The sequence below is a fragment of the Roseibium sp. genome (assembly GCF_048261595.1).
Taxonomy (GTDB): domain Bacteria; phylum Pseudomonadota; class Alphaproteobacteria; order Rhizobiales; family Stappiaceae; genus Roseibium.
The window spans coordinates 450554-506649 of the sequence record NZ_JBLXFW010000003.1; the positions used below are offsets into that span (position 1 = coordinate 450554).

54 protein-coding genes and 1 tRNA gene (2 of these 55 running past the window's edge) are annotated in these 56096 nt (G+C 59.6%); 24 read left to right on the forward strand and 31 right to left on the reverse strand.

The window, feature by feature from the left end; translation table 11 throughout:
* The 9 genes from leuB to tsaD form a co-directional block, all read right to left on the reverse strand.
* Positions 1-1002: the 5' portion of a 3-isopropylmalate dehydrogenase gene (gene leuB, locus ACN0SY_RS13300; protein WP_417687786.1), read on the reverse strand. Its footprint begins 111 nt before the window's first position; the window shows 1002 of its 1113 coding nt (coding positions 1-1002); the start codon lies at positions 1000-1002; the stop codon falls past the left edge of the window.
* Positions 1003-1122: 120 nt separating this feature from the next.
* Positions 1123-1896, reverse strand: a complete 774-nt coding sequence (locus ACN0SY_RS13305; RefSeq protein ID WP_417687788.1) for a sulfite exporter TauE/SafE family protein — start codon at positions 1894-1896, stop codon at positions 1123-1125.
* Between the two features lie 178 nt (positions 1897-2074).
* Positions 2075-3247, reverse strand: a complete 1173-nt coding sequence (locus tag ACN0SY_RS13310; protein ID WP_417687790.1) for a M20 aminoacylase family protein — start codon at positions 3245-3247, stop codon at positions 2075-2077.
* A gap of 128 nt (positions 3248-3375) precedes the next feature.
* A complete protein-coding gene (locus ACN0SY_RS13315; RefSeq protein ID WP_417687791.1) occupies positions 3376-4059 on the reverse strand; it encodes a class I SAM-dependent methyltransferase in 684 nt (227 codons plus the stop codon).
* Positions 4060-4065: 6 nt separating this feature from the next.
* Positions 4066-4491 (reverse strand): EVE domain-containing protein, encoded by a 426-nt coding sequence (locus tag ACN0SY_RS13320; protein WP_417687793.1) that lies wholly within the window; start codon positions 4489-4491, stop codon positions 4066-4068.
* Positions 4492-4782: a YciI-like protein gene (locus tag ACN0SY_RS13325; RefSeq protein WP_417687795.1), complete on the reverse strand. Its 291-nt coding sequence runs from the start codon at positions 4780-4782 to the stop codon at positions 4492-4494.
* 39 nt (positions 4783-4821) lie between these two features.
* On the reverse strand, positions 4822-5829 hold the full coding sequence (locus ACN0SY_RS13330; protein ID WP_417687797.1) for an NAD(P)H-dependent glycerol-3-phosphate dehydrogenase: 1008 nt from the start codon (positions 5827-5829) through the stop codon (positions 4822-4824).
* Positions 5826-6323: an NUDIX hydrolase gene (locus tag ACN0SY_RS13335; RefSeq protein ID WP_417687799.1), complete on the reverse strand. Its 498-nt coding sequence runs from the start codon at positions 6321-6323 to the stop codon at positions 5826-5828. Before ACN0SY_RS13335 ends, ACN0SY_RS13330 begins: the two co-directional genes overlap by 4 nt.
* Before the next feature lie 98 nt (positions 6324-6421).
* Entirely contained in the window at positions 6422-7492 is a 1071-nt protein-coding gene (tsaD, locus tag ACN0SY_RS13340) for a tRNA (adenosine(37)-N6)-threonylcarbamoyltransferase complex transferase subunit TsaD (protein WP_417687945.1), read from the reverse strand.
* A gap of 141 nt (positions 7493-7633) precedes the next feature.
* Here tsaD and hemC point away from each other — a divergent pair, with 141 nt between their 5' ends.
* Both hemC and ACN0SY_RS13350 read left to right on the forward strand, forming a co-directional pair.
* Positions 7634-8557, forward strand: coding sequence for a hydroxymethylbilane synthase (gene hemC, locus ACN0SY_RS13345; protein WP_417687801.1), 924 nt, complete (start codon positions 7634-7636; stop codon positions 8555-8557).
* A gap of 57 nt (positions 8558-8614) precedes the next feature.
* Positions 8615-9271, forward strand: a complete 657-nt coding sequence (locus ACN0SY_RS13350; RefSeq protein WP_417687803.1) for a uroporphyrinogen-III synthase — start codon at positions 8615-8617, stop codon at positions 9269-9271.
* Between the two features lie 219 nt (positions 9272-9490).
* On the opposite strand, the gene ACN0SY_RS13355 is transcribed toward ACN0SY_RS13350, so the two are convergent.
* A complete protein-coding gene (locus ACN0SY_RS13355) occupies positions 9491-9859 on the reverse strand; it encodes a hypothetical protein (RefSeq protein WP_417687805.1) in 369 nt (122 codons plus the stop codon).
* A gap of 82 nt (positions 9860-9941) precedes the next feature.
* On the opposite strand from ACN0SY_RS13355, the gene ACN0SY_RS13360 reads away from it, so the two are divergent.
* The 4 genes from ACN0SY_RS13360 to ACN0SY_RS13375 all read left to right on the forward strand — a co-directional run bounded on the left by ACN0SY_RS13360 (position 9942) and on the right by ACN0SY_RS13375 (position 14394).
* Positions 9942-11186 (forward strand): COG4223 family protein, encoded by a 1245-nt coding sequence (locus tag ACN0SY_RS13360; RefSeq protein WP_417687807.1) that lies wholly within the window; start codon positions 9942-9944, stop codon positions 11184-11186.
* An 81-nt stretch (positions 11187-11267) separates the two neighbouring features.
* A complete protein-coding gene (locus ACN0SY_RS13365) occupies positions 11268-13145 on the forward strand; it encodes a heme biosynthesis HemY N-terminal domain-containing protein (protein WP_417687809.1) in 1878 nt (625 codons plus the stop codon).
* 175 nt (positions 13146-13320) lie between these two features.
* Positions 13321-13396: transfer RNA gene (locus ACN0SY_RS13370), tRNA-Thr, on the forward strand.
* A 197-nt stretch (positions 13397-13593) separates the two neighbouring features.
* Positions 13594-14394 carry a hypothetical protein gene (locus tag ACN0SY_RS13375; RefSeq protein WP_417687811.1) on the forward strand — a complete coding sequence of 267 codons (801 nt, stop codon included), beginning with the start codon at positions 13594-13596 and terminating at the stop codon, positions 14392-14394.
* A 22-nt stretch (positions 14395-14416) separates the two neighbouring features.
* Here the strand turns inward: ACN0SY_RS13375 and ACN0SY_RS13380 are convergent, their stop codons facing one another.
* Genes ACN0SY_RS13380 through ACN0SY_RS13410 form a run of 7 tightly spaced genes read right to left on the reverse strand, consistent with a single transcriptional unit; the run spans position 14417 to position 22380 of the window.
* Positions 14417-15208, reverse strand: a complete 792-nt coding sequence (locus ACN0SY_RS13380) for a crotonase/enoyl-CoA hydratase family protein (RefSeq protein ID WP_417687813.1) — start codon at positions 15206-15208, stop codon at positions 14417-14419.
* Positions 15205-16065 carry a hydroxymethylglutaryl-CoA lyase gene (locus tag ACN0SY_RS13385; protein ID WP_417687815.1) on the reverse strand — a complete coding sequence of 287 codons (861 nt, stop codon included), beginning with the start codon at positions 16063-16065 and terminating at the stop codon, positions 15205-15207. The genes ACN0SY_RS13380 and ACN0SY_RS13385 overlap by 4 nt, the downstream gene beginning before the upstream one ends.
* 1 nt (position 16066) lies before the next feature.
* Positions 16067-17704, reverse strand: coding sequence for an acyl-CoA synthetase (locus ACN0SY_RS13390; protein WP_417687817.1), 1638 nt, complete (start codon positions 17702-17704; stop codon positions 16067-16069).
* Positions 17694-19685: a biotin carboxylase N-terminal domain-containing protein gene (locus ACN0SY_RS13395; protein WP_417687819.1), complete on the reverse strand. Its 1992-nt coding sequence runs from the start codon at positions 19683-19685 to the stop codon at positions 17694-17696. The genes ACN0SY_RS13390 and ACN0SY_RS13395 overlap by 11 nt, the downstream gene beginning before the upstream one ends.
* A complete protein-coding gene (locus tag ACN0SY_RS13400; RefSeq protein WP_417687821.1) occupies positions 19685-20113 on the reverse strand; it encodes an ASCH domain-containing protein in 429 nt (142 codons plus the stop codon). Before ACN0SY_RS13400 ends, ACN0SY_RS13395 begins: the two co-directional genes overlap by 1 nt.
* Before the next feature lie 4 nt (positions 20114-20117).
* Positions 20118-21725, reverse strand: coding sequence for a carboxyl transferase domain-containing protein (locus tag ACN0SY_RS13405; protein WP_417687823.1), 1608 nt, complete (start codon positions 21723-21725; stop codon positions 20118-20120).
* A gap of 1 nt (position 21726) precedes the next feature.
* Positions 21727-22380, reverse strand: coding sequence for a TetR/AcrR family transcriptional regulator (locus ACN0SY_RS13410; protein WP_417687825.1), 654 nt, complete (start codon positions 22378-22380; stop codon positions 21727-21729).
* A 196-nt stretch (positions 22381-22576) separates the two neighbouring features.
* On the opposite strand from ACN0SY_RS13410, the gene ppk2 reads away from it, so the two are divergent.
* The gene (gene ppk2, locus ACN0SY_RS13415) at positions 22577-23485 is read left to right on the forward strand and encodes a polyphosphate kinase 2 (protein WP_417687827.1); all 909 of its coding nucleotides are present in this window, start codon (positions 22577-22579) and stop codon (positions 23483-23485) included.
* A 103-nt stretch (positions 23486-23588) separates the two neighbouring features.
* The gene (locus ACN0SY_RS13420; RefSeq protein WP_417687829.1) at positions 23589-24599 is read left to right on the forward strand and encodes a Gfo/Idh/MocA family protein; all 1011 of its coding nucleotides are present in this window, start codon (positions 23589-23591) and stop codon (positions 24597-24599) included.
* Between the two features lie 70 nt (positions 24600-24669).
* Here ACN0SY_RS13420 and infC read toward each other — a convergent pair whose 3' ends face one another.
* Entirely contained in the window at positions 24670-25209 is a 540-nt protein-coding gene (gene infC, locus ACN0SY_RS13425) for a translation initiation factor IF-3 (protein ID WP_417687947.1), read from the reverse strand.
* A gap of 298 nt (positions 25210-25507) precedes the next feature.
* Here infC and ACN0SY_RS13430 point away from each other — a divergent pair, with 298 nt between their 5' ends.
* A complete protein-coding gene (locus tag ACN0SY_RS13430) occupies positions 25508-25963 on the forward strand; it encodes a translation initiation factor IF-3 (protein ID WP_417687831.1) in 456 nt (151 codons plus the stop codon).
* On the opposite strand, the gene ACN0SY_RS13435 is transcribed toward ACN0SY_RS13430, so the two are convergent.
* On the reverse strand, positions 25960-26346 hold the full coding sequence (locus tag ACN0SY_RS13435; RefSeq protein ID WP_417687949.1) for a YkvA family protein: 387 nt from the start codon (positions 26344-26346) through the stop codon (positions 25960-25962). The two genes, ACN0SY_RS13430 and ACN0SY_RS13435, sit on opposite strands and share 4 nt — an antisense overlap.
* Before the next feature lie 59 nt (positions 26347-26405).
* Complete coding sequence (locus ACN0SY_RS13440; protein WP_417687833.1) at positions 26406-28091, reverse strand: acyl-CoA dehydrogenase family protein; 1686 nt, start codon at positions 28089-28091, stop codon at positions 26406-26408.
* 171 nt (positions 28092-28262) lie between these two features.
* On the opposite strand from ACN0SY_RS13440, the gene ACN0SY_RS13445 reads away from it, so the two are divergent.
* A complete protein-coding gene (locus ACN0SY_RS13445; RefSeq protein ID WP_417687835.1) occupies positions 28263-29120 on the forward strand; it encodes a YihY/virulence factor BrkB family protein in 858 nt (285 codons plus the stop codon).
* Here the strand turns inward: ACN0SY_RS13445 and ACN0SY_RS13450 are convergent.
* A complete protein-coding gene (locus ACN0SY_RS13450; RefSeq protein ID WP_417687837.1) occupies positions 29117-30001 on the reverse strand; it encodes a DMT family transporter in 885 nt (294 codons plus the stop codon). The genes ACN0SY_RS13445 and ACN0SY_RS13450 overlap by 4 nt on opposite strands.
* Positions 30002-30240: 239 nt before the next feature.
* Between ACN0SY_RS13450 and ACN0SY_RS13455 the strand changes: the two genes are divergently transcribed.
* Together ACN0SY_RS13455 and ACN0SY_RS13460 are read left to right on the forward strand one after the other, a co-directional pair.
* Entirely contained in the window at positions 30241-32184 is a 1944-nt protein-coding gene (locus ACN0SY_RS13455) for a methyl-accepting chemotaxis protein (RefSeq protein WP_417687839.1), read from the forward strand.
* Between the two features lie 125 nt (positions 32185-32309).
* Positions 32310-33497: an NAD(P)/FAD-dependent oxidoreductase gene (locus tag ACN0SY_RS13460; protein WP_417687841.1), complete on the forward strand. Its 1188-nt coding sequence runs from the start codon at positions 32310-32312 to the stop codon at positions 33495-33497.
* Between the two features lie 87 nt (positions 33498-33584).
* On the opposite strand, the gene ACN0SY_RS13465 is transcribed toward ACN0SY_RS13460, so the two are convergent.
* Complete coding sequence (locus ACN0SY_RS13465; RefSeq protein ID WP_417687843.1) at positions 33585-34382, reverse strand: alpha/beta fold hydrolase; 798 nt, start codon at positions 34380-34382, stop codon at positions 33585-33587.
* Positions 34383-34609: 227 nt separating this feature from the next.
* Between ACN0SY_RS13465 and ACN0SY_RS13470 the strand changes: the two genes are divergently transcribed.
* Entirely contained in the window at positions 34610-35209 is a 600-nt protein-coding gene (locus ACN0SY_RS13470; RefSeq protein ID WP_417687845.1) for a L,D-transpeptidase, read from the forward strand.
* 55 nt (positions 35210-35264) lie between these two features.
* On the opposite strand, the gene ACN0SY_RS13475 is transcribed toward ACN0SY_RS13470, so the two are convergent.
* The 5 genes from ACN0SY_RS13475 to secA all read right to left on the reverse strand — a co-directional run bounded on the left by ACN0SY_RS13475 (position 35265) and on the right by secA (position 42364).
* The gene (locus ACN0SY_RS13475) at positions 35265-36452 is read right to left on the reverse strand and encodes an adenylate/guanylate cyclase domain-containing protein (RefSeq protein WP_417687847.1); all 1188 of its coding nucleotides are present in this window, start codon (positions 36450-36452) and stop codon (positions 35265-35267) included.
* Between the two features lie 87 nt (positions 36453-36539).
* On the reverse strand, positions 36540-38060 hold the full coding sequence (locus ACN0SY_RS13480) for a glycosyltransferase family 39 protein (protein ID WP_417687849.1): 1521 nt from the start codon (positions 38058-38060) through the stop codon (positions 36540-36542).
* Positions 38057-38506 carry a GtrA family protein gene (locus ACN0SY_RS13485; RefSeq protein ID WP_417687851.1) on the reverse strand — a complete coding sequence of 150 codons (450 nt, stop codon included), beginning with the start codon at positions 38504-38506 and terminating at the stop codon, positions 38057-38059. The genes ACN0SY_RS13480 and ACN0SY_RS13485 overlap by 4 nt, the downstream gene beginning before the upstream one ends.
* Positions 38496-39518: a glycosyltransferase family 2 protein gene (locus tag ACN0SY_RS13490; protein WP_417687853.1), complete on the reverse strand. Its 1023-nt coding sequence runs from the start codon at positions 39516-39518 to the stop codon at positions 38496-38498. Before ACN0SY_RS13490 ends, ACN0SY_RS13485 begins: the two co-directional genes overlap by 11 nt.
* Positions 39519-39616: 98 nt before the next feature.
* Complete coding sequence (gene secA, locus ACN0SY_RS13495; protein WP_417687855.1) at positions 39617-42364, reverse strand: preprotein translocase subunit SecA; 2748 nt, start codon at positions 42362-42364, stop codon at positions 39617-39619.
* Positions 42365-42635: 271 nt separating this feature from the next.
* Here secA and ACN0SY_RS13500 point away from each other — a divergent pair, with 271 nt between their 5' ends.
* The 4 genes from ACN0SY_RS13500 to ACN0SY_RS13515 all read left to right on the forward strand — a co-directional run bounded on the left by ACN0SY_RS13500 (position 42636) and on the right by ACN0SY_RS13515 (position 45575).
* Entirely contained in the window at positions 42636-43487 is an 852-nt protein-coding gene (locus ACN0SY_RS13500) for a peptidylprolyl isomerase (RefSeq protein ID WP_417687857.1), read from the forward strand.
* Between the two features lie 111 nt (positions 43488-43598).
* On the forward strand, positions 43599-44840 hold the full coding sequence (argJ, locus tag ACN0SY_RS13505) for a bifunctional glutamate N-acetyltransferase/amino-acid acetyltransferase ArgJ (RefSeq protein WP_417687859.1): 1242 nt from the start codon (positions 43599-43601) through the stop codon (positions 44838-44840).
* A gap of 89 nt (positions 44841-44929) precedes the next feature.
* Entirely contained in the window at positions 44930-45337 is a 408-nt protein-coding gene (locus ACN0SY_RS13510) for a (deoxy)nucleoside triphosphate pyrophosphohydrolase (RefSeq protein WP_417687861.1), read from the forward strand.
* Between the two features lie 28 nt (positions 45338-45365).
* On the forward strand, positions 45366-45575 hold the full coding sequence (locus ACN0SY_RS13515; RefSeq protein WP_417687863.1) for a Flp family type IVb pilin: 210 nt from the start codon (positions 45366-45368) through the stop codon (positions 45573-45575).
* Between the two features lie 24 nt (positions 45576-45599).
* Here ACN0SY_RS13515 and ACN0SY_RS13520 read toward each other — a convergent pair whose 3' ends face one another.
* A complete protein-coding gene (locus ACN0SY_RS13520; RefSeq protein ID WP_417687865.1) occupies positions 45600-46502 on the reverse strand; it encodes a methyltransferase domain-containing protein in 903 nt (300 codons plus the stop codon).
* Between the two features lie 93 nt (positions 46503-46595).
* Here ACN0SY_RS13520 and ACN0SY_RS13525 point away from each other — a divergent pair, with 93 nt between their 5' ends.
* The 4 genes from ACN0SY_RS13525 to ACN0SY_RS13540 all read left to right on the forward strand — a co-directional run bounded on the left by ACN0SY_RS13525 (position 46596) and on the right by ACN0SY_RS13540 (position 49130).
* Positions 46596-47384, forward strand: coding sequence for a ComF family protein (locus ACN0SY_RS13525; protein WP_417687867.1), 789 nt, complete (start codon positions 46596-46598; stop codon positions 47382-47384).
* Positions 47385-47476: 92 nt separating this feature from the next.
* Entirely contained in the window at positions 47477-47734 is a 258-nt protein-coding gene (gene grxC, locus ACN0SY_RS13530) for a glutaredoxin 3 (protein ID WP_417687869.1), read from the forward strand.
* 32 nt (positions 47735-47766) lie between these two features.
* Positions 47767-48621, forward strand: coding sequence for a carbon-nitrogen hydrolase family protein (locus ACN0SY_RS13535; RefSeq protein WP_417687871.1), 855 nt, complete (start codon positions 47767-47769; stop codon positions 48619-48621).
* Positions 48618-49130, forward strand: coding sequence for a DUF1178 family protein (locus tag ACN0SY_RS13540; protein WP_417687873.1), 513 nt, complete (start codon positions 48618-48620; stop codon positions 49128-49130). The genes ACN0SY_RS13535 and ACN0SY_RS13540 overlap by 4 nt, the downstream gene beginning before the upstream one ends.
* Positions 49131-49207: 77 nt before the next feature.
* On the opposite strand, the gene ACN0SY_RS13545 is transcribed toward ACN0SY_RS13540, so the two are convergent.
* The gene (locus tag ACN0SY_RS13545; RefSeq protein WP_417687875.1) at positions 49208-49711 is read right to left on the reverse strand and encodes a phasin family protein; all 504 of its coding nucleotides are present in this window, start codon (positions 49709-49711) and stop codon (positions 49208-49210) included.
* 202 nt (positions 49712-49913) lie between these two features.
* Between ACN0SY_RS13545 and ACN0SY_RS13550 the strand changes: the two genes are divergently transcribed.
* On the forward strand, positions 49914-51746 hold the full coding sequence (locus ACN0SY_RS13550) for a PHA/PHB synthase family protein (RefSeq protein WP_417687877.1): 1833 nt from the start codon (positions 49914-49916) through the stop codon (positions 51744-51746).
* A gap of 22 nt (positions 51747-51768) precedes the next feature.
* Here ACN0SY_RS13550 and ACN0SY_RS13555 read toward each other — a convergent pair whose 3' ends face one another.
* Both ACN0SY_RS13555 and ubiG read right to left on the reverse strand, forming a co-directional pair.
* Positions 51769-52479, reverse strand: coding sequence for an alpha/beta fold hydrolase (locus ACN0SY_RS13555; RefSeq protein ID WP_417687879.1), 711 nt, complete (start codon positions 52477-52479; stop codon positions 51769-51771).
* A gap of 20 nt (positions 52480-52499) precedes the next feature.
* Complete coding sequence (ubiG, locus tag ACN0SY_RS13560) at positions 52500-53258, reverse strand: bifunctional 2-polyprenyl-6-hydroxyphenol methylase/3-demethylubiquinol 3-O-methyltransferase UbiG (RefSeq protein ID WP_417687881.1); 759 nt, start codon at positions 53256-53258, stop codon at positions 52500-52502.
* 179 nt (positions 53259-53437) lie between these two features.
* On the opposite strand from ubiG, the gene ACN0SY_RS13565 reads away from it, so the two are divergent.
* Entirely contained in the window at positions 53438-54688 is a 1251-nt protein-coding gene (locus ACN0SY_RS13565) for an aspartate kinase (RefSeq protein WP_417687883.1), read from the forward strand.
* 73 nt (positions 54689-54761) lie between these two features.
* Positions 54762-56096: the 5' portion of a phosphoenolpyruvate--protein phosphotransferase gene (gene ptsP, locus ACN0SY_RS13570; protein ID WP_417687885.1), read on the forward strand. Its footprint extends 933 nt past the window's final position; 1335 of the gene's 2268 nt are visible here — the first part of the coding sequence; its start codon is at positions 54762-54764; the stop codon falls past the right edge of the window.

The following is a 56096-nucleotide window of genomic DNA, read 5'->3' on the forward strand; positions in this document are numbered from 1 at the left end:
AGCGTTCGCGATCGCCTTGTCGAGCATGTCCGCTTCAGCGACCAACTCGAAGGAGTAGCGCAGAGCCATGCCGAAGGACGCGATCATTGCGATCGGATTGGCGGCGCCTGTGCCGGCAATGTCCGGTGCGGAGCCGTGAACCGGCTCGTACAGCGCCTTGCGCTTGCCAGTCTTGGGGTCGGGAGCGCCAAGGGATGCGGACGGCAGCATGCCGAGCGAACCGGTCAGCATGGCTGCAACGTCGGAGAGCATGTCGCCGAAGAGGTTGTCCGTGACGATGACGTCGAACTGCTTGGGCCAGCGAACGAGCTGCATGCCGCCAGCATCTGCCAGCATGTGCTCGAGCTGAACGTCCTCGTAGCCGTTCTTGTGGGTGGCTGTGACCACTTCGTTCCAAAGCACGCCGGACTTCATCACGTTGCGCTTTTCCATCGACGTGACCTTGCCGTTGCGGGTCCGGGCCAGTTCGAAGGCTGCCTTGGCGATGCGCTCGATTTCGTAGGTATCGTAGACCTGAGTGTCGACGGCGCGCTTCTGGCCGTTGCCGAGATCGGTGATTTCCTTCGGCTCACCGAAATAGACGCCGCCGGTCAACTCACGAAGGATGAGGATATCGAGACCTTCGATGACGTCCTTCTTGAGGGAGGACGCATCGGCGAGGGCCGGGTAGCAGATCGCTGGGCGAAGGTTGGCGAAGAGCTCCATATCCTTGCGCAGACGCAGCAGGCCGGCTTCGGGGCGCACGTCATAGGGAACGCTGTCCCACTTGGGGCCGCCGACCGCGCCAAAGATAACGGCGTCGGACGCCATCGCCTTTGCCATGTCTTCTTCGGAGATGGCCTGGCCGTGCGCGTCATAGGCGCAGCCGCCGACAAGGCCCTCATCGGTTTCGAAAGTGTCGCCGCCACGGGCGTTGAACCAGGAAATGACCTTCTTCACTTCGGTCATGATTTCCGGACCGATGCCGTCGCCCGGCAGGAGAAGGAGATTGTGTGTCGCCATGGGTGTTCGTCCCGTGAGTTTCTTAGCGGAATTTCTATCGCGTTGGGTTAGCGTCTCTCCGGCAATCTGACAAGGCGTCGGTGCTTGCAAAGAGCTCAACCGTTGCGGCGAAAACGTCAATCAAGCAAGGAGTGCCTGCGCTGCCTGCCAGATCAGGTTGAGCGCAAGAAGGGTCATGATCGCCTTGAACCCCTTCTTGAAAGTCGCTTCTTCCATGCGCCCAAGGAGCTTGCTGCCGACAAGAGTTCCCAAAAAGCCGCTGACGATCATCAGTAATATAAGACCGATCCAGGGAGCGAAGGCAAAGCCGAGAACGCGGAAGGCAACGACCTTGAACACATGCATCACGAGCGCGGTGATGGCCTGGTTGGCGACAAAGCCGTGCCGGGTCAATCCAAGAGTGGCAAGTACGCTGGCGCCGATCGGGCCGGCCGCGCCGAAGAACATCGATAGAAGCGTCGCAATGAAACCGGCAATGCCCATTGCAGGGCGACCCGCACGGCCGAGGCGGGGCGGCTTGCCCCAGATACTCCAGAGCACGAAGCAAGCGATTCCCAGGCGCAAATAGGGGGCTGGAAGGTTGACGGCGATCGAGCCTCCAACGGCAGCTCCGAACACGGCGCCGGCCGCAAACCACATCAGGATCTGCCAGTCCACGTGGCGTATTTGGACGATAGCGCGGCCCGCGTTGCTGCCAAGCTGCACGACGCCATGGACGGGAACCAGTGCTGTGGTCGGCATCACGTTCGCCATGACGGCGATCAGCGCTATCCCGCCGCCTAGCCCGAGGGCCGCAGTTAGCATGGATGTCGCGAAGCTGACGACGGTCAGCAGCAATACGATTGCCGGTGACAGTCCATCGGGAAGGAGCAGGGCAGTCAGAAACTCATTCATGGTGGGGTCAAGCGATCAGGCAACGAGTGCATACGGTGTCGATGATGTTTATTGAATACATATGTATACAAAATATCGATTTCTGGATAGTGGCCGACCTCACTGAATTTCCTTCCGGCAACAGAAAAGGCGCGGCAGTGGTATGCCGCGCCTTTCAATGCTTGGGGTCAAGAAAGCGTCAGGCCGCAGCGGGCAACGCTGTTTCGATTAGTCTGACCCAATACGAGCTGCCATAGGGGATTGCATCGTCGTTGAAGTCATAGAGCGGGTGATGCAGGCCGGCGCTGTCGCCGTTGCCGGTGAAGATGAAGGCGCCCGGGCGTTCTTCCAGCATATAAGCGAAATCCTCGCCGCCCATCATCGGGGGCAGGTCGCGCTTCACTTTTCCGGTGCCGGCGACTTCCTCGGCGATATCTGCTGCGAAATCTGTCTGCTCATCATGGTTCACGACAACCGGATAGCCCAGGATGTAGTCAATCTCCGCCTGGGCGCCCATGCCTTCGGCGATTGAAGTCACGATGGCCTTGAAGCGTTCCTCTGCAAGTTTGCGGACTTCAGCGTCAAGCGTGCGGACGGTACCGCGCAGTGTCGCTTCCTGCGGAATGACGTTGAACGCGTTACCGGCTTCGAACACCGTCACCGAGACGACAACCGACTTGAGCGGATCGGTGTTGCGGCTGGCAATTGACTGCAGCGCCGTGACGATCTGGGATCCGGCGACAATCGGGTCGATGGTCTGGTGCGGTTTTGCAGCATGCCCCCCGCGGCCGGTAATCTTGACTGCAAACTCGTCGGTTGCGGCCATGACCGGTCCCTTGCGGATCGCGAATTCCCCGACCGGCATGCCTGGATAGTTATGCATGCCATAGACTTCATCGATTCCCCAGCGGGTCATCAGGCCATCATCGATCATCGCCTTGGCGCCGGCGCCACCTTCCTCGGCCGGCTGGAAGATCACGACGACCGTTCCGTCGAAATTGCGGGTTTCTGCGAGGTACTTCGCCGCGCCAAGCAGCATGGACGTGTGGCCGTCATGGCCGCAGGCGTGCATCTTGCCGGGAACTTTCGAGGCGTATTCCTTGCCGGTGATTTCCTCGATCGGAAGTGCGTCCATGTCTGCGCGCAGTCCAATCGTCTTTCCCGAGCCGCCATTGCGGCCCTTGATCACGCCGACGACACCGGTTCTGCCGATACCGGTGGCGACTTCGTCTACTCCGAAGCTCTCCAGCAGTTCAGCAACACGGCCTGCGGTACGAACGGTCTCGTAGAGAATTTCCGGGTTCTCATGAAAATCCCGGCGCCAGGCGGTGATTTCCTCATGAAAATCGGCGAGGCGATTGACGATCGGCATTTGGAGCTCCTTGAAGAAGGCGCAGTCTGTCCGCGCCTCGAAGAGTTGCTGAAGGCCCAAGCCTACTCGAACCATTTGAAAGGGAAAGAGCAGCTGCGCCGAAATAAGCAGCACGCTGTGTTTTTGGGCTATGAGTAATTGGTATTGGTTTTGAACTCGTAGACGCTGGAAGATTTGACTTCCGCATCTTCTAGAGCTCCCACGACAGGAACACGGTAGGTCGCGAGATGTTCAAGGCGCTCTCTTGGAAGATAGGAGCGGCCGGGGTCCCCGATCATTACCGGAATACCGTCGGCGAGCAGCCGGTCGAGAAAGGCAATGATCCGGTCGGCCATGGGCTTGTCGTAGAAGACGTCGCCACAGAACACGAGGTCGGCTGTCGGCAATGGGGCGTCGGTGATGTCACCTTGCTCGAAAGCAATGGTAACACCATTGATTTCGGCGTTGAGCTTGCCTGCCTCGATCGCAAACGGATCGACGTCAACCGCCAGGCAAGATGCAGCGCCTGCCAACATTGCCGCGATACCGACGATGCCGCTGCCACTGGCAAAGTCGAGAACCTTCTTGCCGGCGACCAGTTCAGGATGGTCCAGGACGTGCCGGGAAATGGCTTGCCCGCCCGCCCAGGCAAACGCCCAGAAGGGCGGCGGCAGGCCCAATTCACCCAACTCGTCCTCGGTCTTCTGCCATAGATCCATGGCCTCGTCGGCCAGATGCAGGCGGATTTCCTCCGCATGTGGCACTGGCTTTATGCGGGTTTCCGCCTGAATGAATGCGCGGCGGCTCGCGGGAAGGATCCTGGTCTCAGCCATATGGGGTCAGGCCGGGGTCGACAATCCGCCCATCTCGCAGACGAGCTTCCATTCCTCTTCCTTGACCGGCTGGACGGACAGGCGCATGGATGTGACGAGGGACATGTCGGCAAGGCGCGGCTCCGCCTTGACCTGGGCGAGGGTAACCGGCTTCGGCATATCGCAGACAGCTTTGAAGTCGACGCATTCCCAGCGCGGATCGTCAGTCTTCGGATCCGGATGGATCCCGCTGCAGACCTCAACGACACCGACAACTTCCTTGCCGATATTGGAATGATAGAAGAACGCCTTGTCGCCGATTTCCATGGCACGCATGTTGTTGCGGGCCTGGTAGTTGCGAATGCCGTCCCATGGCTCGCCTTCCTCGCCCTTGGCCTTTTGCTGCTCCCAGGACCACTTGTCCGGTTCGGACTTGATCAGCCAATACTGCACTTACGCTGCCTCCGGGTTCTTCACGACCCAGTTCCAGGGCCGGATTTCAACGCTCTCGAACAAATCCGCCTTCGCGTAGGGATCTTCCTGCGAAATGGCAAGAGCCTCATCCCGGTTGGAGGCTTCGATCACGACGAGCGATCCGGTCATGTTGCCGTCGTCGTCGAGGAACGGTCCCGCCGCTTTCAAGCCATTTCCGAGGCTCTTCAGAAATTCGATGTGTGCCGGACGATTGTCGAGGCGAACCTGCAGGGCGCCGGGCTTGTCGGTACAGATGAGAGCGTAGAGCATCGCGTTCCAGTTCCTTTGGACTGAGCGTTCATGGCCGCGTCAGGACGGTGTGGTTTCCGACTTCAACGGCCGCGACATGAGTTTCATGAGGGCTTTGTCGATAGACAGGTCATTCTCGACCATATCTGCAACGGTTTGGCAGATCGGCAACTCGATCTTGAGGCGCTTTGCGACTTCGACCGCGATTTTTGCCGTATGCGCACCTTCTGCCAGTTTGCCACCGGCGGCGATAAGATCGCTCGCCGTGTGCCCCTGGCCCAGATGCATGCCGAAGGTGAAGTTGCGCGATTGGGTCGAAGAGCAAGACAGGACCAGGTCGCCAAGCCCGGAAAGACCGGTGAGGGTTTCCTGCTTGGCGCCAAGTGCGGTGCCGAGGCGGGTCAGTTCCGCAAAGCCACGCGCGGTGAGCGCTGCCTGCGCGCTTGCTCCCAGCTTGCGCCCATAGACCGCGCCGCAAGCAATGGCCAAGACGTTCTTCAAGGCACCGCCGATCTGAGCCCCGGGGACATCCGTCGAGGCATAGGGACGGAAAGCGGGCGCCGCCATGGCAGCGCAGAGCGCATCTGCAACATCTGCTGTCTCGGCGGCGATGGTCACGGCAGTGGGAAGGCCCTTTGCCACATCGTCGGCAAAGCTGGGGCCGGACAGAACGGCAACACAGGCGTCGGGCGCCTCTGCCTTCACGACCTCTGACAGCAGTTTGCCGGTGCTGCGTTCAATGCCCTTCGCGCAAAGCGCTATTGGAAAGGTCAATTGTCCAAGCCCCGACAGCGTGCGTACTACTTCGCGGGTCGTCTGTGCGGGGGTCACAAGCAGAAGCGCGTCCATGCCCAGCAGCAACGACAGGTCGGTTGTTGCTTCGATTTCCTCGTCGAAGGTGATGCCCGGCAAATAGCGCTGGTTCTGGCACCGTGATCTTATGTCAGAGACAACGCCCGGATCGCGTGCCCACAGGGTGACATTCCGCCCTGCGCGAGCCGCAGTCAGGGCAAGGGCCGTTCCCCATGCTCCGCCGCCGACAACGCCGATCTTGTTGTAGACGCTCATAAGGAGAGTTCTCCCAGTCGTTTGCGAAGGGGTTCGATATTCGCCCCGAACTCAGCAAAGAAATTTGACGGATCGTTGGCGCGAGGGTCGCGCAGGTCAAGCCAGAATAGCCGGAAGCGGATCGGAGAGCCGCCATCGGAGGGGGTCATCTCAAAATGTTCCCACTCGTCGGCGGGGCGCTCGGTGATCTGCGCGTGATAGAGTTTTCTGAGATGGCGACCTTTGATCGGGCGGTCAGGCGGTGCCGTCACCTTGCCTTGCGCACAGAGTTCTTCAAACGGAATATCCTGATCGGCGAAATGCTCGAATGCCGTGTCGAGCTTCAGCCCTGTTTCCTCGATGAATTCACGCCTTGCACCAATCAGGTAGCTCTCGCCTGGATCGATCGTTCCACCGGGAACCTGGAGCCCGAGTCCCGGGGTGTCGGGTTCATCGAACACGAGCAACTCCGTCCCGCAGGTCAGGTAGACATAGGCCTTGTGGTAGATTTGCATGATCGAATCCGGTGGCAGAATGCCCCCTTCCTAGCAACTTCGATCGATGGGCGAAACTGCCTGATCGCTCCTGTAGCGAAATGGCCCCATGTCGAAGGTCAGACCTTCGCCCCTTTCTTTCCGGACCCGAGGACGCCGCTTGAAGCCTGATCCAGCGGCCAGCGCGGCCGGGGCGATGTTTGCATGTCGTCCACCGGTCCGAGGGCAAGGCGTTCGATGCCGGCCCAGGCGATCATTGCGGCATTGTCCGTACAGAGCTTCATTGGCGGGGCAATGAAGCTCGCATTCGCGGCCTCGGCCGCTTCTGTCAATGCGGTGCGGATCTCCTGATTGGCCGCGACGCCCCCGGCAACAACTATGACCGGTTTCTCGTCCGGGAATCGGTGCGAGAACAGCTCGAGCGCCGATTTGGTACGCGCCGCCAGTACGTCGGCGACAGCCTTTTGAAAGCCCGCGCAGAGATCCGAAACCGTTTGCTCGTCGATCGGCTCCAGCTTCTTGGCCTGGGTTCGAAGTGCGGTCTTGAGGCCAGCAAAAGACATGTCGAGTCCTGGGCGGTCGAGCAAGGGGCGCGGCAACCTGAAACGCTTTACGTCGCCCTTGGCGGCCATGCGCTCCACCGCAGGGCCGCCCGGGTAGGGCAGTCCGAGCAGCTTGGCCGTCTTGTCGAAAGCCTCGCCGATGGCATCGTCAATTGTCGTGCCTAGACGCTCATACTCGCCAACCGATTTCACCAGCAGGAACTGGCTGTGCCCGCCGGAGACGAGCAGAAGCAGAAACGGAAAATCGAGGTCGTCGGTCAACCGCGCCGTCAGCGCATGACCTTCCAGGTGATTGACGGCGATCAGAGGCTTTCCTGCGGCCATCGCCACGGCCTTGGCGGTCATGAGGCCGACAATTACACCGCCGATAAGTCCCGGACCGGCCGTCGCTGCGACAGCATCGATGTCGTCCCATGTGCATCCGGCTTCCGCCATCGCCTCGGCGATGATGCGGTCGAGCACCTCGATATGCGCCCGGGCGGCGATTTCGGGCACGACACCGCCGAATTCCGTGTGCTCATCGATCTGGGAGCGGACGACATTGGACAGGATTTCCGGATGCGCCGGACCGCGAACGACCGCAGCTGCGGTCTCGTCGCAGCTGGTTTCGATGCCCAGAACGGTCAGCGACGGCTTGTCGCAATCGGAAATGTCTGAATTCATTGCTGTTGCTGCATTGGCCAATGTTAGACAACGGCCTATCATCTGACGCTCGAAAAGTCGCCACGTTTATAGCCCGTTCGGGGCCTAACACCGGGAAGCGGACCCTTGCAATCAAAACCTTTGCGTATCGGAACGCGCGGAAGCGCCCTTGCCCTCGCCCAGGCCCATGAGACCAGGGCGCGGCTGATGGCGGCCCACGGAATGGCCGAGGAGGCGTTCGAGATCGTCGTGATCAAGACTTCCGGCGACCAGATTCAGGACCGCCCGTTGTCCGAAGTCGGCGGAAAGGGGCTGTTCACGAAGGAGATCGAGGAAGCGCTGCTCGACGGACGGATTGATCTTGCAGTTCACTCCTCCAAGGACATGCCGACGGTTCTGCCGGATGGATTGGCTCTGACCGCCTTTCTGCCGCGCGAGGATGTCCGCGACGCATTCATTTCTCCAAAGGCCAAGACCCTGATGGACCTTCCGCAGAACGCCGTGGTTGGTTCCAGCTCGCTGCGGCGGCAGGCGATGATCAAGCGGTTGCGTCCAGATATCGAGGTCGTCATGTATCGCGGCAACGTCCAGACCCGGCTGAAGAAGCTGGCCGAGGGGCAGGTGGACGCGACCCTGCTCGCCTATGCCGGCCTGAAGCGGCTCGGCCTTTCTGACGTCGTAACCAGTGTGCTGGATGAGGAGCATTTCCTGCCGGCAGTTGGCCAGGGGGCGATCTGCATTGAGAGCCGTGAAGACGACGAGGCGACACTGAACCTTTTGGCGGCGATCCACCATCCTGAGACCCAGGTACGCCTTGACGCCGAGCGCGCGTTTCTTGCCGTTCTCGATGGCTCTTGCCGCACGCCGATCGGGGGGCTTGCAACGGTCGATGGCGACCATCTGTCGTTCAAGGGGACGATCCTCAAACCAGACGGCTCCATGGTCCACGACATCGAGCGCAGTGGGCCGGTTTCGGATGCGGTAAAAATCGGCCGCGAAGCTGGTGAGGCGCTGAAGGCTCTTGCCGGACCCGACTTCCTCGGCGGTTAAACATCTGTGCGGTTCCTCCTGACACGTCCCCAGCCCGAGTGTGCAAGCACAGCCAAAGTGCTTCGTGCAAAGGGTCACGATGTCGTTGAGGCGCCGATGCTGGTCTTGCAGCCAAAGCTGCCAGAGCGGTTCGATCTCGAAGGTGTGGCGGCCCTGGCGGTTACGAGCAAGCGAGTTGCCGGACTTCTCGCCGGACATTCGCAGCTGGGCGAACTCGCTCGATTGCCTGTTTATGCCGTCGGCGACAAGACTGCCGAGGCAATGACGAGTACCGGCTTCGGCGATGTGCGTTCGGCGGGTGGGGACGTCACGCAGCTGGGGAACTTGATCGCCGCAGGTTCGCCAAAGGGCCGCGTTCTATATCTGGCAGCAAGGGAACGCAGTGGCGATCTCGACGTTGATCTGGACGAATGTGGGATCAAGTGCACGACCGAGGTCGTCTACGCGATGCGGCAGAAAGACAGGCTCGACGATGAGGCGCTCCTTGCGCTGGAACAAGGCGCAATTGATGCGGTTCTGATCTATTCAAGGCGGACGGGCGATGCGCTGGTCTCTGCCTTGATGGCCGTTGGTCGAATGGATCTTTTCCAGAACTTGCGTGTAATCGCCATTTCACGGCAGAGCGCCGCGATGATACCCGAAGCCGCTTGTGTGGAAATTGCGCCGCACCCAAGTGAAGAGGCATTGTTGGAGCAGGCCTTAAGCGGGTGTTAACCGAAGCAGCGGAGTCGTTGTTTCGCAGCGCGGCAAAATCCGTTGCCGGTCGGCTACCGCTTCGGAAGTTGGCGTGTATAGTGTTTTGGCGGCTGTCTAGGCAGCTGGATCGTTTTGTAGGTCAGGAGTGAGCGACATGGCATCGGACCAGGAAAAACCCGGCGATAAACCTTCGACAGCTTCTTCTTCTGCATCCGGTTCCGGAGCATCCGCAACACCTCAGGCCCAGTCTGGTGCTACTGCGTCCAAGCGCCCGGTCACGATCGATTTGAAAGCTGCGAAATCCGAGGCAAAGCCTGCTTCGAGCGCTACGAAAGACGCGAAGCCAGAAACTGCTGCCAATTCCGGAGCAACTAAAAGCACTTCGGCAGCAGGTGCGGCTTCCGCAGGTGCAGGTGCACCTTCTTCAACCAAGTCCGCGCAAACTTCCTCAACTTCCGCGTCGACAGCTGCAAAGCCGTCAATGACGCCCTCGACGACGAGTTCAGCCGCAGCTTCGTCCGACAAGGACACGACAGCAAAGGCGGGTTCTGCGTCCACTTCCGGCTCTTCCTCGACGCAAGCGACCTCCTCTGCAACTGGCTCCAACGGTTCAGGCTCTTCTGCCGGAGGTTCGAAGACCTTTACTGCGCCTGCACCGGAAGCGAAATCGGGCGCTGGTTTCGGCGGCTTGCTGGCCGCTGCCGTCTTTGGCGGTGTAATTGTTCTCTCCGGAGCTTATGGCCTCCATGTTGGCGGAGTGCTGAAGCTGCAGCCGGATCAGCCGCAAGGTATTTCCACCGAATTGAGTTCGGCGCTTGAGCGAATTGCCAAGGTTGAACAGGATCTTGGCGGGCTCGCGGACTCAAGCGCCGCGTCCGATGCGGCAGCGCGATTGGATGCTCTCGACGCGCGGATTGCCGAACTCGGCGATGCGGCGGGCAACGCCGGAGCAACGGCACTCTCGGAAGATGTGAAGGAACTCAAGACGTCCTACCAGATGCTGGCCGCCAAGTTCGGCAGCCTCGCGAATGGTGCGGGTGCGTCTGGCAGCGAGGGGCTTGCAAGCCTCGAGCAACGGGTCGCCGCCGCCGAGGACGCGCTGGGCAAGGCTCAAGGCCTTGAAAATACGTTTGGTGCGCTTTCCTCGGAAGTATCCGAATTCGCGACCAGACTTGAGAATGTCGAGGCGACGGCGAAGGCGGCGCAAACTGCGGTTTCAACGTCAGACGTCTCCCTGAAGACCCTCGCGGATAGCCAGGCGCGTGCCAGTGAGACGCTCGCAAGCCTCTCCGCGGATATTCGCAGCGCAACAGAGATGCAATCCAGCGATCTTGCAAAGGTGCGCGAGCAACTTGAAACCCTCTCCGCACGACTGGCCGCAGTCGAGGCGACGATGGGGGATGCCACTGCACGGGAAGTTGCCGCAAGAGCGCTTTCCGTCTCTGCTCTCAAATCCGCAGTCGATTCCGGACGGCCATATGAGACGGAGCTTGCGGCAGTTCGTGCTGGCTTGCCCAAGGATACCGATCTGTCTGCGCTTGAAGCGCATGCGACAACTGGCGTAGCGCCGGTTTCCGTCCTGATTGCCGAATTTCCGGCAAAGGCACGTGCCATGTTCGCCGAATTCACCCAGCCTGAGCGCACCGGCGATATGCTCGAAAGCCTGCTGGCAGGCGCCAAGTCCATCATCGCGGTGCGTGGTCCGGGAGATGACAGCGGCGATGGCCCTGAAGCCGTGCTGCGGCGGGCGGAGAACGCCGTTGGCCGTGGTGATCTGGCTGCAGCGCTGGAGGCGTTCGACAAGCTGCCCGAAGATGCGAAGGCGGTCGGGGCCGACTGGGCAGAACGGGCGCGAGCACGCGTTGAAATCGATAGACTGACTGACAAGGCTTCCTCCGAGGTCCTGTCTGCCCTTTCTCGGCGTGACAGCTGAACTGGCGAAGTCGAACATGTCGCCGTTTCGGCGGAAAATCAGCGGCGGCGTTGAGCGCAGCCGAGCCAAGGAGCGAACGGAATGATCCGGGTCCTTATCTTTTTTGCCCTCCTCTTTGCCGCGACCATGGGGTTCGCCTGGATGGCGGATCTTCCGGGTGTCGTTTCCGTCAGTTGGCAGGGATACGTGTGGGAAAAGCCGCCGGTGGTTGTCGCTATCGTCGCCGGGCTGCTGCTGATCTCGGTTCTACTCACGTTGTGGCTTGTTGCTACAATCCTGCGGTCCCCCAAGATTGCGAACCGCTTTTTCAAGCGCCGGCGCAAGGACAAGGGCTATGAGGCCCTGTCGAACGGACTGATCGCCTTGGGCGCTGGAGATGCGAAACTCGCCCGCAAGCATGGTCTTGACGCCGACAGGCTGCTGGCCGACGAGCCGGCAGCCAAACTCTTGCTCGCTCAGACAGCGCAGCTCGCCGGACGGGACGATGAGGCACGCGAACGCTTCGAACAGATGCTTGAAGACAAGAGGACGCGTGCGCTTGGGTTGCACGGACTGTTCATCGAGGCAGAGCGCCACCAGGAACCGGTTGCCGCGCGTCATTACGCGGAAGAAGCCGTCAAGGAAATGCCGGGCCTGGAGTGGGCAGGCAAGGCGGTGCTCGGCTATCAGGCGGTTGCCAGTCATTGGGAAGATGCGCTCAAGACGCTGGAGCGAAACTATTCCGGCAAGATGCTCGACAAGAAATCCTACCGCCGCCAGCGCGCTGTCGTGTTGACGGCGCTTGCGCAGTCGCTCGAGGACCATGAGCCGGATCGTGCCTTCGCGCTCGCCAAGGAAGCCCATGGCCTTGCTCTCGATCTGGTGCCGGCCGCAGTGACAGCCGCCCGGCTTGCCACGCGCAAGGGAGAGATCCGAAAAGCGACAAAACTGATCGAGAGCACCTGGCGTGTGAGCCCGCATCCGGATCTGGCCGAGGCCTATGCACATGTTCGAAGCGGCGATTCTGCTGTCGACCGGTTGAAGCGGGTGAAGTCACTGGCCGGTCAAAGGGCCAACAATACGGTGGGCGGTCTTGCGGTCGCCCGCGCAGCGCTCGATGCCCGCGAATTCGATGAAGCGCGCGAGAATCTGAAGTCTGTTCTTCGCTCGGAGCCGGTTCGCGCCGCCTTCCTCATGATGGCCGAGCTTGAGGAAGCCGAGCATGGCGATCGTGGCCGCATGCGTGACTGGCTGGCCCGTGCGGTGCGTGCGCCACTGGACAAGGCATGGGTCGCTGACGGACTTGTCTCGCGTGAATGGCAGGCAGTTTCACCAGTGACCGGCAGGCTCGATGCATTCGAATGGAAAACACCTTCCGGCCTCGGTGAAGACGATGCTGCCGATCTGATCGAAGACGCGATGTTCGAAGGCCCGGTTCTTCCGGTGGTCTCCGCCATGCCCGGTGTTCAGACGGCGGAGGCGGCAATTGTCACCTCTCCCGACACAGGGCGTCCCGCACCGGCGCAGTCCGCACCCGCGACGAGCATTCCTGCCGCGGCGCAGACTGTTGTGACGGACGGATCCTCCGAAACCGCAGCTGCACCGGAGAAGCCAGCGCCGGAAGCGCCGATCATGCCCAAGCCTGAAGGATATGAGGGGACGACGGATGACGTCGGCCACATGACACGGCCTCAGGACCTTGAGGATGCGCCCGACGCGGACAAGCCGGCAACCGGTGCCTCACGAGACAAGAAGGTTGCTCCTGTGGGCGCTAGTGCCGCTCCAAAGCCTTCCGTCGCGCCGAAGCAGTCGGAGAAGGCAGAGGCTGCCGTTTCAGCGGCGGACGCAGGTGAAACGGCCGGGGACGACGAGGATCTGGACAAGCCGATCGCGCTTCCTTTCCAGCGCATGCCCGATGATCCGGGGCCGGATGAAGACGAGGAAGACGAAAAGCCGAAACGGCCCCGTTTCTTCAATTAGGGACGGTCGAGCCGGGAACCGGAAATCTGTTCGGTTGGAGCGTCCAGGAGGTTTCAACCAGCATCAACAGCAAGAGGCGATAAGCCTCTTGCATATGCTTCCCGGCTCCGGTAATTAGCGGCCCATCGTGATGGCAACGCCATCCGCCAGGGGGCTGCCGAAGCCTCAAGGATTAGCCGCTGTAGCTCAGTTGGTAGAGCACGTCATTCGTAATGATGGGGTCGTAGGTTCGAGTCCTATCAGCGGCACCACTTCCTCCGTTTCTTCCCAAATTCGATGTCCGGCTGCTATTGGGTGGCTCGTCACCGCCGTCTGCGTCCTCAATTCTGAACATCTCTCGTCAGACTCTTGACCAGCCTGTCCTCAGGGATTCTCATAGTCGAATCATGTTTGCAGCGTCACGCTCACCCCTGAGACGTCGGAGGCCGGTTTGGGAGAGATAGCCAGATTGGAGTTGGTTCGCCGTATCATTCCCCTTTGCCTTGCTGTGCTCGGAATTGTCGGGGCAATGAGCTTCATGAGCCTTCTGAGCGCGATCTTGTGTGGCGTTGCGGCGCTGGGAATCTACTGCGCCCTTCCGAGGACGCGCATGCCGAAGGGCGCTGTGCGTCCGGATGCCAATCCTTCGATCATCGCGACGGACCTGATCGGGTTTGCGATAGGCGTGCCGCTTTTCGCATTGTCGATTGTCGGCTCCGCTCAGGCACCGAACTTGACGGCCTTGTTCCTGTTTTTGCTGCTCATGATCCCCGCAAGCATGTGCGTTCCAGTGTTCATGGCAGCGGTGCGCCATCAAACCTCGTGGATCCGCTTTCTTGGCAACGGCTTCGAAATCACCCAGCTCGGACTGACGGCGCGGGTGCGTTACACGGACCTGAGCGCGATGCGCGTCCGGCAGCTTACGCGCAGCAAAAGTCTTGGTTGGCTTACCGGCTTTATCGGTTCTTACGACCGGCGCCGGATCACGCTGGTCGGCAACGGTGACGAGAGCAAGACCTTCGTCTTCGTGTCGAAGGGGGGATCCGAGTTCCTTGTTGCCTCGGAGGTGATCCCGGATCTTCAGCGCATCCTGATCGGCATGGACCGCGCAGGCGTCGAACTGCCTGAAGGCATAAGCGAGCGCGAGCGAAAGAAGATCAGGCGCGTTCGGGAACGCATGTACAAGCGCCCGGAAGAGCCGAATACGGAGCAGCTGGACGTGGCGCGGATTGCCGCCACGGTGCGCAAATACCGGCAGCAGACGGCCTGAACTGCGTCCGCACTAAAGGGAACTACCCCTTGAGCACCCAGTCGGGCTTGCGCTTGTCGAAGAAGGCTCCAATGCCTTCGCGGGCTTCCGGCGTTTCCCAGGTATCGGCCAGACGCCGGATCGTATCCTCGACAACCGCGTCGGAAATGTCCGGGCCAAGGGATCGTGCCAAAGCCTTGCTTGCTGCTACAGCTGAAGGTGCCGCGCTCAGATAGGGCTTGATCTCCACTTCGACTGCATCGTCCAGATCATCGACGCTGACAACCTTTGCAACGAGGTCGAGATCCCGTGCCTCGGCAGCATCGAAGATGCGGGCGGACATGAAGACGCGGCGGGCCTTTCCCTCGCCCATGCGCGCAAGAACGTAGGGACTGATCGTTGCGGGGATCAGCCCAAGCCGGACTTCAGTTAGGCCGAACTTCGCCGTGTCGACGGCAACCACCGTATCGCAGACGCTCATCATGCCGATGCCGCCGCCGAACGCCTGACCCTGCACTCGGCCGATCAACGGTTTGCGGAGTTCGTTGAGCGCCTTGAGCATCGCCGCCAGCTTTCGTGCTTCGGACATGCGGGTCGTCCGGTCTGCGTGAAACTGTTCGCGCATCCAGCCGAGATCGCCGCCGGCGCAGAAGCTTTCTCCGGCACCGGTCAGGACGACGACCCGGATGGCGTTGTCGTTGTTGAGCAACTCGGCGACAGCGGTCAGCTCGTTGATCATGGTTGCCGACAGCGAGTTGTGCTTTTCAGCTCGGTCAAGCGTGAGTGTCGCGACGCCCCGTGCGTCGGTGGTCAGGGATATGGTCTCGAAACTCATGCGTCAGGTGTCCTCAGCTTGCGGGCGAATTCCGACACCTCTTTCAGACGGTCCCTGTCGAGGCCGGTTTCGAAGCCTTTCTCCGCCATCAGGTCGGCGACGGCCTCGGTCGCGACATTGCCCTTCGCACCCGGCGCATAGGGGCAGCCGCCAAGGCCGCCAATGGCAGTGTCGAAGGTCCGAAGCCCCTTGTCGAGACTGACGGAAATGTTGTCGAGCGCCCGGTTGCGGGTGTCGTGATAGTGGCCGGCAAGCTTGTCGGCGGGTATTTCGGCAAGAACTGCATCAAGCATGGCGCCGATGGTCTCCGGGGTGCCGGCACCGATTGTGTCGCCGAGGGAGATCTCATAGCAGCCGATGTCGAAAAGCTGTCTTGCGACCTTGGCGACCGCCTCGGGAGCGACTGCTCCGTCATAGGGGCAGTCGGTCACGCAGGAAACATAGCCGCGCACCGGCATGCCGTCCTGATGGGCCTTTTCCAGCAGAGGCTTGAACCGCTCGATGCTCTCGTCGATCGAGCAGTTGATGTTCTTGCGCGAGAAGCCCTCGGAGGCCGATCCGAACACGGCGACTTCGTCGGCGGACACCTTCTTGGCTGCCGTGTAGCCTTTCACGTTCGGCGTGAGGGCGGAGTAGATGACGGCAGGGTGGCGGTAGATGCCTTCCAGGACCTCGGCCGCGTCCGCCATCTGCGGCACCCACTTGGGGCTGACGAAGCTGGTGACCTCGATCTTGCGGAAGCCGCAGGAGGACAGCATGTCCACGAGCCGGATCTTGTCCGCTGTCGGGACGAAGGTCTTTTCATTTTGCAGGCCGTCGCGCGGGCCCATTTCGAAGATCGTGACGAAGTCTGACATCTCAGATTGCTTCCGTTTCCTGGATCGCGCGTTCGCGCAGTTCACGGCGGATGACCTTGCCCGTGGTCGTCATCGGCAAGGCGTCGACAAATGCGATCTCACGCGGATACTCGTGCGCCGCGAGCTGAACCTTCACGAAGTCGGCGATTTCCTTGGCGAGTGCGTCGCTTCCCTCCTGCCCTGCCTTCAGGACGATATAGGCCTTGACGATCTCGGTCCGCTGCCTGTCCGGCTTGCCTACGACGCCGGCAAGGGCCACGGCCGCATGCTTCAACAGGCAGTCCTCGATCTCGCCCGGGCCGATCCGGTATCCCGACGAGGTGATGACATCGTCGTCGCGTCCGATAAAGCGGATCCAGCCATCCGCATCCCGTTCACCTGTATCCCCCGTCAAAAGCCAGTCGCCGACGAACTTGGCCTTGGTTGCCTCCGGATTGTTCCAATATTCGAGAAACATGACCGGGTCCGGAGCACGCACCGCAATGTTGCCGAAAGCGCCATCCGGCAGGATGTTGCCCGTTTCATCGACCACATTGACGTCGTGACCGACTGCCGGACGTCCCATAATGCCGGGGCGGGCGTCCATGATCGACGAACAGCTCGACACGATCATGTTGCACTCGGTCTGGCCGTAGAACTCGTTGATGGTCAGGCCAAAGGTCTTGCGGCCCCATGAGATCAGTTCCGCACCAAGTGTTTCGCCGCCCGAGGCGATGGAGCGCATGTCGAGGTGCCAGCGGGCTTCGGGAGCGTCGACCTGGCGCATCATCTTCAGCGCCGTCGGCGGCAGGAAGGCATTGCGGATCTTCTGGTCCTGAATCAGCTGAAAGGCGGCTTCGGCCGTGAACTTCTTGAACCGGCAGGCCACAACAGGCACGCCAAGAAGGAGCGCCGGCATCAGAACATCCAGCAACCCTCCGATCCAGGCCCAGTCGGCGGGGGTCCAGATCCGGTCGCCCGGCTGCCCGAGGAAGTCGTGGCTCATTTCGACACCGGGCATGTGTCCCAGGAGCACGCGGTGGGCATGCAGGGCGCCCTTCGGCTGGCCGGTGGTGCCGGAGGTGTAGATGATGATGGCGGGATCGTCGGCGGATGTCGCCAAGGGATCGAACCGCTCGGACTGTTCGGCCAGCGCGGAAGACAGATCCTGCGCTCCGTGAATGTCGCCATCGGTACAATAGACTGTCTTCAGGTCGGGCAGCTCGTGGCGAATGCGCGCCAGCTTCTCGGCGCCGCTCGCATCTGTGACGACGACCTTGGTGCCCGAATTCTCCAACCGGTAGGCGAGGGCCTCGTCCCCGAAAAGCGCGAACAGAGGAATGCTGATCGCGCCGAGTTTCAGGGCAGCGATATGCGAGATCGCCGTTTCGGGCGTCTGCGGCAGCAGGACCGCGACCCGCTCACCGGGACGCACCCCTTTCGACGCGAACAGGTTTGCAAGCTGATTGGAGAGGCGCTTCAGATCCCCATAGGTGTAGTTGGTGGCGTCCTGCCCCTCGTTCGCAAATACGAGTGCAACACGGTCCGGCTCCTTTGCGGCCCAGGCGTCACAGATCGCGATGCCGATGTTGAAGGTCGCGGGGATGTCCCATGAGAAACGCTCGAGGAGCTCGTCGTAGCTTGTTGCCTCAGGCAGCATCTTCTTCCTCCGCCAAGGCAAGAAGAAGTGTACCGTCCTGAACCTGATCCCCTGCCGAGACCAGAACTTCGCCGACAGTCCCGTCTCGCGACGCGGTCAGCGTATGCTCCATCTTCATGGCTTCGAGAACGATAAGGGGCTGGCCCTTTGTCACCTCCTCGCCGGCCGTGACGTTCAATACCTTGACCAGACCCGGCATCGGTGCGATCAACCTGTCGCTGCCGACGCCCATGTCCTCGTCCTCTGCCAGATGGTCCGGGCGGCCGAATTCGTAGGCTGCGCCGTTGCAGAAGACGGTAATGTGGTCAGGCTCTGTCGAAACAGTTGCCGTTTGCCTGTGGCCGGCGCAGTCGAAGGTGAGCGTGTCTCCTTCGATCTTCACCAGATCGAAGACGGTGGGCCCTGCTTCCAGGTGCACCTCGAACCGATCCTTTCCGAGTGCATGGACTTCGACGTCGAGCCGTTCGCCATTGTGCTCAAGCAGAGCGTACTGGCGGGAAAGTGTCCACATGCGCCAGCCTGAAAGCTGGTCCCAGGGATCGTTACTCTCCGCTGAGCCGGTCAGGCCAAGTGCCGAGAGTGCGGCAAGCGCGATTGCAGCGCCGGGAGTTGGTTCGACGGCCAGAAGCGTTTCGAGGTCGCGGTCAATCAGGCCGGTATCGACATCGCCGGCGGCAAAGCCGGAATGTCGGCAAAGGCTGGCCAGGAACCCGGCATTGGTCACGCAGCCAGCAACGCGGCTGGCTTCAAGGGCCGCGAGCAACTTGGCCAGGGCCTCACCCCGGTCGGCGCCATGAACGATAACCTTCGCGATCATCGGGTCGTAGAAGGGGCTGATCTCGTCACCTGACCGCACACCGCTGTCGATGCGGGCCATATCTTCCGGCAGATGCAGATGGGTGAGGGTTCCAATCGCAGGGAGGAACCCCTTCGCGGCATCTTCCGCATAAAGGCGGGCCTCGAAAGCCCAGCCGTTGATGGCGAGTTCATCCTGTGTCTTGGGCAGAGGCTCGCCAGAGGCAACCCGCAGTTGCCATTCCACGAGATCCTCGCCGGTGATCATCTCGGTCACGGGATGCTCCACCTGCAGGCGGGTGTTCATCTCCATGAAGTAGAAGCGGTCGGCCCTCAGACCATCAGAGACATCGGCAATGAACTCGATGGTGCCGGCACCGGTGTAGTTGATTGCCTTGGCGGCCTTGACCGCGGCCTGGCCCATGGCAGCGCGCATGTCGGTCGGCATGTCGGGGGCAGGGGCCTCCTCGATCACTTTCTGGTGGCGACGCTGCAGCGAGCAGTCGCGTTCGAACAGATGGACCACATTGCCCTGGCTATCACCGAAGACCTGGATCTCGATATGGCGCGGTTTGGTCAGGTATTTTTCGATCAGAACGCGGGGGTCGCCGAAGCTCGCCTGTCCTTCACGTTGAGCGCCTTCCAGTGCTGCCTTGAAGTCTTCCGGACGGTCGACACGGCGCATACCCTTGCCGCCGCCGCCTGCCCGGGCCTTGATCAGGACGGGGTAGCCAATTTCGTTGGCGCGATCTTTCAGGAACTCGGCGTCCTGATTGTCGCCGTGGTAGCCGGGAACGACGGGAACGCCAGCCTTTTCCATCAAGGCCTTGGCGGCGTCCTTCAGCCCCATGGCCCGGATCGCATCGGCGCGGGGCCCGATAAAAGCGATGCCGGCCTTCTCGAGTGCGTCGACGAAGGCGGGATTTTCCGAAAGGAAACCGTAGCCGGGATGAACGGCCTCGGCGCCGCTCTTGCGGCACACCTCAATCAGCGTGTCGGTCTTCAGATAGCTATCGGCAACTGGAGCCGGGCCGATGTGCCAGGCTTCGTCCGCCATGGTGACATGTTTTGCGGCGGCGTCTGCGTCAGAGTAGACGGCGACGGTCTTGATACCGAGCTGGCGGGCTGTCTTGATGACGCGGCAGGCGATCTCGCCCCGGTTTGCGATGAGGATTTTCTTGAACATCACTTTGCCTCCCCGGCGAGATCTTCCACGAGGCGGAGCTGCTCGCAGACCAGTTCCATTTCTGGCGAAAAACCGCCATTGCGCTCGAAAAAAGCCTGATGGTCGCGCCGCCAGCCGGCAAGGTCGTCGTTCTCGCCTTCGCTGAGCGCAAATTCGGCATCGACATCGCGGAAGCGGCAAATGACGACGGAAAGAGTTTCGGTCACCAGCGCCGGCTTACCGTCCCAGTCCAGGGCTATGTTCTTGCGTCCAACAACCGGCATGACCTCTTGCCCGTCAGAGAAGTCCCGCAAGGCTCCGCAGGTGCCGGTTTTCTTGCCGCTTCGCACGAGTGCAATCAGCTCTTCCGACAGCTCGGCACTGTCGCCGAAAGCGAAACTCTCGGCGCCGGGATATCTTGCTTTCACGGTATCCAGTGTCAGGGGCATCGCATCACATCCGGAACAGGCCGAAGCGAGTGTCTTCGATCGGCGCATTGAGTGTGGCGGAGAGGGACAGGCCGAGAATGTCACGGGTCTTGCGCGGATCGACGATGCCGTCGTCCCAGAGGCGGGCCGATGCATAGAGCGGATGACCCTGTTCTTCGAACTGCCTGATGATCGGCTGCTTGAACGCGGCTTCGTCTTCCGTCGACCAGGAGCCGCCCTTGCGCTCGATGCCATCGCGTCTGACGGTGGCAAGAACGCCTGCCGCCTGCTCGCCGCCCATGACCGAGATGCGCGAGTTGGGCCATGTCCACAGGAAGCGCGGAGAGTAGGCGCGACCGCACATGCCGTAGTTGCCGGCACCGAAGGAGCCGCCGACAAGCATGGTGATCTTGGGAACTCTCGAGGTCGCCACGGCGGTCACCAGCTTGGCGCCGTCCTTGGCGATGCCGCCGCTTTCGTATTTCTGCCCGACCATGAAGCCGGTGATGTTCTGTAGGAAGACCAGAGGAATCTTGCGCTGGGAGCAGAGCTCAACGAAATGGGCACCCTTTACCGCGCTTTCGGAGAAGAGCACGCCGTTGTTGGCGATGATGCCGACCGGAATGCCGTGAATATGTGCGAAGCCGCAGACGAGCGTGGTACCGTAGCGGGCCTTGAACTCGTCGAAACGCGAGCCGTCGACAACGCGGGCGATCACTTCCCGAATGTCGTATGGCGTTCTCAGGTCTCCCGGGACGACACCGAGGATTTCCTCCGGATCATATAGCGGATCCTCCGGCGACTGCAGGGCAACGGTCGGACGTTTCGTGCGATTCAGGTTGGCGATGGAGCGACGTGCCAGGGCAAGCGCATGGGCATCGTCGCGGGCAAGGTGGTCGGCAACCCCGGACAGGCGCGTATGAACATCACCGCCACCGAGATCTTCTGCCGAGACTTCTTCTCCCGTCGCCGCTTTCACAAGCGGTGGGCCGGCGAGGAAGATCGTGCCCTGGTTCTTCACGATGATTGTCTCGTCCGACATGGCCGGCACATAGGCACCGCCCGCAGTGCATGAGCCCATGACGACCGCGATCTGGGCAATGCCCTTGGCTGACATGTTCGCCTGATTGAAGAAGATGCGGCCGAAGTGATCGCGGTCGGGGAATACCTCGTCCTGATTTGGCAGGTTTGCACCGCCGGAATCTACCAGGTAGACGCAAGGCAGGTTGTTCTGCTCGGCGATTTCCTGGGCACGCAGGTGCTTCTTCACGGAGAGTGGATAGTAGGTGCCGCCCTTTACGGTCGCGTCGTTGGCAAGGACCATGACGTCCTGACCCTCGACCCGGCCAACCCCGGCGATCATGCCTGCAGCCGGAGCAGCGCCGTCATACATGTCGTGGGCAGCCAGCATACCGACTTCCAGAAACGGCGAACCGGGATCGAGAAGGCGCGATACGCGTTCGCGGGGCAGGATCTTGCCGCGGGAAACGTGGCGCTCGCGCGCAGCCTCGCCGCCGCCGTCGAAGGCAGCCTGTGCGGCTGAGCGGACTTCTTCCAGCGCGGCCTCATGCGCTGCCCGGTTGGCAGCAAACGCCTCGCTGCGAGGTGACAGGTTCGACTTGAGGATGGTCATCTCATCCCGCTCCCTTCGGGGTTTGGTCAGGACCGGGGGCGACCGATTTGCGCACCATGTCCAGATAGATTGTCTCGATGTCGTGACGGGTCAGGCTTCCGCCCTGGCGGTACCAGGTCGGGATGCCGGTCAGCATGGCAATGATGGCACGGGTCGCAACGCGCGGGTCGGCGACTTCGTAGCGTCCAGCGGCGGCGCCGGTGTTCAGGATCTCGGTCAGGATGGCTTCGTAGCTCTGGCGCGTGGCCTCGATCTCGCGGAAGTTCTCCGGTTCCAGATTGCGCAGCTCCATGTAGGAGACGAAGACCTCATCGGCGCGCTGAAGATGGTAGCCGATATGGAATGAAACAAAGCTCTCCAGCGGATCGGCGGTGTCTGCGCGTTGCTTGGTCCAATCTGCCCATGCATCGTGCAGGCCGCGCATGTGCTGGAGCATGAGATCCTTCAGGATGTGCTGTTTCGTCGGGAAATGATTGTAGAGCGCGCCGGGCTGAACCCCGACTTCGGATGCGATCTGCCGCATCGATACGGCCGCATAGCCATGGCGTGCGAACAGTTTCAGCGCGGCAGCGCGAACGCGCTTCGCCGTCTTGCTGCCTTTCGTCTCGCCAGACGCAGATCCGTCTGCTGCCGAAGTGGCAATGTCATCCAGCATCGAAGTCCTCCCGAGAAAAAAATAAATGAACGATCATTCATTTTCAAGCTGAAAAGGAAGCTTTCGGGACTACGGGGTTTCACAGGGCGGAAAAAGAAGCTTTGCTGTCAAAAATCCGTAACGGTTCTCGGATTCACAGGGAGGGATGACTGGCCCGCCACCGTCTCCGGGCCTGCGATTGGGAAGGGCAAATCTGATGAGCGATGAAAGTGCGCGCAGCTGGGTTGAGGCTGAGTGGCTGGACAGTCTGGACGAAGAGCTGGAGATGGAGATTGACGACCAGCTGATTTCCAAGGAGCTGGCGTTCATCTCGCATCACAAACACAAGTCCGAACTGGACCGGAAAGAGTATTTCTATTCTCTCCTGAAGCTTCAGGCCGAACTGGTGAAGCTTCAGGACTGGGTCCAGCATACCGGGCAGAAGGTCGTGGTGGTGTTCGAGGGGCGTGATGCTGCTGGCAAGGGTGGTGTGATCAAGCGGATTACCCAGCGCCTTAATCCGCGCGTCTGCCGCGTGGTCGCCCTGCCAGCGCCAACTGAGCGCGAAAAGACCCAGTGGTATTTTCAGCGCTATGTCCCGCATCTGCCCGCGGCTGGCGAAATTGTCCTGTTCGACCGCTCCTGGTACAACCGCTCAGGGGTGGAGCGGGTCATGGAGTTTGCATCCGAGATTGAAGTCGAGCAGTTCTTCAATGACGTCTCCGAGTTCGAACGCATGCTGGTACGATCCGGCATCACCCTGGTGAAATACTGGTTCTCTATCACCGACCAGGAACAACAACTGCGCTTCCTGATGCGCATCCATGATCCGCTGAAGCAGTGGAAACTGAGCCCGATGGATCTGGAATCCCGCGTTCGCTGGGAGGACTATACCAAGGCCAAGGAAGAAACCTTCGAGCGGACCAACATTCCCGAAGCGCCCTGGTTCATCGTCGAGGGTAACGACAAGAAGCGTGCGCGCCTGAACTGCATCAGTCATCTCCTATCCATGCTGCCATACGAAGAAGTTCCCCACGAGCCGGTGCACCTGCCCGAGAGGGTGTTCAATCCCGACTACGAGCGCAAGGTCCTGCCGGACGAACTCTACGTGCCCTCAAAATACTGATGCTGCTGCTTCGCATCCGTTTGCCCTTGTCAGTAGCCCCGTCTCCCGTCTAGACAGAAGCGGATTGAGGAACGAACCTCATTTGATGTCCGGGAGAGAGCTTATGGCGCAAGAAAGCAAGACGATCCGTTGGGGAATCCTGTCGACGGCAAAGATTGGCGTTGAGAAGGTGATCCCCGGTATTCAACGTTCAAGGACCGGTCGAGCGGTCGCGATCGCCTCTCGTGGGCTCGAAAGGGCAGAGGCCGCGGCGAACGAACTTGGTATCGATAAGGCCTATGGCTCTTATGAAGAACTGCTTGCCGACCCGGATATCGATGCAATCTACAATCCGCTGCCGAACCACATGCATGTGCCCCTGACACTGCAGGCGGTTGAGGCCGGAAAGCATGTCCTTTGCGAAAAGCCGATAGCGCTCAATGCCGACGAGGCCCGCCAGCTTCTGAACCTGCCGAAGGATCGGCTCGTCGCTGAGGGGTTCATGGTGCGGGCACACCCGCAGTGGATCCGGGCGCGCGACATCGTTCGTTCCGGCGCGCTGGGCGATTTGCGCGCGATCCAGTCTTTTTTCAGCTACTTCAACGATGATCCCGGGAATATCCGCAACAAGCCGGAGATCGGCGGCGGAGCGCTTCTGGATATCGGGTGCTATCCGATGGTGACCGGGCGCTATTTCTTCGAAGCCGAGCCGAAGCGCGTTCTCTCCCTGATCGACCGCGATCCGGATTTTGGCACGGACCGCCTGTCGAGCGCGATCATGGATTTCGGCAATGGCCGCAGGCTGGATTTCACGGTGTCGACGCAGCTGGTACCCTACCAGCGGGTCAACCTGTTCGGCACCAAGGCGCGACTTGAGATCATGATCCCCTTCAATGCTCCGCAGGGCGAGGAAGTGACGATCAGGTTGGATGACGGGTCGGGCTTTGCCGATGTGTCGGCGAAACCTGAGACCATCGGGGCCAGCGACCAGTATGCCGAACTGGCAGATGTTTTCGGTCAGGCGATCCAGGGCAAGATCGACCTGCCATATGGTCCGGCCGACGCTGTTCAGAACATGGCGATACTCGATGCGATGTTCGAATCCGAAAAGGCGGACGGCTGGGTTTCGCTCTAAAGACTCGGAAGCTCAAACAAAAACCCCGCCGAATTCGGCGGGGTTTTTTTATCTGACATGTCGAGGCGGCTTACTTGAGCGGCGCCAGGACCATCACCATCTGGCGGCCTTCGAGGCGCGGAGAAGACTCGACCTTGGCGATCTCTTCGGTTTCCTCGCGGACCTTGTTCAGCAACTTCATGCCAAGATCCTGGTGAGCCATTTCACGGCCGCGGAAACGGAGCGTAACCTTGACCTTGTCGCCGTCGTTGAAGAAGCGCAGCATGTTTCGCATCTTCACCTCATAGTCATGGGTGTCGATGTTCGGACGCATCTTGATCTCCTTGATCTCGACGGTCTTCTGCTTCTTGCGCGCCTCGGCAGCCTTCTTCTGCGACTGGTACTTGTACCGGCCATAATCCATGATTTTGCAGACGGGCGGCTGGGCATTCGGCTGGATTTCTACGAGATCCAGACCTGCCTCCGCGGCGATGTCCATGGCTTCATCCGTGGGGATGATGCCCCGGTTGGAGCCTTCGTGATCGATCAACTGGACTTCGCGAACGCGAATTTCTTGGTTGGTGCGCGGGCCTTCCTTGGTGGGTGGCGGGGCGCGGAACGGACGGCGAATGGTCGCTATCTCCTGTATTGTTGAACATGTCGTCGATGTCGCTACCGTGCAGATAACACGAAATGCCCAGCATCCGTGATGCCAGGGCCATTCTGCCCACAGGCAGCGAAAAGACACCTAAAAAATCAAGCGAATCCGTGGAAAAGTCAACCTTTATCCTCGGCCTTGGCGTATGCGCAGGTTCGAAAATCGCAATTTGCCGCTCAGCTGCCTTGCATTCTGAGGCTCGTCGGGCCTAGTCAAGGCTGAAGGATCAGGCTGTGAGCCCTCATGGGCTTCCCAGAATAGGAATGTACCCATGCAAGGCGGGCAGTTTGTGGTTCAAATCCTCAAGATCACATTTGGATTTGTTGCGGCCCTTGTGACTGCTGGTCTCTTCCTGGCGTGGGGGCTCTTTCAATCCTCCGGACCCGGAGACGATGTGGTCGCATTCGCAGCCATGGTAGGCACAGGCATGGTGACGGCGAGTGTCATTGGCGCCGTCGCCATGGCCCCTGCATTCATCGCAATTCTGATTGCGGAAGTGCTTTCGCTCAAGGGCGCGATATACCATGTCGGCGCGGCCGGGGTGATCGCCTTGGCAATCTGGATGTTCGATCCTCAGGCTTCCGGGGCAGGCCTTCGACCTGGCACGACGATCGTGCTGGCTGCGGGCTTCATGGCGGGCATAATCTACTGGTTGATCGCCGGGCGAACATCAGGATGCTGGCGGGATGCTGGCCCGCAGGCGAATGACGCTGAAGGGCAGAGCTAGGCCTGATCCTCGAGGTTGCCGCTGTCCAAAGTGCGCCGCGCCGCATCTACGTGCTCATCGCGAACATATGCCCGCATCATGGTAATTGCGGCCATGAGAACGCCGGCATCGTCGCCAAAGCCGATCCCGATGAGAAAGTCGGGAATTACATCTGTCGGCAGGACGAAGTAGGCCAGCGCTGCCAAGGCCGTTGCACGCACTTTCGCGGGAGTTTTCGGATCGAGGGCGCAGTAGTAGCTCGCGACAACGTCTTCCATGAAAGGAATCTGTCGCGCTGCCTTGAGCGCTGTGCGGGCTAGCTTGTCGCGCAGGCGCTGCTTCTGCTCTGCTTCCGAGCCGAGGGTGCCGGTATCGAAATCAAGATTTTCGAATGGATCTGCCATGATCGACAGATGGTGACCGTGCCGGGCGACGTCAATGGCGTCACCCGGCACATGTCATGTCAGTTCACGCCGCGTGTATCGAGGATGCGCTTGGCGATTACCTGTGCCTGGATCTCGCCGGCACCTTCGAAGATATTAAGAATGCGTGCGTCACACAGGACGCGGGACACCGGATATTCCAGGGCGAATCCATTGCCGCCGTGGATCTGAAGCGCGTTGTCGGCAGCGGCCCATGCAACACGCGCACCCAGCAGTTTCGCCATTCCGGCTTCAAGGTCACAACGACGGCCGGAGTCCTTTTCCCAAGCAGAGAAATAGGTCAGCTGGCGAGCGATCATGAGCTCGACGGTCATCATGACCAGCTTGTCGGAAACCCGCGGAAAGGCGATCAGTGGTTTGCCGAACTGAATTCGTTCTTCAGCGTAACGTAGGCCGAGGTCGAGAGCGGACTGGGCAACCCCGAGAGCGCGAGCCGCTGTCTGGATACGAGCGCCTTCGAAGGTCTGCATCAACTGCTTGAAGCCTTGGCCTTCCTCGCCGCCGAGGAGGTTTTCCGCCTTGATCTCGAAGCCGTCGAAGCCGATCTCATACTCCTTCATGCCGCGATAGCCGAGAACCTCGATCTCGCCGCCGGTCATGCCTTCCGCCGGGAACGGATCTTCATCCGAGCCGCGCGGCTTTTCGGCCAGGAACATGCTCAGGCCCTTGTAGCCGGGCTCGTTCGGGTTGGTTCGGGCGAGTAGTGTCATGACGTCGGCGCGCACCGGGTGGGTGATCCAGGTCTTGTTGCCGTAGACCTTCCAGGTGTCGCCTTCCTTGACGGCGCGGGTCTTGAGGGAAGCCAGATCCGACCCGGTGTTCGGTTCGGTAAAAACAGCTGTCGGGAGAATCTCGCCGGAGGCAATCAGTGGCAGCCACTTTTGCTTCTGGTCGTCGGTGCCGCCGCACAGGATGAGTTCGGCCGCGATTTCGGAGCGCGTGCCCAATGAGCCGACGCCGATATAGGCGCGGGAAAGCTCTTCGGAGACGACACACATGGACTCCTTGCCAAGGCCAAGTCCGCCGTATTCCTCGGGGATAGTCAGGCCGAATACGCCCAACTCGGCCATCTGGGAAATGATGTCCAGCGGGATGTAGTCGTTTTTCAGGTGCCACTCGTGTGCATGCGGTGTCACGTTGTCTTCTGCGAAACGGCGCATCTCGTTGCGGATCTGCTCGTAGGTCTCATCCAGTCCGCAATCGCCGAAGGTGGACTGTCCTGCGAGGTTGCGAATGAGCTCCGCCACCTTGAGGCGCAGATCGGCGGAATTCCCTGACATGATCAGATCGTCGATGTCAGCCGTCCGCGCTTCTGCGACAGCGCGCGCGTTGACGCCAAGGTCAGTCAGGCGCACGAATTCGCCCTGGTTCATCGGGATGCCGCCGAAAATCTGCGCCAGATATTCCGAAAAGCCGATCCGGACAATCAGATCCTCGAGTTCACCATAGCGGTTTTCGCCCTTCAGTCGGGTCGCATAGGCATCAAGCTGGCGGAGCGACTCAACGTAGGTCGCGAACCAGGCAAGGCCGTGGGTCGCACGTTGTTCCTTGTCCATGAGAGCAGAGGAAACGCGCTCTCCCTCCATTACGCGTGCGCGAACGCTTTTCGCTGCCAGATCGAGAAGGCCGTCCAGCGTTGCAACGGCACTGGCGGTCAGGGTCGCAAGACCAGTATCAGATGCGGCAGGCGCAGCTGCGGTCGACATCAGGGCATCTCCGTATTCATTTATTGCGCGAGGCATTTGTTTATTGTTTCTATGTTGCGCTGCAGCAGGACGCTTGTCGAGCGTTTCTTTCTCCGCCTTTCGAAGCATAGACGACTGGCGGTGTTGCCAACCGAGCTTGACCTTTAAGGCCCGGCACAGTCACATCGGATCATGAGGTTAAACCTGATTTATCGATCCACGAGCCAGGTCTTGCGTGATGCCCTCGGGCATTTCAGCCGAGATGACGGTTTCGCAATGGCAAGCCACGTTGCGCTGTCAGTTCTGCTGGCGGTCTTTCCGCTGCTGATCTTCATCGCTGCCCTTGCCGCCTATTTCGGTCTCGAGGGAGCTGCCGACCAAATTTCGGATCTTGTGTTCGATACCTGGCCAGATCAGGTCGCAGCGCCGGTGGTTCGTGAAATCCACGAGGTGCTGACAGTGCCGCGCGGTGATGTCCTGACCTTCGGCGTGATTGCCGCGATATGGTTTGCTTCCAACGGCCTGGAGGCGATGCGCACCGCATTGAACCGGGCCTATCGTCAGCGCGAAACGCGCTCCTATGTGCTCCTCCGGCTTCAATCGCTCGGGCTGGTGATCCTGGGAGCCTTCATCCTGATCGCCTATACGTTCCTGATCGTTCTCGCGCCGCTTGTCATCACGGCTATCACCCGATGGTTTCCCGTTGCGCAGGAGGTTCTTGCCTCAGTCGATCTGGCGCGTCTGACGCTCGCTGGTGCGCTTCTGGTCGTCGGGCTTTTTCTGGTGCATTGGCTGCTGCCTGCCGGACGCCGCGGCTTCATGGAGATGGTGCCAGGGGTCTTCGCAACGCTCGCACTGTGGATGGTGTCCGGAGTTGCCTTCGGTGCCTATCTGGCAACTTTCGCCAACTACGTATCGACCTACGGCGGCCTAGCAGGGATCATGACCGCGCTGGTCTTCATGTATATTTGCTCACTCGCCTTCATTCTCGGTGGTGAGCTGAATGCGGCGATCATCCGCCAAAGAACCTTGCGCGGCAGGGCGAGCTAGGCTTTTCGGCCGATTTTCAGCCTGATCAGAAGCACGGCACAAATCACCAGGATCATGCCGGCGATCTGCGTGATCGTGAGCGTTTCGCCAAACAGGAAATAGCTTTCGATGCTGGTCGCGACGGGGACCAGGTAGAAAAGCGAGGCAACCTCGGAGACGGCTCCCTGGCGTATCAGGACCATGAGCAACAGGATTGCTCCGATAGACAGGACAAACACGAGCCAAAGCAGCGCGAACGTGAACTCTCCAGACCATTCTATCGCCCAGCTTTCGCGAAGGGTAAAGGGAAGGCAGAACAGTACTGCGCCAACATATTGCCAGAAGGTTGCGGTTAGAAGGTCCGTCTGTGGGACAAACCTCTTCTGGTAGACGGTTCCGATGCTGATCGCGACAACGGCAATCACGACTGCCAGAATCGTGACCGTTTCGATGCCTGATCCTGCTGCCCCGAGCTTGGGGCCAAGAACCATGACGAGGCCGCTGCCGCCCAGAACTAGCCCCGCCCAGTGTTTGGCGAGAATCGGTTCGCGCAGGAGCGCTGATGCGGCCAGCACGCTCAAGACCGGTTGCAGGCCGACGATAATGGCACTGGCGCCCGCAGGCATCCCATTATCGATCGCCCAGAACACCCCCCCAAGATAAATGCCGTGAACGAGAACGCCGGTCACCATGCAGTGCCAGATTTGGGATGACGAGTTTGTCCATTTTGCCCGGGCCGCTGCAATGATCAGAAGTAGAAATGGCAGCACCAGCATGAACCGAAGCGACAGGAAGACCATGGGATCCGCATAGGGCGCACCCAACTTGGATCCGATGAAACCGGTCGACCAGAGCAGCACGAAAAGAGGCGGGGCCAAAAGAGCAAGAGCTTGATGAAGCATGATTTCCAAATCTTGGAAGTAAAAGCAGGCAGGATGCTTACTGCGTGGGCAGGAATGTCTATTCTTTTTGCAGCCTGATTGGCATGGCTAAACCAATTTGGCCAGACTTAATTAACGACTTTGGTTGACCCTGATGTGGAAATTCGTTGGTCAAGACCTTCCCAAACTAGTGGTTACACATGGCAAAGATGCAATCCCGTTTAGTGAGCCTTCCTGGCTTGTCCCTGCGTGCGAAAATCATGTCTCTGGGAGTTCTTACGACGGCAGGGCTTTTTGTCGTTGGGGCAATATTTGTATGGAGCCAGAATCAGGTCGCCGGAGCCTTCCTCAGACTTGAGGAAAGTGCCGAGCTGACCCGGCTTGTTTCCGACCTCTCGGAAAGCGCTCGTGGCATGCAGGTGCTCGAGAAAAGCTACACTTCGATTCCGGACAAGCGGATCCACGAGACCTTTGAGGCCGATCTGGCCGCATCGCGTGCGGTCGCGACAGCAATCTCCCAAAAGGAAGTCGCGAAGGGGTTGGATGCGAATATCGCCGACGTTCTGGACACGTTCGATGGTGCAGAAGGAGCGTTCCGCCAACTCGACGAGATCCAGGCAAGGATCGGTTACAGCCCCGAAGATGGCCTCCTGGCAGTCCTCAATGATACAGCAGGCGCCGTGCAAAAGCGCATCAAGAAGGAAATGAACTTCGGTGGCGGGCCGGACTTCGAAAAACTCGCCCGCTCGGTCCTCGAAATCCAGTTGGCCGAGAAGGAGTTTACGGTTCAGAAAAGCGACCTTGCGCTTGGAAATTTCGAAGTCGCATTCGGACGCTATGAACGCCTGATCAAAAAGGCTTACCTGCCGAACGAGATCAAGGCGGATATTACCGCGAAGATGGCGTCTTATCGGGAAGCGTTTGACGCATACACGGCCGCCTCTGCGGAACTGACACGTTCGGCGGAGTTGCTTGATACACTGTTCGATCTCATTCCGCCGCACATAGCGTCATTGAACGAAGCGGCGCGCGCCGCCGAACTTCAGGCGGAAGAAACGCTTGTGAACGTCCGTACTCTGTCTTCGACGGTTATGACGGCGGTCATCGTCGGTCTTCTGGTCGGTCTCACAGCGCTTGGACTGCTCATAGGACGCTCCATTGCGGCGCCAATGGCGCGTATGCAAAAAGCCATGGAAGCCCTGGCGGGAGGTCAGTCCGATATCGAGCTTCCGGCGGAAGCAGGCGGCCGCGAGCTTGCCGCGATGGCTCGCACGATTGCCGTTTTCCGGGACAATGCTCTGGAACGGGTTCGTCTTTCTCATGAGCAAGAACAGGACAACGCTGCGCGTGATGAACGTGTCCGTCGCCTTGAGGGTCTGATTTCAGGCTTCGAAGCAACAGTAGGCGAAGCACTGCAAAGTCTGGATCATTCGACCGGCCAGCTGGTTCATTCCTCCAAGGCCGTGGAAAATGCGGCCGACGAGGCTTCGGACACGGCGTCCCGGGCGAGCGACGCAGTCCGACTGGCAAGCGAGAATGTCAATTCTGCTGCTTCGGCCAGTGAAGAGCTTGCAGCCTCGATCAACCAGATCTCAGGTCAAGCGTCCAAATCGACTGAAGTAGCGAAGCAGGCTCTGGACAGTGCGCAGGGTACCCACAGAACGATGAACGAGCTTTCCCAGGCCGCGGTCCGCATCGGAGAGGTCATGGGCCTGATCCGGGACATCGCGAACCAGACGAACCTGCTAGCGCTGAACGCGACCATCGAGGCAGCCCGCGCCGGTGAAGCCGGCAAGGGCTTCGCCGTCGTCGCCGCAGAGGTGAAACAGCTCGCCGACCAGACTGCCAAGGCAACTGGGGATATCGAAACCCAGGTCGAGGCCATTCAGGGGACGTCAACGGACGCGATGCAGGCCATCGAACAGGTCACCGCTATCATCACCAACATGGAGGAGCTTGCGAGCTCCGTGGCCTCTGCAGTCCAGCAACAGGATTCGGCCGTTCAGGACATTGCCCAGAACGTTGCGCAAGCCTCGAACAAGTCCGATCAGGGGGCAGAACTCATGGGTACCGTTATGAGCGCGTCCGAGCACTCCCGTTCCACGGGCACCGAGGTTGATCGACTGGCGTCCTCGCTGTCCGAGCAGGTTGTACTGATCCGGGACGAAGTCTCTCGCTTCCTTTCTGGTGTACGCGCCGCCTGATACCGTAAAATGCCCAGGCGTCTCCGTTTCCCGGAGGCGCCTGGCGCGTCGAACTGCCCTGTGGCGAGCCCGGTCCATGCATGATACGCAGGACCGGATTTCTTTTGTCGGTCAGGGTGAGCAAGATGCAGGAAACCATTGTCATCATCGGCGCAGGCCAGGCAGGAGCGCAAGTCGCCCAATCTCTGCGTCAGGGCGGCTTCGAAGGACCTGTCAGGCTTATTGGCGACGAAACGGCCCCTCCGTATCAACGGCCGCCGCTGTCAAAGAAATACCTGCTCGGTGAGATCGGCACTGAAGCGCTCTTCCTGCGCCCTCCGGCGTTCTACACGACCCAAAACATCGATCTCATTCCCGGCACATCAGTTGCGTCAATCGATACGTCCGGCAAACGCGTCGTGCTGGAACGCGGCGACACGATCTCCTACGGCAAACTTGTCATTGCGACCGGTACCCGCGCACGAAAGGCTCCGATACCTGGTAGCGAACTGGACGGAGTTGTCACCCTGCGTACCATTGCGGATGTCGATGCCATCCGGGAGCGCCTGCTGACCGGGCAGAAAATCGCGATTATCGGGGCGGGCTATATCGGCCTTGAGGTGGCTGCCGTCGCCAAACAGCTTGGCAAGGACGTAACCGTCATCGAGGCGCAGGACAGGCCGATGAAGCGGGTCGTTTCGCCGGTAATCTCCGAATTCTATACCCTCCTTCACCGCGGCAAGGGTGTCGAATTGCTGCTTGAAACGGGAGTTGAGGCAATTGAGGGCGAAGGAGCCGTTCGCTCAGTCCGCACATCAACCGGCAAGACAGTCCCGGCCGATCTCGTGCTGATCGCGATCGGTGCAGAGCCCAATGATGAACTGGCGACAGATGCCGGTCTAGAGACGGATAACGGTATTCTCGTTGATGGCGCGGGTGCGACCAGCGATGAAGCCGTCTATGCAGCGGGCGACTGCACGCGCTTCTATTCCAACCGTTATGGGCGTTCGGTTCGTATGGAGAGCGTTCAAAACGCAATCGACCAGGGCAAGGTTGTCGCGCAGGCGATCCTCGGCGAGGATGTCGATTACGACCCTCTACCCTGGTTCTGGTCTGATCAATATGACATCAAGCTGCAGATCGCCGGCCTGTCGGACGGATACGATGAAACCAGGGTGGTTGGTGACACAAATGTCGGAAAATTCTTTGTGGCCTACCTCAAGGGCGGGCGCCTGATTGCCGTCGACAGTGTCAACTCGCCCAGATCTCACATGATGGCGCGGCGTGTGATCGGAGAAACCTGGCGCGACGACTTACTCCCTGAAAGCGCCTGAACGGAGGCGGCCGCGATACTGGTCAAACAAAAGCCTGCGCTCGACTGAGTGCAGGCCCTTGTGGTGCCAATGTCGAAGCCTTTTGCCTTATGCAAGGCGTGCGTTCTGGAGGATCAATCGCGTCACCTCCTGGGGGATTTCCAGATGCGGCATATGTCCGACCCGCTCGAAGATGTGGGTCGCGATGATACCAGGCAGCTTGTGTGACTGCCGCGTCGGCAGGACCCGGTCCTGAGTTCCCCAGACGACCTTGATCGGCATTGGAAGTTCGGAAAGTTCCTTGCGTGGCAGGGTCTTCTGGACGTCTCCGTCGATGATCTCTTCTGCAATTGCTGCCAGCGTTTCGACAGCGCCGGGACGTGCCCGGCTTTCGGCAGCGGTCTTCGCGAGAAGCTTGGGGAGCTTGAACTCCCAGCCGAAGAACTGCTCAAGCAGCATTTCCATTTCTGCCGGATCTGTCGCCGCGGCATATCTGCGGAGCAAGCGATGATTGATTTCCGGGCCGAAGCCGCCGGGTGCGAGCAGTGTCAGGCTTGCGACAAGATCGGGGTTCCTGAGAGCAACAAGGGCTGCAACCGCGCCACCCATCGAATGGCCTACCAAATGCACCCGGCCCAGCCCGAGTTCTTCGAGTGATTGCGCTACGGCCTTGGCCGAGACACCTGCGTTTCCGATTTTCGGCCAATACAAGGCTTGCCCATGTCCAGGCAGATCGAACGCAATGGATCGCTTGGAAGCAGCAACTGCCGTCTGAATGTTCGCCCAAGTCAACTTGTCACCGCCGAAACCGTGAAGCAACACGATTGGGCTGCCGTCGTCACCGTTTTTGGCGGCAACGTCATTCAAGGGCAGGTGCGGATGGACGGTCGGTCGAAGGTCGGTCATTTGGATCTCTGGCATGTTGACTTGCGGTCTATGGGTCGCATGAAATGCGAGTGGTTGTCACCGGTCAATTGATCGCAGCTTGGGTGTGGCCGCGGGTCGTATGGAGATGCGGCTTTCGCCCTGAGTCATGAAGTGTTAACCATCCTGCGGCAGTTGTTTCAAGTTCGCTCCGGTGATTTGCAACGAGTGCCTCCCGGAGCCAGTTTCACTATTTTCAAGAGACCCAAATGCGATCCACTGCTGCATTCCTATTGAGCCTAGCCGTTTTTTTCGCGGCCTTTCCGGCTCATGCCCAATCCGGTTTTTTTGACCCCGACAAGAAGCAATGGGTCGAGTACACGCTGACACCAGAAGCCGCAGGCAAGATTGCACGCAAAAAGTACAAGCGGAAGATGGTGTCCTACTACGGCAAGGAAGCGCCGGGGACGATCGTGATCGATACCGATGACCGCTGGCTGTACCATGTTCAGGGGAACGGGAAGGCGATGCGCTATGGCATCGGCGTCGGCAAAGACGGGTTTACCTGGAGTGGAACGGAAAAGATCACCCGCAAGGCGAAATGGCCCGGCTGGACGCCGCCCCCGGAAATGATCGTACGCGAGCGCAAGAATGGCCGTAGGCTGCCCGCATACATGCCGGGCGGTCCGAAGAATCCCCTCGGCGCACGCGCGCTTTACCTTGGCAATACGATCTACCGCATCCACGGAACCAACGAAGACTGGAGTATCGGCCGGGCGGTGTCGTCCGGATGCATCCGGATGCTGAATGATGACGTCGAGCATCTCTACGACAACGTAAAGATCGGCACCCAGGTAAAGGTCATGTAAGGGGCAATGCCTTACCGTTGATTGAGGGAGAAGGCCGGGAATTGCCCGGCCTTTGTCACTTTGGCGTCAACGCCAGAAGCCTCTGTTCTGAAGAAAAACCACTGAGTTGGAAAATGCCGGCCGGCTCCGACCTGCCGACAGCGTTCTCAGCAATTTCCTCCGTCATTAGCACCCGCTTTCCGAGCTGCTTTGTAAGCGCCTCCATGCGTGCTGCGACGTGAACGGTTTGCCCTATCGCCGAGAAGGTCAGGCGATTGGCCACGCCGATATTTCCGAACATGACCTCGCCGACAGACAGGGCGATGCCAATATCAAGGGGATGGAGGTTATGGCCGGACCGGTTGATCCCGTCGACACGCTCACAGGCCATGTCCGCGGCCGTGATGGCGCGCAAGGCTGCCTGCTTGAGGCCAAGATCCTTGATCGGGAAGATCCCAAGGACGGCATCGCCGATAAAATCCAGGATTTCACCTCCGCACTGTAGCACGGGACTCGCCGTCGCGTCGAAATAGGCATTCAGGAACGGCAGGTAACCATCAGGGCCGAGTTCCTCCGCGATCTGCGTGCTGCGGCGCATGTCGCTATAGAAGATCACGGCATCAATGCGTTCTCCGTCGCCGTGGCGGATCTGTCCGCTCAGTACCTTTGAGCCAGCCCAGTTGCCAAGATAGGTCTCTGCGATGTTTCGGGAGATCTGGGATTCCAGCTTCGCGCGAGCGGAGATCGCCAAGCGCTTCTGGATGTACCTGAGGCCGCCGATTTCGTCTTCGGTAAATCCGCCCGGTGATTTTGTTGCCCAGCTGACCAGGATGCCCGTGCTGCCGCGTTGGTCTTTCAACGACTGAAGATCGAAGTAGGTGCTTAGAAGCAGATAGTCGGTGAACCCTTCGCTCGCCAGCTGGCCGCATATCGGGAAGCGCTCAGCGTTTGCAGTGTCGTCCAGCAACAGCCTGAGTTCATCCTTGCCGTCTTCGAGAACGGACCGCATTGGGCTCTGAAGCCAGTCTGAACTCGCCTTGTCGGTATGCATGAAGGTCCGATGCTCAATGCCCGAGCCGAACTCCCACAGAACGGTCTCGGCATCGATCAAGGGATGCAGCGTTGCCCATCCCAGCATGCAGCGTTCAATCGGAATGCCTACGCTACGTAGATGCTCGCACAATTGGCCAAAGACCTCGGGCAGGGAAGGGCTGCGCAGCGCCTGGTCAATGAGCCAGTCCTCGATACCGTCGATTTTCGCCATGTCAATCATGGGGAGAGAGTAGGCATGCTCCGCACCTCATCCAAGATCAAATCTATGGCTGGCATCTTGTGATTGCCGAAAACTGTCTCACGGACGGAGAAATTTTTGCTCCGAAACGTCACCTGGAGCTACGATCATCCAGTTGACCGTGACATCGGGAATCGACCCATAGTCATGAGATGCGATGGAGAAAAAACCGTCCCGTTTGGCGTCCGGATAATAAACCAGAAGTTCGGCGGGAGGTGTTTCGCTCTGCCCCCGCCATACCAGCATCACGCCGCTCTTCTGCACGTCCTTCAAATCAATCCACGGGCAGAGGATCGGGTCGTGGAGGTAGAACATATGGGGTCGGGCATCTGCATGAAGCGTTACATTCGCGGTCGACCACATGTCGCCAGCAACATAGGCAAGCGGCATACCGGTTTTCTTTTCCCACTCTTCGGCCAACCGATCAGCGATCGCCCTGCCCGGATAATGCAGCCGCGTATATTTCGTCTTCCAGAGCGGTTCCAGAATTGCCTGACCGAGAATCACGGCAAGAAAGATTGCCTGGATCGTGACAGCCGCGATCAAGGCACGGCGGGGATGGCTCCATATGGCCGGCAAGGTCAAGAAATGAACTGCGGTGACGCCGGAGAGTACAAACAGAGGTGTGCCCCACATGTGCTCGAACTCGTTGCCGGTCACGGCCGACGCCAGCAGCACCACGCCCAGAGGAATGAATGCGAACCAGGCGAGGAACGTTGCTGCTTGTGAGTTTTCCGGGGCAGATGTTGGCGCAACGCGCGCCCGTATCCTCTTCAGTCCCGTGAGACCGAACCCTGCGAGTACGACAATAAAGAGCCCCGCGTGATTTCCGATCTGCGCGCCGAGGAATGCGACGGGGTTCCTTAGATGCGCGGTCCACTCCGGAGCGGCATGGCTTCGGCTTGCTGCATATTTCAGCGTCAGGAAATCAGTCTCGGACAGCCACATCAGATGAGGCGTCAGCAGGATCATGCAAACCGCCATTGCGACCCAAGGGCCGGGTGTTGCAAGCGAGCGGCGTGCATGGGGAAAGCTCAGGGCATAAAGGCCGATCGCACCGATGATCAGGGCCACGAAATACTTTGTGTAGAGGCCGAATGCCGCGATGATTCCGAGAAGGATCCAGTCGCTCAGCTTTCGATTCGTGATGCCCCGATGAAAGAACAGGATCAGCGCTGTCCAGACTGGAATCTGGAGAATGTTGGGGTTGAACTCGGGGGCAGGGAGCGTGAAGTAGAAGGTCGCACTCGTAAGAACGATCGACCAGAAACTCTGCCGCTCAGACAATCCCAGCCGGCGGCCAAGATGCCAGATGCATAGATAGCCAAGTCCAATGGCGATCTGGCTCAGCCAATAACCGCCGAATGTTGACCCGCCGGTTAGCCGGTAGGTGAACTCCAGGAGCCAGGCCTGCATCGGCGGGTGCTTCGTATATCCAAGGGCCAATTCCCTGCCCCATGCAAATCCTTCCACGACGTCCAGAGGCGGGTTGGGGAATGTGAGGGTCGGGATCAGGGCCCAGAGAGCGCAAAGGCCGAGAACATAGATGAGAGCCGAACGTTGTGCCGTCTGGGGGGTCATGTCTGGTCGCTGCTCGAAGATTCTTGGCTTGAAAACGCCCAAAGCCGCGCGCCGAGAAAGGTTAGCGCGGGAACGATGGCAATCGAGAACAGGATTCCCAGGCTTTCCGGCCAGGCTGTGAACTGGAGCCAGCTGGCAAGCACGCCGGAGTTCAGGGCAAAGCCGCTGAGCGCAAGAATAAAGAACCGTCGTATCCTGCGCCCGGCCTCTCCTTCATTGCGCGTTGCCGCAAAGCTCCAGAAATGATGGCCCAAGAACGAAACGATAAAGGCGACGAGAAACCCGCCGACATTTGCCGCGAGCGCGGGCAGGAAGCCGCTTTCGAACAGGGCGACGGCAACCAACGCGTGAGTTGCTGTTGCCACGCCGCCGACAATGGCAAACCGAACCGCTGTACCCGTTTCTGCTTTCACACGGCTCGCGAGTGATACCCGTCTATTCGGCATCGGTCCCGGATCCGTCGATTGCCGATCGGCCCTCCAGAATGTCCTGAACCAGATATACCGGGCGCTGCTTTGCCTCGTTGAAAAGGCGGGCCACATATTCGCCGATCATCCCGATGGACAGTAGTTGAACTCCCGAGAAGAACAGCAGCGCTACCATGAGCGATGCATAGCCAGGTACGTCCACGCCATAGGCGAGCACGCGGATGATGAGATATGCCGCGTAGGCGAAAGAACCCGCTGCGACGAGGCTGCCGCAATAGAGCCAGACCCTGAGAGGCATGGTGGTGAAGCCGGTCAGCCCGTCGATCGCGAAGTTCCAGAGCTTCCAGTAGTTCCACTTACCGATGCCCGCCCGGCGTTCCGGCCGTTGATAGGGAAGAGCCATGGAAGGATAGCCGACCCAGGCGAAAAGGCCCTTCATGAAACGGTTGCGTTCGGGGAGTTTCAGGAGTGCATCAACGACTGCGCGGTCCATCAGGCGAAAATCACCGGCATTCGCTGGCATGTCGATATTCGCGAGGCTGTTGAACAACCGGTAGAACATGTTGGCGGTCCCGCGTTTCAAGGCGGTGTCCGAAGAACGGTCGACGCGAAGCCCATAGACGACATCATAGCCCTGGCGCCAGCCATCGACCATCTGGGGAATGAGCTGCGGAGGATCCTGAAGGTCGGCATCGATAACGACGACGATGTCACCCTTTGCATGGGCAAGGCCTGCGCTGAGTGCTGCCTCCTTGCCGAAGTTGCGTGACAAACCGACAAGCCGCCCCGGAACCCCACCATTCAAGCGCGCGGCAATGATATCGGCAGTTGCGTCACGGCTGCCATCGTCGACGAAGACATACTCGTATGGGATTTCGAGGGTGTCGAGAACAGAGCGGGTATCCGACAGAAAGTGGTCGAGGACGTCGGCCTCGTTGTAGGCCGGCACGACAAGACTGAGCATCGGCTTTGACTTGCGCGATTCCGCACGCCGTTGCCGGTAGAGATGTCCGTCCTTTTGATCCTGCATTGCTGTCCCCGTTACATCTCGCGCAACCTGCCGGAATTCATGAAAAAAGGCCAGCCCTTCGACGGGCTGACCTTCATGTTCAATCGATTGGCCTGATTTTAGGCCAGAGCACCATGACAGTGCTTGTACTTCTTGCCTGAACCGCAGGGGCATGCCTCGTTGCGGCCGACCTTGCCCCAGCTATCCGGATTTTCCGGATCGCGTGGCTCGGCCATTTCATCTTCGCCCGTAAGAGGGTTGATGTGATGGCCCTGCATTTCGGGCAGTTCCGGCTGCGCTGGCGGCTGTTCCGTCACAAGTTCGACGCGCATCAGCTGGGCCGTTGTGATCTGGCGCAACTGAGCGAGCATGGTTTCGAACAGTGCGAAGGATTCGGTCTTGTATTCCTGCAGCGGATCACGCTGGGCATATCCGCGGAAGGCAACGGCCGAACGCAGGTGGTCGAGGTTTGAAAGGTGCTCGCGCCACAGGTTGTCCAGAGTTTGCAGGAGGACCGCCTTTTCGACCTGACGCATGATGTCGGGGCCGTATTTCGCGGCCTTGGCTGCCATGATTTCGTCGGCGGCACGGCGCAGTCGTTCCTTGACTTCCTCGTCAGCAATGCCCTCCTCCGCGGCCCAATCCTTGACCGGAAGATCGACATTCAGGAGTGTGCGCACTTCCTGCAGAAGGCCATCGGTATCCCACTGCTCGGGATAGGCCCTCTCCGGAATGTGCCGATTGACCATGTCCTCGATCATGTCGTGGCGCATGTCGGCAACTGTCTCCTGGAGGCTCTCACCGTCCATCAGCTCGATACGCTGTTCGAAGACCACCTTGCGCTGGTCGTTCATCACGTCATCGAACTTGAGCAGGTTCTTGCGGACGTCGAAGTTGCGGGCCTCGACCTTTTGCTGCGCCTTTTCCAGAGCCTTGTTGATCCAGGGATGGATGATTGCCTCGCCCTCTTCAAGGCCGAGCTTCTGGAGCATGGAGTCCATGCGCTCGGAGCCGAAGATGCGCATCAGGTCGTCCTGCAGGGACAGGAAGAACTTCGAGTGTCCGGGGTCGCCCTGACGGCCGGAACGGCCGCGCAGCTGATTGTCGATGCGGCGGCTCTCGTGCCGCTCGGTACCAATGACGTACAGACCACCAGCCGCGAGAGCCTTCTGCTTGCGATCTTCGACTTCTGCCTTGATCGTCGCGATCTTTGCGTCGCGATCCGGGCCTTCCGGCACGTCGGCAAGTTCGCGGTCGATGCGCATCTCGGCGTTGCCGCCAAGCTGAATGTCGGTGCCTCGGCCTGCCATGTTGGTTGCGATGGTCACTGCGCCCGGAAGGCCGGCCTGTGCAATGATGAAGGCTTCCTGCTCGTGGTAGCGTGCGTTGAGAACCGCGAAGATCTTTTCCTTCGAAGTGCCGCCGTCGCCATCATAGAGCGGGGCGAAAGCATTCGGGTCTGTAACGTCGATCTGCTTGTAGCCGTGCTTCTTCAGAAGGTCGGCCAGATACTCCGACTTCTCGATAGAGGTTGTGCCGACGAGGATCGGCTGGCCACGTTCCTTGCACTCGTCGATCAGCTTGACGATCGCATTGTATTTTTCTTCTGCGCTCCGGTAGACCTCATCATCGTCGTCGATGCGCTGGACGTTAACGTTGGTCGGGATCTCGACGACATCCAGCGAGTAGATGTCTGCAAACTCGTCCGCTTCCGTCGACGCCGTACCGGTCATGCCGGCCAGCTTGTCGTACATGCGGAAGTAGTTCTGGAAGGTGATCGAGGCGAGGGTCTGGTTTTCGGGCTGAATCCGAACCTTCTCGCGTGCCTCAAGGGCCTGGTGCAGCCCTTCGGAAAAACGGCGACCCGGCATCATGCGGCCGGTAAACTCATCGATGATCACAACTTCGTCGTTGCGGACGATGTAGTCCTTGTCGCGCTGGAACAGCTTGTGCGCCTTGAGGGCCTGCTGAAGGTGGTGCACTACGGCGACGTTCTCGACATCGTAGAGATGGTCGCCCTTGAGCAGTCCGGCCTGACTGAGGATGCCTTCCAGCTTCTCGTTACCCGCCTCGGTGAAGGAGACAGAGCGCGCCTTTTCATCCATTTCATAGTCTTCTTCCGTCAGCTGCGGAATGAAGGCGTCGATGGTGTTGTAGAAGTCGGAGCGGTCTTCGAGCGGACCGGAAATGATCAGCGGTGTGCGGGCCTCATCGATCAGGATGGAGTCAACTTCGTCGACGATGGCGAAGTTGTGCCCACGCTGAACCATCGAAGGCCGCTCGTGCTTCATGTTATCGCGGAGATAATCGAAGCCGAATTCGTTGTTCGTGCCGTAGGTAACGTCGGCAGCGTAGGCCGCGCGGCGCTCTTCATCGGACAGACCATGGGTTATGCAGCCCACGGTAAGCCCGAGGAAACGGTATACCTGACCCATCCAGTCGCTGTCGCGCTTGGCCAGATAATCGTTCACTGTAACGACATGGACGCCCTTGCCGGTGAGAGCGTTAAGGTAGACCGGGGCAGTTGCCACCAAGGTCTTGCCCTCGCCGGTACGCATTTCCGCGATCTGGTTGGCATTAAGCACCATGCCACCGATCAGCTGAACGTCGTAATGGCGTTGTCCTAGCGCCCGCTTCGCCGCCTCCCGGACCGTTGCAAAAGCCGGGATCAGGAGATCGTCGAGTTTTGCACCGTTCTTCAGCTGCTCCCGGAAATCGGCGGTTCTTGCACGAAGCTGGTCATCGGTGAGTGCCTGCATTTCCGGTTCGAGCGCGGAAATCGCGTCAACCTTTGCCTTGAATGCCTTGACCTTACGGTCGTTGGCGGATCCAAAAATCTTACGTGCTAATGCGCCAAGGCCAGCCATGTGGCGGTCCTTCCCCTGTCGGGCGGCGCCGGATGAAACCGCAGGGCGCCTGCCCATGAAATCGTCTCAATTGCTGTCCACGTTCTTCCGCTTGCGACAATGCACAGGCCGGAAACCCGAGGCAAAGGTGCCGTTCATACCAAATGGCAGAACGACCGACAGATAAGAGGGGGCCTAGAGCTTGTCAACGTCGCTGGTTTCAGCAAAGTTGCCGCATCCTGGTGGTCAGGACACGGCTGAATTCTCTTCGCAAAGTGCAAAGGACGACTTGATGTTCCGTTTTTCCATGCGTCGGCAGACCCGCTCGCTTCTCGTATCGGCATTTGCCCTGACGTTGGGGACTTCTGCGGTTTTTGCCGCTGAACCTGATGATGTTGTCGCGAAGGTAGGGACGGCCGAAATCACCGAAGCGGACCTGGCTTTTGCTGCCCAGGACCTTGGTCAGGATCTGCAGCGTTTTCCGCCCGCCCAGTGGCGTGCAATTTTGCTTGATGTGCTTGTGGACATGGAATTGCTGGGTCAGGCCGCGCGCGCCGAGGGCATCGACAAGGATGCAGATTTCCAGAAGCAGATGGAATTCATCACACTTCGTGCACTTCGTAATGCCTATCTGGCCCAGAAAATCGACGGTGTGATCTCAGACGAAGATGTTCAGTCTGCCTACGACAAGCAGTATGCGGAGTATGTCGGTCCGGAAGAAATGAAAGCCCGGCATATCCTGGTGAAGGAAAAGGCCGAAGCCGAAGCCATCATTGCAGAACTGGAAGGCGGAGCGGATTTTGTCGAGTTGGCAAAGACCAAGTCGACCGGTCCGTCGGGCCCGAATGGCGGCGATCTTGGCTATTTCACCAAGGGGCAAATGGTTCCTCCGTTCGAGGAAGCGACGCTGAAACTCGAAAAGGGAGCCTTTACGAAGGAGCCGGTCGAGACCCAGTTCGGTTGGCATGTCATTCTGCTTGAAGACAAGCGTCAGCAGGAAAAGCCGGCCTTCGAGGCGGTTTCGGCAAATCTACGTCAGCAGCTGATCCGTGACCTTTATACAAAGACGATGGACGAGCTTAAGGCTGAGCATCCGGTCGAGATCCTCGATGAAGACCTCGCCAAGGCCGAAGAGGCGAAATAAGCTGTTCCCGGGCTCGAATTAGTCCCTTTACGAGACCGCTCCGGCGCAGGCATAAGAACCTGAACCGGGGCGGTTTCTTCATTACGCCCCCTATCTACAGGAGTTAGGCCGATGGCCGCGACAGTGTCCCCTCTTGCCCCGAAGTCCTACCCGGAAATGCCGGAGATAGAAGGGGTGCGTTTTGCCACCGCCTCCGCCGGGATCAAGTACAAGGGTCGTACCGACGTGCTCCTGGCCAGTATCGATGCCGGGACGACGGTAGCCGGTGTCTTCACCAAGTCCAAATGCTCATCGGCCCCCGTTGATTGGTGCAAGGCGATCCTTGGTCAGGGCAAGGCACGTGGTTTGCTGGTCAATTCGGGGAATGCCAACGCTTTCACCGGCAAGAAGGGCAAGGCCGCTGTCGAATTGTCCGCGAAAATTGCGGCAAAGGCGATCGGATGTGCCGAGAACGAGGTTTTCCTGGCCTCCACAGGAGTTATCGGTGAACCGTTGCCGGCCGAAAAATTCGAAGCGGTCATCGACGATCTCGTCGCTGCGAAACAGCCGGCAAGCTGGCTGGACGCTGCCAAGGCCATCATGACGACGGATACCTATCCGAAGGTCGCTACGGCTTCGGTCGAATTTGATGGCAAAACCATCACGATCAATGGCATGGCCAAAGGCGCAGGCATGATCGCACCGGACATGGCGACCATGCTGTCCTTTATCTTCACCGACGCGCCGATCTCCGCTGAGGTTCTGCAATCGCTCCTGTCGGGTGAAACCGGCGACAGCTTCAACTCTGTAACGGTAGACAGCGATACCTCCACATCCGACACGGTGCTTCTTTTCGCCACCGGTGCCGCGGAAAAACGGGGTGTGGACAAGATCGACAACCTGGACGATCCGCGCCTGCCGACCGTTCGGGCCGCACTCGGCGATCTCATGCAGAACCTTGCACGTCAGATCGTTCGTGACGGCGAGGGAGCACGCAAATTCGTTGAGGTTCAGGTTGAAGGCGCCGACAGCGATGCGTCGGCCAAGACCATTGCCCTGTCGATCGCAAATTCGCCGCTGGTCAAAACGGCTGTTGCCGGTGAAGACGCGAACTGGGGGCGTGTGGTCATGGCCGTTGGCAAGGCTGGTGAGCCTGCCGATCGTGACCGCCTTGCCATCTGGTTCGGCGACATACGGGTGGCCGTCGAAGGTGAGAGGGACCCCGATTACAGCGAGGCCGCAACTTCAGCGGTGATGAAGGAAGAAGAGATTGTCATCCGTGTCGAGCTGGGTCTTGGGTCCGGTCAGGCGCGTGTGTGGACCTGCGACCTGACCAAGGAGTATGTCGCTATCAACGGCGACTACCGCAGCTAAGCCTGGGCCGTAACTCGGAATTTTATGAAAGTTTTCCGGGTTACGGTAAATCGACCGTTATCTCCCTGTCATAAGCTGGAACAGCTGAAATGAGCCGAATTGTTCTCGTCGCTGCATGTGCGCTTGTCGATGTCGATGGTCGGGTTCTCCTGGCTCAGAGGCCGGAGGGCAAGTCGATGGCGGGATTGTGGGAATTTCCCGGAGGCAAGGTCGAGACGGGGGAGCGTCCAGAGCAGACGCTCATTCGGGAGTTGAATGAGGAACTGGGAATTATCGTTAACGAACCGTGCCTCGCGCCGCTCACCTTCGCGAGCCATGCTTATGAGGATTTTCACCTTCTGATGCCACTTTACATCTGTCGACGTTGGGAGGGTGTTCCGACCGGCCGCGAAGGGCAGAACCTAAAGTGGGTCAGACCCTTGCGACTGCGGGACTACCCTATGCCAGCGGCCGACGAGCCCTTGATCCCGTTCCTGATGGATCTTGTACCAGCCTGAAGATCCGTCGCAGTTGAAAGGACCCGAGATGCAGAAGTTCGTAACGAAGGCAGCCTCTGGGGTCCGTGTAGCGCGCGAAGCCAGCCGTCGTTTTCGCTCCGACGAAAGCGGCGCGACATCGATCGAATACGCGATGATAGCCGGTCTGATCAGCGTCGCGATCGCAGCTACGCTGCTCGCGATTGGCACAACGTTGCGCGATGATTTCTTCGGCGCCGTTCTCGCCGGGTTTAGCTGATTTCTACGAACCTTTGAGTTTCTACTAGTCTTTGCCCGTGGGTGTCAGAGGCATCTCTTTGGCACCCAGCGCGTCAGCGAGGCGTATTTTTGCCGATCCTGGACGCAGCGGCTTTTGCTGACTTTCGTGTGGCGCCCAGCCTGATAGTGATACCAGCGCGTACGTGGCACGGATACGCCCGTCCGGATCGCTGTAGTCCTGGAGGTAGAGTTCTGCCGCGCGCATGAGCACTGCTCGTGCCAGTGGTTTGCGACTTCGTTCTGTCAGTACCGAGGTCGCACCCATCGCTTTCAGATCCTGCAACAGGGCGAACATCGAAGAATAGCGCACTGTCAGACGGTCGGTATCGGTGACGGGCAGGGCAAAACCTGCACGCTGCAGCAATGCCCCGAGATCTCGGATATCCGCAAACGGGGACACTCGCGGCGCGGCTCCACCGGCGATTTCCAGCTCGGCGCGCATCAGAACGTCTCGCAATTCGTAGAGAGTGTCTCCACCGAGAAGAACGCCAAGAAACAAGCCGTCCGGCTTGAGTGCGCGACGGATTTGCACCAGCGAGCCGGGCAAGTCATTGACCCAGTGCAGGCTCAACGCGGAAACGATCATTTCGACGCTTTGATCCCGGAAGGGCGGTGTGGCGTCATCGAAGACCAAGTCCGGAGGAGGCAAGTTCGGATCGGAGCAGAAGAGGTCGGCGCGAAGGACGGTGCCGATCTTGCCACTCTTGCGCATTACGTCCGCGATGCGGCCGGTATGTCCGCCGAAGTCGATGCCGGTCCCGAATGTTCGACTCAGAGCCATCAGCCGGTCAGCCATGTCCTCAGCCACCACTTCCATCAGGAAATCGCTGCCGGGCTTTGCAGATGCCAGTGCCGTTGTGCGTTTTTGCTTCAATAGCGTTCGGTCGAACAGGTTTGGCTGGGTCATGTGGATCCGATGGACAAGAGACAGGCGCACATATGGTCCTTTCCGGGCTCCGCGTCAAAACATGATAGTGTGCTGCCAAGGACGGGGATGTGCATGTTTGACGTTCATCAGCATCTGAATGAACCATGGCGGCTTGCATTGGACGTTGCGCGCGGCGCAGCGCGCCATGTTCTGGATTTCATCCTGCCGCCCCGGTGCCTTGCCTGCCAGCAAGTCGTCGCCGATCCCGGAAGCCTGTGCCCGGTATGTTGGCAGGAGATGAATTTCATCTGCATACCGGTCTGCGAGCGATTGGGCGTGCCCTTGTCTCATGACATGGGTGCAGGAGGTCTCAGCGCCCGCGCCATCGCAGAGCCACCAGTTTTTGACCGCGCGCGTGCGGTTGCAACATACACAGGTGTAGCCCGTCAGCTCGTGCTGTCTCTGAAATTCGCGCATCGGCGCGACCTTTCAGACCCGCTGGGGCGCTGGATGGCCATTGCGGGAAATGAGCTGGCCGATCCTGAAACGATCGTGGTCCCCGTGCCCCTTCACCGTTTGCGCTTGCTGGGTCGCCGGTTCAACCAGTCGGCAGACCTCGCCAAGGCCGTGGGGCATCATTGGCGGGTGTGCTCACATCCTCTTCTCCTCCAGAGAGTGCGACGGACGCGGCAGCAGGTTGGTCTGGATGCAAAGGCCCGCCGTAAGAACGTGCGTGGCGCCTTTCAGGTCCGCAAGGGATATGAGCACCTGGTCCATGGCAAGCCGGTTGTCCTGGTTGACGACGTCCTGACCACCGGTTCGACCGTTTCCGCCTGTGCCCGCGCTCTCCTGCAGGCTGGAGCCTCGCGGGTCGACGTACTGTGCTTTGCCATCGCCGCTGACAGTCACGTGGATGTGTGATTCGCTTTCGCTTGTGCCTGCCCGCTCTCAGCCCATATAAACGGTCCAAATTGCGGCTTAGCGCTGCTTCTCGAACCTGATAAGGATGCCAAATGGCTGAAGTTGTTATCTATACCCGCCAGCTGTGCGGGTTCTGTGTGGCTGCAAAGCGACTGCTCGACAGCAAGGGTGTGTCTTACACCGAATATGACGCTACGTTTGACCCGAAGCTGAAGAAGGAAATGATCCAGAAGGCCAACGGCCGGACGACCTTCCCGCAGATCTTCGTCGGAAAGACGCATGTCGGCGGGTGTGACGATCTTCACGATCTGGATCGTGAAGGAGGCCTCGATCCGCTCCTGTCCGCCTGAGCTGGCGCCGCCGCCGTTGTGGAGAAGAATGAATGACTGAGTTTGTCGCCGCCTGCGTGCAATTGCGAGCCGGCAAGGATGTCCTTGCAAACCTTGCCGAGACATCGGGCCTGATCCGGTCCGCAGCATCAGCGGGGGCTCAGTACATACAAACTCCGGAGATGACGAACGTCCTTGTTCGCAGCCGTGATGAACTGCTTGAGCGCATCCGGCTGGAGCAGGAGGATCCGACGCTGGCGGCGATGCAGAAGCTCGCCGACGAGCTCGGTGTTTGGATTCACCTGGGCTCCATCGCCATCCTTCTTCCCGGTGGCAAGGTCGCCAATAGAGCGTTTGTCATCGGTCCGGATGGTGTCGTGCGCGCAAGCTACGACAAGATCCACATGTTTGATGTCGATCTGCCGAATGGAGAGAGCTGGCGAGAGTCGGCTACCTATGAACCGGGCGGGCAGAGCACATTGTTGGAGTTGCCCTGGATCCGGATGGGGATGGCCGTCTGCTACGACGTGCGGTTCCCGGCCATTTTCCGGACACAGGCGCGAGAAGGCGCCGGACTTCTGACCATGCCGGCTGCGTTTACCCGCCAGACCGGTGAGGCGCATTGGCATGTGCTGCAGCGGGCGCGGGCGATCGAGAATGGAGCCTATGTCGTTTCAGCGGCTCAAGGAGGCGTGCATGAAGATGGCCGCGAAACCTACGGTCACAGCATCATTGTTGATCCGTGGGGCAAGGTCGTCGCGGAGATCGACAGCGACGAGCCGGGTGTGGTGACGGCAAAGATTGATCCCGAGGAAGTGACAAAGGCGCGTCAGCGTATTCCGGCAATTGCCAATGAACGCTCTTTTTCCGCGGTAAACGTTTCCAAGCTTGCCGAGGTTGCAGAGTGATCAAGTATTCGTTGTGCTGCGAGAGCGCGCATGATTTTGAAGGCTGGTTCCGGAATTCCGACGATTTTGACCGCCAATGCGCGCTCAGGCTTGTGACGTGCCCTGTTTGTGGCTCTGCCGACGTCCGGAAGAGCCTTATGGCGCCGGCGGTCTCGACATCTCGCAAGAAAGAGGCGTCGGGAATCCCGGCCGAGAGAACTCCCGCAGTTACGCCTGATGTGGATTCTGCGGCGCCTCTGGCGAAGGCTGATGCAGGCCAAACCGCACTTGTTACTGCCCATCCAAAGTACCAGGAACTCGTCGAAGGTTTGCGGACGCTGCGCAAGAAAATGATCGACAGTTCGGATTACGTTGGCAAGGAATTCGCCGAGGAGGCTCGCAAAATCCACTACGGCGAGGCCGAAGAACGGAATATCTACGGCGAGACCTCTAAAGCCGATATTGAAGCCTTGGCGGATGAAGGCATTTCCGTTCTGCCATTGCCCGTATTGCCGGATGATCAGAACTGAGCGGTTGCGCCTTCAGGTACAGCAGTCAAAGCTCCCCGATCCGATTGTCTCGGGGAGCGTTTCATTGATTTGAGGTATCAGCGCGTTGCGGTGACCTTGCGCCGTGGCTTCGGTGCGGTGCTCGCAAGCTCAGCGCGGGATTCCTCGACCGCCTTTCCGAATTCCGTGGCCGTCTCCATGGCAGCTTCGCTAAGCTCCTCTGCCTTGGCCATGCTTTCGGTTACGCTGTCCTTCAGCAGTTCAAGCTGGTTCCGTGCGTGTTCCTGATATTCACCGGCCATCGTCGTGTAAAAATCCTGCAGCGTTGAGATGGCCTGATCCGGCATGCGGCATTCACTCAGTGCCTTCGCGCATTCGAAGTCTTCGTGAAGCCGGTGACTGACGAAGCGCATGTGGTCGTCAAGAGCCTTTTCGGCACGGTCCCACATTGTCTGGTTGAAACGCTGAAGGCCTGAAAATGCAAGTTCCTCCATTCGGTCCTCGCGTTCGGCGAAAGCCCAGTTGGAGAAGGTCGGCGTCGGCCAATGCGGCATCAGCTTCTGAAATACGTCGAATGGCGTGTCGCTTGATTTTCCAGGCATATTGAACCTCCGAAAGTCGGCATGGCAGCCATGCAGTGGGTTTCAGGTCTGTATGGATCGGAATTTTCCCGGTTGCTTTTATCTGATGCACTGCAACCTGTATTTGATTTTGATCATGGAAATGTGTCGGTTTTCGTGCGGTTTTTGGCAGGATTGCATTTCTCAGAGGTGATCTATGTCCAAGCCGTCCAGGACCGACGCCATGGCGGGGGAGATTGGGCCGTCCCCACGGTCTGGTCCGATTGCGTGGCTCGATGGCGCGCGCGTGTCGGCCGGTATGGACCATGATGGCGAGATTGACAGTTACTCAGTAACCGCCCTTGCCGAAGTTCTGGATCGTTCGACGCGGGCGATGGTCGCTCGCGCGACACTTGGAATTTCGCCAAGCGCGCTGGTGCGTGCCTATCTGGATTGGGCTCTACACCTGGCCATATCGCCTGGAAAACAGGGGCGGCTGGCTGAAAAGGCATTCACCAAGCTTCTGCGTCTTTCCCGGTTCTATGTGCAATGTGCGGCTGCGGGCGGTTCAGGTGAAGCCTGTATCGATCCCTTGCCGCAGGACCGGCGGTTCGACCACCCTGGATGGAAAACATTTCCCTTCAATCTCTATTCCCAGAGTTTTCTGCTGAACCAACAATGGTGGTTCAATGCGATGACCGGCGTTCGGGGTGTTACGACCCATCATGAGCGTGTGGTTGATTTCGCGACGAGGCAGATGCTCGATCTTTTTTCTCCGTCCAATTTCCTTTTCACCAATCCGGAGGTTTTGGAGAAGACGGTCAAGGACAGCGGAATGAACCTGGTTCGCGGTGTTTCACACTTCTGGGAAGACGTGGACAGGCAAATGCGCCACTTGCCGCCTCCCGGCACGGAGGATTTTGTTGTCGGCGAAGACCTCGCCGCCACGCCTGGGAAGGTTGTCTATCGCAATCGGCTCATCGAACTGATCCAATACGATCCGGTGACCGAACATGTCCGCCCCGAGCCGATCGTGATCACGCCCGCGTGGATCATGAAATATTACATCCTGGACCTGTCCCCGGGGAACTCGCTGGTCAGATATCTGGTCGAGCAGGGCTACACGGTTTTCATGATCTCATGGAAGAACCCCGGGAGGGGGGACCGGGATCTGGGGATGTCCGACTACCGGCAACTCGGTGTTGAGGCAGCGCTCGATGCTGCGCTCTCGATCACGGGTGCCAAGCAAGCTCACATGGCCGGCTATTGTCTGGGAGGTACGCTGCTGGCGATAGCGCTTGCCGGGCTGATGCACAATGGCGACGACCGGGTTGCCAGTCTGTCGCTGTTTGCAGCCCAAACCGATTTCACCGAGGCCGGTGAGCTGACTCTGTTTATCGACGAGAGCGAAGTGTCGTTCCTCGAGGACATGATGTGGGAGCAGGGCTTTCTCGATACGGCCCAGATGGCCGGCGCCTTCCAGTTGCTGCGCTCCAATGACCTCATCTGGTCAAAGGTGATCCGGGAATATCTTCTGGGCGAAAGAACGCCGATGTTCGATCTCATGGCGTGGAATGCGGACGGAACCCGCATGCCCTACAAGATGCATTCCGAGTACCTCTCCAGTTTGTTCCTGCGCAATGACTTCGCTGAGGGGCGCTGGAGGGTGGATGGAGTGCCGGTCTCAGTCGAGGATATCCAGGTCCCGATCTTTGCCGTCGGAACCGAGCACGATCACGTGGCGCCCTGGCCATCCGTCTACAAGATCGCTCACCTTGCCGACAGCGAGGTAACGTTTGTTCTCGCTAACGGCGGGCACAATGCGGGTATCGTCAGTGAGCCGGGACACGCACATCGTCATTTTCGGATCATGGCGACGCCCGAACACGACGGCTATCTGGACGCCGATAGCTGGAAGCAGCTGGCGCTGTACTGCGAGGGGTCGTGGTGGGAGGCCTGGGTAAACTGGCTGGACAAGCGTTCTGGTGCCCCTGTGGACCCACCAGCACCCGGGAAGCCGGATGCCGGTTTGCCTGTCCTCGGACCTGCTCCGGGGGGCTACGTGATGATGGCGTGAGGCTTAGCGCCTGGTAGCAGCGCTAGCGAGCTGAATGAGCGTTGGTGCTCCCCATCCAGGACTTGAGTTCTGCGGTGACCGCCTCGGGAGCCTCGAGAGTTGAAAGGTGCCCGCAATTCCCGATGACGGCCAGACGGCTGTCCGGAATAAGTTGATGCATTTCCCGGGCGAGCTCGGGAGGTGTCAGGGTATCGCCTTCGCCGACTAGAACCAGTGTCGGACAGGTAATGCTTGAAAGGCCCGGACGCGAGTCGATCCGGGAGATGATTGCCCGGGTTTGCCGAATGAAGGCTTCGGGTCCGGTTTCCTGGGCCATTTCGACCACCACCGACTTGAGTTCCTCGTCATTCTCCCGGTTCTTGTGCACGAAGCCCGGGTAGAGCAGGTGCGGAACCTTGTTGAAGCCTTTCTGCTCGGTCATCCTGATCAGGAATTCGCGGCGTTCCGTCTGTTCTGGTGCATCGGGCCTGGGGTTCGTGTCGAGAAGGGCGAGGCGAGTGACCCTCTCCGGTGCCACCCGCATGATCTCCATGGCGATGTAGCCGCCCATCGACAACCCGGCCAGCGCAAAGCGATCGGGAGCCTTTTCGAGAATACTTGCGGCGATAGCCTCGATGGTATCGTGCTGACGATGGTTTGCCACCATGAGTGGCCGGTCGGCGAACGCCACGATCTGAGGTGCATACAGGATTTCGGTGCACAGCAGGCCGGGTATGAAGACGATGGCTTCCATGATCTTCTCCAATACCGTGCCTATCGGCCCGGCCGCGATGCGAGCAGCATGTAATTGACGTCGAGATCCCGCGACCTGTTCCAGCTGTCCAGAAGTGGATTGAAGGTCACGCCGGTCCGGTCAATGATCTCCATCCCTGCCCCGGTGACGGGCGTTTCGATTTCTTCCGGCCGCACGAGCTTCTCATAGGAATGGGTTCCCTTCGGCAACCAGCGCAGGACGTATTCAGCCCCGACGATCGCAAGTGCATAGGCCTTTAGTGTGCGGTTTATTGTTGCCACGAACATTAAACCGCCAGGCCGCACCATCCGGGACGTCTCGCCGAGGAACAGAGGCACGTCAGCGACATGTTCGACCACCTCCATGTTCAGGACGACATCGAACGTCTCGCCGGCATCCGCCAACTGTTCAGCGGTTTCCGCCCGATAGTCGATGTTCAGTCCCGACTTCTGCATGTGCAGCTTGGCGATTTCGATGTTGACGGTGGAGGGATCCGCTCCGACCACGTCGGCGCCAAGACGTGCCATCGGTTCACTCAGGAGGCCGCCTCCGCATCCAATATCGAGAAAACGCAAACCCTCGAACGCATTTGGTGCCTTGGGGTCCCGGCCAAAGCGCTCGCAAACCTTTTCCTTGATGTACGACAGACGAACCGGATTGAACTTGTGTAGGGGCTTGAACTTGCCCGTCGGGTCCCACCATTCATCCGCCATTGCGGAAAAGCGGGCAACTTCCGTATCGTCCACCGTGCCTTTGCCGGCCTTGCTTGCGTCGGTCATCTTCCGTCCTTCCTGTTCGGGCGGTTGGCGCATCCCGTTCCTGCGTCACGTCCTTCTAGGTCCTGTCTCTTTTGTCAAGCCACGCAGTTGCAGCAACAGCACAGTCCCTGTATGGATGACGCCCGATCCGCCGGGTGCATCATGCACCCTCGTTACTTGATGAAAAGAATACGACAGCAATGGCGCGACTGGTTTTGAAATTTGGCGGCACATCTGTTGCCGACCTCGATCGCATTCGGAATGTGGCCCGCCACGTCAAGCGTGAGGTGGACGCCGGGCACGAAGTCGCCGTCGTCGTCTCTGCGATGGCCGGTCAGACGAACAAGCTGGTCGAGTTTTGCCGCGAGGCATCGCGCCTTCACGATGCGCGAGAGTACGACGCGGTCGTCGCATCGGGGGAGCAGGTTACCTCCGGGCTTCTCGCGATCGTTCTGCAGGACATGGGCGTGAATGCGCGGTCCTGGCAGGGCTGGCAGATTCCGCTCAAGACGGACGAGAACCATGGTGCAGCGCGCATCAAGGAAATCGACGGCAGTCTGCTGATCGAACGCCTGTCGCAGGGACAGGTGGCCGTCGTGGCAGGCTTCCAGGGGATCTCCCCGGACAACCGGATTGCGACCCTCGGGCGCGGTGGATCCGACACCAGTGCAGTTGCTATCGCTGCGGCTATCAAGGCAGATCGCTGCGATATCTACACCGACGTCGATGGTGTCTACACAACGGACCCGCGAATCGTGCCGAAAGCCCGCCGACTTGACCGGGTGTCCTTCGAGGAAATGCTCGAAATGGCATCACTGGGCGCCAAGGTGCTCCAGGTACGTTCAGTCGAGATGGCCATGGTGCATGGCGTTCGCACGTTCGTGCGCTCCAGTTTTGATGATCCCGATGCGCCGCAGGTCGGCGTCGGTGATCTTCCCCCCGGAACCCTTATCTGCGACGAGGATGAGCTCGTGGAACAGCAAGTTGTCACCGGCATTGCATTTGCCAAGGATGAAGCCCAGATCTCCATTCGCGATGTGGCGGACAAGCCTGGTGTCGCGCAATCCGTTTTCGGGCCGCTGGCGGAAGCCAACATCAATGTCGATATGATCGTCCAGAACATCTCGCCCGATGGCAAGACGACCGACATTACCTTCACCGTTCCGGAAACCAGCTACGAGCGCGCGAAGAAGGTCCTTGAGGATAACAGGGAAAAGATCGGTTTCCAGAACCTTGAGGGCGCCACAAACGTTGTGAAGGTTTCGGTCATCGGTATCGGAATGCGCTCACATGCAGGCATTGCAGCCGAGTGTTTCCGCGGTCTTGCCGAAAAAGGCATCAATATCCGTGCGATCACGACCTCCGAAATCAAGATCTCCGTTCTGATCGATTCTGCCTATACGGAACTTGCGGTCCGGACTCTCCATTCGCTATACGGATTGGACGGATAACACGTTCCGACTCGCCGCCGCGCTTTTGACCCAGAAGGTGCGGTGGCTGTCACGAACATGACGGGGTAGGGCGATGCGTAGCAACCTGGCCGGTCCGCGCCTGTTGCTCCGCCGGCTTCGCGAAGTCATGGCGGAGCCTATCAAGGCTCAGGAGCGGCTCGACAAGATTGTGGTCCTGATCGCGGCGAACGTCGTCGCCGAGGTCTGCTCCGTCTATATTCTGCGCGCTGATGGCGTTCTCGAACTCTACGCGACCGAAGGTCTAAAGAGGGAAGCCGTTCACCAGGCTTCGCTGCGCGTAGGCCAGGGTCTTGTTGGTCTGATTGCGGCCGAGGCCCGCCCGCTCAACTTGCCCAATGCACGCGCTCATCCCGCATTTGCCTATCTGCCGGAGACGGGTGAAGAAGCCTACAATTCGTTCCTTGGCGTGCCGATCCTTCGTGCCGGCCGAACGCTTGGCGTTCTGGTCGTGCAGAACCAGTCTCACAGAACCTATCTGGAAGACGAGGTCGAAGCGCTGCAGACCACTGCGATGGTCATCGCCGAGATGGTCGCGGCCGGCGAGCTGGAGGCAATTGCCCAGAAGGATACAGGCCTCGACCTGTCTAGGCCAATTCACGCCACCGGTGTGGCGCTGGCCGAAGGTGTTGGCCTTGGCCATGTGGTCCTTCATGAACCACGTGTCGTTGTCACCAACCTGATCGCGGAAGACAGCGAGGCGGAGCGGCAAAGGCTCGATGGGGCCATCAACCGATTGCGCCTGTCGATCGATGACCTCCTGGCCAGCGGCGATATTGCCGCCACAGGAGAACACCGGGAGGTGCTCGAGGCCTACCGCATGTTCGCCTATGACCGTGGCTGGACCAGAAAGATCGAGGAAGCGATCCGGAACGGTCTGACGGCAGAGGCGGCAGTCGAGAAGGTACAGAGCGACATGCGTGCGCGCATGCTTCGCCAGACTGACCCTTATCTGCGCGAGCGTCTGCACGATCTTGATGATTTGGCGCACCGACTGATCCGCGAATTGATGGGCCGCGAGCATGGGCCGCAGACCTCGGAGTTGCCGCAGGATGCGATCATCGTGGCTCGCAACATGGGGGCCGCGGAACTCCTCGACTATGGACGCGACCGGATACGGGGCCTCGTGCTTGAGGAAGGTGGCCCTACCAGCCATGTGACGATCGTCGGCCGGGCTCTCGGCATCCCGATGGTCGGCCAGCTCGATGATATCGTCTCTCTCGCAGATGCGGGTGACGCGATTATCATCGACGGCGAGGCGGGAGAGGTGCACCTGCGTCCGGCTCAGGACGTCGAGCACGCCTATGCCGAGAAGGTCAGGTTCCGGGCTAGACGTCAGGCACAATACCGCCGGCTGCGCAACAAGCCCTCGGTGACCAAGGACGGCATC

Coding starts and splice junctions, on each gene's coding strand:
- ACN0SY_RS13470 (WP_417687845.1), top strand. CDS start 34,610: ATGCGATCCACTGCTGCATTCCTATTGAGCCTAGCCGTTTTTTTCGCG.
- ACN0SY_RS13420 (WP_417687829.1), top strand. CDS start 23,589: ATGGCGCAAGAAAGCAAGACGATCCGTTGGGGAATCCTGTCGACGGCA.
- ACN0SY_RS13385 (WP_417687815.1), bottom strand. CDS start 16,065: ATGTCAGACTTCGTCACGATCTTCGAAATGGGCCCGCGCGACGGCCTG.
- ACN0SY_RS13445 (WP_417687835.1), top strand. CDS start 28,263: ATGAGGTTAAACCTGATTTATCGATCCACGAGCCAGGTCTTGCGTGAT.
- ACN0SY_RS13430 (WP_417687831.1), top strand. CDS start 25,508: ATGCAAGGCGGGCAGTTTGTGGTTCAAATCCTCAAGATCACATTTGGA.
- ACN0SY_RS13310 (WP_417687790.1), bottom strand. CDS start 3,247: ATGCCGATCGTCAATCGCCTCGCCGATTTTCATGAGGAAATCACCGCC.
- ACN0SY_RS13465 (WP_417687843.1), bottom strand. CDS start 34,382: ATGACCGACCTTCGACCGACCGTCCATCCGCACCTGCCCTTGAATGAC.
- ppk2 (WP_417687827.1), top strand. CDS start 22,577: ATGAGCGATGAAAGTGCGCGCAGCTGGGTTGAGGCTGAGTGGCTGGAC.
- ACN0SY_RS13455 (WP_417687839.1), top strand. CDS start 30,241: ATGTCTCTGGGAGTTCTTACGACGGCAGGGCTTTTTGTCGTTGGGGCA.
- ACN0SY_RS13410 (WP_417687825.1), bottom strand. CDS start 22,380: ATGCTGGATGACATTGCCACTTCGGCAGCAGACGGATCTGCGTCTGGC.
- ACN0SY_RS13325 (WP_417687795.1), bottom strand. CDS start 4,782: ATGCTCTACGCTCTCATCTGTACCGACAAGCCCGGCGCCCTGCAGGTT.
- ACN0SY_RS13475 (WP_417687847.1), bottom strand. CDS start 36,452: ATGGCGAAAATCGACGGTATCGAGGACTGGCTCATTGACCAGGCGCTG.
- ubiG (WP_417687881.1), bottom strand. CDS start 53,258: ATGACCGACGCAAGCAAGGCCGGCAAAGGCACGGTGGACGATACGGAA.
- ACN0SY_RS13315 (WP_417687791.1), bottom strand. CDS start 4,059: ATGGCTGAGACCAGGATCCTTCCCGCGAGCCGCCGCGCATTCATTCAG.
- ACN0SY_RS13545 (WP_417687875.1), bottom strand. CDS start 49,711: ATGCCTGGAAAATCAAGCGACACGCCATTCGACGTATTTCAGAAGCTG.
- ACN0SY_RS13565 (WP_417687883.1), top strand. CDS start 53,438: ATGGCGCGACTGGTTTTGAAATTTGGCGGCACATCTGTTGCCGACCTC.
- secA (WP_417687855.1), bottom strand. CDS start 42,364: ATGGCTGGCCTTGGCGCATTAGCACGTAAGATTTTTGGATCCGCCAAC.
- ACN0SY_RS13460 (WP_417687841.1), top strand. CDS start 32,310: ATGCAGGAAACCATTGTCATCATCGGCGCAGGCCAGGCAGGAGCGCAA.
- ACN0SY_RS13305 (WP_417687788.1), bottom strand. CDS start 1,896: ATGAATGAGTTTCTGACTGCCCTGCTCCTTCCCGATGGACTGTCACCG.
- ACN0SY_RS13535 (WP_417687871.1), top strand. CDS start 47,767: ATGACTGAGTTTGTCGCCGCCTGCGTGCAATTGCGAGCCGGCAAGGAT.
- ACN0SY_RS13440 (WP_417687833.1), bottom strand. CDS start 28,091: ATGTCGACCGCAGCTGCGCCTGCCGCATCTGATACTGGTCTTGCGACC.
- ACN0SY_RS13335 (WP_417687799.1), bottom strand. CDS start 6,323: ATGCAAATCTACCACAAGGCCTATGTCTACCTGACCTGCGGGACGGAG.
- ACN0SY_RS13395 (WP_417687819.1), bottom strand. CDS start 19,685: ATGTTCAAGAAAATCCTCATCGCAAACCGGGGCGAGATCGCCTGCCGC.
- ACN0SY_RS13485 (WP_417687851.1), bottom strand. CDS start 38,506: ATGCCGAATAGACGGGTATCACTCGCGAGCCGTGTGAAAGCAGAAACG.
- ACN0SY_RS13380 (WP_417687813.1), bottom strand. CDS start 15,208: ATGAGTTTCGAGACCATATCCCTGACCACCGACGCACGGGGCGTCGCG.
- ACN0SY_RS13525 (WP_417687867.1), top strand. CDS start 46,596: ATGTTTGACGTTCATCAGCATCTGAATGAACCATGGCGGCTTGCATTG.
- ACN0SY_RS13515 (WP_417687863.1), top strand. CDS start 45,366: ATGCAGAAGTTCGTAACGAAGGCAGCCTCTGGGGTCCGTGTAGCGCGC.
- ACN0SY_RS13450 (WP_417687837.1), bottom strand. CDS start 30,001: ATGCTTCATCAAGCTCTTGCTCTTTTGGCCCCGCCTCTTTTCGTGCTG.
- ACN0SY_RS13330 (WP_417687797.1), bottom strand. CDS start 5,829: ATGAGCGTCTACAACAAGATCGGCGTTGTCGGCGGCGGAGCATGGGGA.
- ACN0SY_RS13500 (WP_417687857.1), top strand. CDS start 42,636: ATGTTCCGTTTTTCCATGCGTCGGCAGACCCGCTCGCTTCTCGTATCG.
- ACN0SY_RS13480 (WP_417687849.1), bottom strand. CDS start 38,060: ATGACCCCCCAGACGGCACAACGTTCGGCTCTCATCTATGTTCTCGGC.
- ACN0SY_RS13510 (WP_417687861.1), top strand. CDS start 44,930: ATGAGCCGAATTGTTCTCGTCGCTGCATGTGCGCTTGTCGATGTCGAT.
- grxC (WP_417687869.1), top strand. CDS start 47,477: ATGGCTGAAGTTGTTATCTATACCCGCCAGCTGTGCGGGTTCTGTGTG.
- ACN0SY_RS13400 (WP_417687821.1), bottom strand. CDS start 20,113: ATGCCCCTGACACTGGATACCGTGAAAGCAAGATATCCCGGCGCCGAG.
- ACN0SY_RS13550 (WP_417687877.1), top strand. CDS start 49,914: ATGGCGGGGGAGATTGGGCCGTCCCCACGGTCTGGTCCGATTGCGTGG.
- ACN0SY_RS13490 (WP_417687853.1), bottom strand. CDS start 39,518: ATGCAGGATCAAAAGGACGGACATCTCTACCGGCAACGGCGTGCGGAA.
- ACN0SY_RS13365 (WP_417687809.1), top strand. CDS start 11,268: ATGATCCGGGTCCTTATCTTTTTTGCCCTCCTCTTTGCCGCGACCATG.
- ACN0SY_RS13520 (WP_417687865.1), bottom strand. CDS start 46,502: ATGACCCAGCCAAACCTGTTCGACCGAACGCTATTGAAGCAAAAACGC.
- argJ (WP_417687859.1), top strand. CDS start 43,599: ATGGCCGCGACAGTGTCCCCTCTTGCCCCGAAGTCCTACCCGGAAATG.
- ACN0SY_RS13405 (WP_417687823.1), bottom strand. CDS start 21,725: ATGACCATCCTCAAGTCGAACCTGTCACCTCGCAGCGAGGCGTTTGCT.
- ACN0SY_RS13390 (WP_417687817.1), bottom strand. CDS start 17,704: ATGCTGCCTGAGGCAACAAGCTACGACGAGCTCCTCGAGCGTTTCTCA.
- ACN0SY_RS13435 (WP_417687949.1), bottom strand. CDS start 26,346: ATGGCAGATCCATTCGAAAATCTTGATTTCGATACCGGCACCCTCGGC.
- ACN0SY_RS13555 (WP_417687879.1), bottom strand. CDS start 52,479: ATGGAAGCCATCGTCTTCATACCCGGCCTGCTGTGCACCGAAATCCTG.